The organism is Marinobacter sp., from assembly GCF_041690615.1.
GTDB lineage: Bacteria > Pseudomonadota > Gammaproteobacteria > Pseudomonadales > Oleiphilaceae > Marinobacter.
Window position 1 is genome coordinate 1 of sequence record NZ_JAWLGY010000027.1, and the last position, 41,074, is coordinate 41,074.

Sequence of the window (41,074 nt, forward strand, 5' to 3'; positions counted from 1 at the left end):
ACACGGTATGGAGATACCAAAGGTATTCCAGATCAGAGATGGTCATCTCGAACTCGTTCAGCTCATGCTCCTTGCACGCCACGAACACATCCAGGAAGTCACTGCCCAGGTATTCCGCCATCACCGTCGATTGACCCAGCTCCCTCAAGGCATCCCGCAAGTTATTTACCAGGCTGGCCTCGTGCTGTTCGTGGGCGTTGCCTACGGTCATGGGCGGCGGTTCTATGCGGTTGGTAATGCCGTAATGGATACCCGCCAGCACCGCCGCCATCAACAGGTAGGGGTTGGCGTCGGCGCCCGCTACCCGGTGTTCGATGCGCAGGGCGTCCGGGTCACCCCCCGGCAGGCGCAGGGAGGCGGTGCGGTTGTCCACACCCCAGGTGGGCGCGCTGGGCACATAGTATTCCGGGCTGAAGCGGCGGTAGGAGTTGATGTTGGGACAGAACAGCGCCATGGCATCATTCATAGTAGCCACCAGCCCACCCACCGCCCAGCGCAACAGGTCGTTGGGCTGCTCGGCATCGCCGGCAAAGACATTGTGCCCATCCCGGTCCACCAGACTCACATGCAGGTGCATGCCGCTGCCGGCCTGATTGTGATAGGGCTTGGCCATGAAGGTCGTGTCCATCTCATGGTCGTAGGCCACGTTCTTGATCAGACGCTTCAGCAGGGTGGCGTGATCGCAGGCCCGTACCGCGTCGTTGACATAGTGCAAGTTCACCTCGAACTGCCCGGGGGCCGACTCGGCCACCAGGGCGTCGGCGGGCAGCTCCTGCTCATGGGCCGCATCCAGCACATCCGCCAGCAGCTCCGCGTACTCGTCGAGGTCATCGATGGAGTAGGCCTGGGTGCCCGCCGGGCGCTTGCCGGAAATCGGAGACTTGGGCGGCTGGGGCCGGCCCGCCAGGTTCTCCTGGTCGATCAGGTAGAACTCCATCTCATAGGCGGCCACCGGGGTCAGGCCCAAGTCGGCAAAACGTTCAACAATCGTCTGCAACACGACCCGGGGATCGGCGAAGAAAGGTGTTACCCGGTCGAGCTCATACATGGTCAGTAGCAGCTGGGCGGTTGGCCGCTTCTGCCAGGGTTCCATGGTGAGGGTGGCATCAATGGGCAGGCAGACCCGGTCGGCCTCGCCGATATCCAGCCCCAGGCCGGTTTCTTCCACTGTGGTGCCCTGGATATTGAGGGCGAAGATCGATGCCGGTAGCGCAATGCCCCTCTCAAACACCTTGACCAGGGTCGAGGGATCAACACGCTTGCCGCGAACAATGCCGTTGATATCCGGAATCAGCAGATCAACAAACTGCAGTTCGGGATGCGCCTGCAGGAATGCATCGACGCTCGGAAAACCAGAACCCATAGGAAAGCCTTTCGGAACTCGCACTCAACCTGCGCGGAATAGCCGGCACAGACGTGTCTCACCGTTCTTTATCCTGTGTTCCGGGTGTTTTTGCAAGATACGCATATGCCGTATGCGGCAAGCTCATGACATCACTCGCGCAAGGCATCGCCCCCCTGCAAGCGGAGGTGACCGCATCGCCGCAGTGCGCCCGTTCGAATAAGCATAAATCAGCATGCCCGGCGTGAAGTTTTTGATAGCGCCCTGCAAAAACTCGTGATAAATATCGCGAGAAATCGGTCGGTTCCCCACCGCCGTTTCCAGGACAAGCCTCAAAGGAGTCTCGGGCGACTTCCCAGCCGCCAGAAGGCCACCCTCAGCAGACCTGCACAACACTGCGTGCATCAGGGAACCCCTCCCTGGCACGCGTTGCTTTCATCCCTTTTCAGTGAGGGACAACACCCATGTTGAAGTTGTGTAAGCCCGCGGCCCTGGCGGCCGCTATTGCTGTATCCCTTGGTTCGTCTGTCGCCCTGGCGGCCGGCGAGGTTCGTGTCTACAACTGGTCGGACTACATCGCCGAGGACACCCTGGCGAAGTTCACCGAAGAGACCGGCATCAAGGTCATCTACGACGTCTACGACAGCAACGAGATTCTGGAAGCAGCGCTGCTTTCGGGCCGGTCCGGCTATGACCTGGTGGTGCCGTCCAACCATTACGTGGCCAAGCAGATCTCCGCCCAGGCCTTCGTGCCCCTGGACCACGACAAGCTGCCGAACATGACCCACCTGAACCCCGACCTGATGACGCAACTGGAAAAGGTCGACCCGGGCAGTCAGTACGCCATCCCCTACCTGTGGGGCACCAATGGTTATGGCTACAACGAAGCCCGCATCCAGGAGATCCTGGGTGACGATGCCCCCACCGACTCCTGGGCGCTGGTATTCGACCCGGAAGTGACCGGCAAGCTGGCCGCCAGTGGCTGCGGCATTGCCATGCTGGATTCCGGTGAGGAGATGGTGCGGGCCGCCATGGCCTATGTTGGCCTTGACCCCAACAGCAACAGCGCCGACGACATCAAAAAGGGTGGTGAGGTGATCAAGGCGGTGCGCCCGAACATCACCTATTTCCACTCTTCCCGTTACATTGCCGACCTGGCCAATGGTGACCTGTGCGTGGCCGCCGGTTATTCCGGCGACATCCTGCAGGCCGCGGCCCGTGCCGAGGAAGCCGACAACGGCAACGTCATCCTCTACACCATCCCGAAAGAAGGCGCGGTGCTGTGGTTTGACATGATGACCATCCCCGCCGGTGCGCCGAACGTGGACAATGCCCACAAGCTGATGAACTTCCTGATGCGTCCGGAAATCATAGCCGATATCACCAACTACGTGTGGTACGCCAACCCCAACAGCGCTGCCAGCGAGTTTGTCGATGAAGAGATCCTCAGCGATACCAGCATCTACCCCACCGACGAGGTGATGAAGAAGTTGTACCTGATGGAAGGCCGGCCCCAGGACGCCCAGCGCCTGATGACCCGCACCTGGACCAGCGTGAAGTCTGGACGCTAGGGGTGGGCGAGAGCAACAACACCTCCGCGCAAGCGGAGGTGTTACTCAGCATCGAGGGTATCTCCAAGAGCTTCGACAGCACGCTGGCGGTGGACAACGTCAGCCTGGCCATCCACCGGGGCGAGATCTTCGCCCTGCTCGGTGGTTCCGGCTCTGGCAAGTCAACCTTGCTGCGTATGCTGGCAGGCTTTGAACAACCCGACGCCGGCCATATCGTGCTGGATGGACAGGACATCACGAACCTGCCCCCCTACCTGCGGCCCACCAACATGATGTTCCAGTCCTATGCCCTGTTCCCCCACATGACGGTGGCGCAGAACATCGGCATGGGCCTGAAACAGGACCGGCTGCCGAAGGCTGAAATCCGCGACCGGGTTGCCGCCATGCTCAGGCTGGTGAAGATGGAATCCTATGCCTCGCGCAAACCCCACCAGCTTTCCGGCGGGCAGCAGCAGCGGGTGGCCCTGGCCCGCTCCCTGGCCAAGCGCCCGAAACTGCTGTTGCTGGACGAACCCATGGGTGCACTGGACAAGAAACTGCGCACCGAGATGCAGCTGGAGCTGGTGGACATCCTGGAGAAGGTGGGCGCCACCTGCCTGATGGTCACCCACGACCAGGAAGAAGCCATGACCATGGCCAGTCGCATTGCCATCATGGCCAACGGTCGCATTGCCCAGGTGGGCTCGCCCATTGATATCTACGAAAGCCCCAACAGCCGCATGACCGCGGAGTTTATCGGCTCGGTGAACATCTTCGAGGCGAGCATCCAGGCGGACGAGGCGGACAGTATCACGCTGACCAGCGAGTTGCTGGACGCACCGGTATTCATCGACCGGGGCGTCACCACGCCGGCGGAAACCACCGACACCCTGGTTGCCCTGCGCCCGGAGAAGATCTACCTGACCACCGACCGGCCCGAAGGCGACAGCAACTGGAGCCAGGGCACCGTGGACAACATCGCGTACCTGGGGGACATCACCTCCTATTACGTGAAGCTGGCCAGTGGTAAACGGGTACAGGCCACCATGGCCAATGTGGAGCGTCGCGGCGATCGGCCCACCTGGGGGGATCAGGTCTTCGTGTCCTGGGAAGCCTCCAGCCCGATATTGCTGTGGAACTGAGACCGTGATCCCGAAACTGATTCCGACCCCAGTCATGGAGCGGGTGCGAGCGGTACTGTTCCACCGCCGGGTGGTGTTCGGCATCCCCTTCCTGTGGCTGATGCTGTTCTTCCTGCTGCCCTTTGCGCTGGTGCTGAAAATCAGCTTCTCCAGCGCCGTGATGGCGATTCCGCCCTACGAGCCGGTGGTGCGCTGGGTGGACGATACCTTTTCCATCGTCCTTAACCTGGGCAACTACCTGTTCCTGGCCTCCGACAGTCTGTACATCGCCGCCTACTGGGGCTCGGTGAAAACCGCCTTCCTGGCCACCGTGTTCTGTCTGCTGATCGGCTACCCCATGGCCTATGCCATGGCCCGGGTGCCAAGGCACTGGCAACTGGTGTTCCTGCTGATGGTGATGCTGCCGTCGTGGACCTCGTTCCTGATCCGGGTCTATGCCTGGATGGGGATCCTTGGCAACCAGGGGCTGCTCAACAGCCTGCTGCTGTGGCTCGGCGTGATCAGCGAACCCCTGCGTATGCTCAACACCAACTTCGCGGTGGTGCTGGGCATTGTGTACGCCTACCTGCCCTTCATGGTGCTGCCCATCTACACCAACCTGGTGAAGCTGGATGTGCGCCTACTGGAGGCAGCGTCCGACCTGGGCTGCCGCAGCCTGACCACCTTCTGGCGTATTACCTTGCCGCTGTCGAAGGCCGGCATCATCGCCGGGGCCATGCTGGTGTTCATCCCGGCGGTGGGTGAGTTTGTGATTCCGGAGCTGCTGGGCGGGCCCGATACCCTGATGATCGGCAAGGTGCTGTGGGAAGAGTTCTTCAACAACCGCGACTGGCCGGTAGCCTCGGCGCTGGCCATTGTTATGCTGGCCCTGCTGCTGGTACCCATCGTGTTCTTCCACCGGTTCCAGGCCCGGGAGATGGAAAAGCATGGGTAAGATCAGCTTCTCGAAAGCCATGCTGGTGCTGGGCCTGCTGTTCCTGTACCTGCCGATGATGGTGCTGATCGTGTACTCGTTCAACGCCTCGCGGCTGGTGTCAGTGTGGGCCGGGTTCTCCACCCACTGGTATGGTGAACTGTTCCGGGACCAGCAGATCCTTTCGGCGGTGTGGATGAGCCTGCGCATTGCCTTCTACTCCGCCAGCATGGCTGTGTGCCTGGGCACCCTGTGCGCCTTCGTGATGACCCGCTTCCGGGGTATGCGAGGCCGCACCCTGCTGTCCAGCATGATCACCGCCCCACTGGTGATGCCGGAGGTGATCACCGGGCTATCGCTATTGCTGCTGTTCGTGGCCATGGCCCAGCTGATCGACTGGCCGGTGGACCGGGGCATGGCCACCATCTGGATTGCCCACACCACGTTCTGCAGCGCCTACGTGGCGGTGGTGGTCAGCGCGCGCCTGCGGGAAGTGGACCGCTCGGTGGAAGAAGCCGCCATGGACCTGGGCTGCACACCGCTGAAGACCTTCTTCGTGATCACCCTGCCGGTGATCGCCCCGGCCCTGGTCTCCGGCTGGTTGCTGGCCTTTACCCTGTCCCTCGACGACCTGGTCATCGCCAGCTTTGTCTCGGGCCCGGGCGCTACCACACTGCCCATGGTGGTGTTCTCGTCGGTGCGCATGGGGGTATCGCCCAAGATCAACGCCCTGGCGACCATCATTATCCTTGCAGTGTCCATTGTGGCTTTCATCGCCTGGTACTGGATGCGTCGAGCCGAGAAACGGCGCTAACTGTAGCCTGTAGATCGCACAGAAACCTGGCAGCAGGGGAAAGTGCCATAGTGGTCATAACCTGTTCATGGCCCTGATGTTCATTCACCACGGGTGCCCACGGGTTCCATTCGGGGGCCAGACTCTGCTTCAGGGCAGCTTGCACAATCTCCAGCCCGGGGCCAATATGAACGAGTAAAAACAACAACAAGCTACTCATTAAGTGACTCTGCCATGTCCACCGAAAAGACAGGTTTTGACCCCCATTCCCTGGAAGACGAATCCCCCGGCCGGAAGCCCCTGTTCTATGGCTGGTTCGTGGTGGCCGCGGCCTTTGCGGTTACCTTTGTGGGTTTTGGTGCCGCCTACAGTTTCAGCGCCTTTGTGGATGCCCTGCAGCAGGAGTTCAGCGCCTCCCGCGGCGCCGTGTCACTGGTATTTTCACTGGCGGGATTCCTGTACTTCAGCCTCGGGATAATCACCGGGCCACTGGCAGACCGGTTCGGTACCAGGCCCATGGCCATGGCAGGTATGGTGTTTGTATCGGCGGGGTTGGTGCTGGCAGGTTTTGCAGACAACCTGATACACGTCTACCTGGCCTATGGTCTCGGCGTGGGTCTCGGGGTTGGATGCTCCTATGTGCCGTCGGTGGGCACGGTTCAGCGCTGGTTCGCCCGCAGGCGCGGGTTTGCCTCGGGTCTCGCTGTTAGCGGTATCGGATTCGGCACCCTTTTGATGCCCATACTGGCCGCGCTGCTGATTGGCACCGTTGGCTGGCGTGCCGCCTATATTTCGCTGGGCATATTCTCTGCGCTGGTGGGTATCAGCATGGCACTGCTGTTCGTCAACGATCCCCGCAGTAAAGGCCTGGCGCCAGATGGCGGTCCCGCCCTGCCCGCTACATCACCGGGTGCCTCCGAGGGCACCGAGCTCCGGGTTGCGGTGCGGTCACGGCCCTTCCTGACGCTTTACTTCGCCGGACTGATTGCCTCCTTCGGGTTGTTCGTACCTTTTGTCCACCTGGTGCCCTTCGCGACGGATCAGGGCATGTCCGCCGGTCAGGGGGCCTTCCTGCTGGGCATGGTGGGCGTGGGCAGTACGGTGGGGCGCTTCCTGCTGGGTAACCTGGCTGACCGCATCGGCCGTCAGCTGGCGCTGATCCTCGCCTTCACCGGTATGGCGGTCACCCTGCTGATCTGGCTGGTATCGGACACCCTGGTACCATTGGCCATTTTCGGCCTGACCTTCGGTACGTTCTACGGGGGGTTCGTCGCCCTGATGCCCGCCCTGGTGATGGATTATTTCGGTGGCCGGCACATCAGCAGTATTATCGGTGTGCTCTATACCAGCGTGGCCCTGGGCACCCTGGTCGGGCCAACCGCGGCGGGTTATGCCTACGACCTGACCCAGAACTATACCCTGGCCATTATCGGCAGTATCGCGGCTAACCTGGTTGCTGCGGGAGCCATCATGACCCTGCGTAAACCTGGCACCTGAAAGCCAGCATCGAAAACAGTGGCTCAGGCTTGCCCGTATCCCGGGCTGGCGGCGCGTACCGCCTCCAGGTCCTGCGAAAGGCTCAGGGCCTGTTCGGCTCGGGCAAGTGCCATGGCGCTGTGTCGCAAGGCTGCCTCCGCCACATCACGGTCGTGGCTGGCTGCGAGCACCGAGAGGGTTTTCTGCAAGGCTACGGCAACTTCAACCGTACCGGCGCCGTCGCGACCGATGCCGGTGAACGCGCCGTCAAACAGGTTGCCCACATCTACCGCAGGCAGCTCCACCCGGTCGAATGGAGTCTCCGCCGATCCTGCCTGAAGCGGCTGACGCCATTCATCAAGCAGCCGCAACATGGTTTGTAGCACCTTGCGGGCTGTGCCCGGGTCATTCACGGCCGGAGAAAGCGCCTTCATGGCAATTTCGGAGAGCACCACGAAACCCAAACAGGGGTCCTGGTCGAAGACCCGATCCCGGTCCACGGTAAAGCAGGTGGCGACCTTTTGCAGTTCGAGTTCGGGCGGTGTGGCCTCGCGGAACCAGACCCGGGCCATCTCCTCCCGGGGCGAAAGGAAAGTGCCCGGCAAGGCCATGATCCTGATTCTCGCATCATTTTCAGTAGCCCATTCCTGCAGGTCCTCGACGTTGATTTCCTGCACATAACCCACGGTATCCGTCAGCACCGAAAACCCTTTTGGTGCCCGCCCTTCAGCGGCCACACCCCCCAGCCAGGGTCGCCGTCGATTCTGTTCAAGCACCACCCTTGTAGCCCGCTCGGCACGGTCAATGACCGGCCCCAGCAGTCCAAGCCGGGCAATACTGTCCACCCAATAGACGAATACCAGGACCACCATCGCAAACACCAGGAGGGCCACTGCAAAAATCACAAAGTGCCCGTCGCCCTTGAAGTAGCCCTCATCGAGGCTGACCCGGGCGATAACGCTGAAAATAAACGCAGCAATGAAGGTTGAATGGGCCAGCTGGGAGACATCGTCCCGCAGCACCAGGTTGAAAGTGCGGGGCGTTCCACTGTTGGCGGCAGCGGTGTAGGCGGACACCATGGAACCCACGGCGAAGGTGGCAATGACCAGCATGCTGGCGGCCAGGATCGAGAGCAGCGTTTCCACCGTCTCCCGGTCAATATCCGGCAGCCAGTGGCCCAGGTCAGAGCCGTCCACCCAGCCCGCCGCAAACACCGCCACCAGGGAGCTGATACTGAAGACCGCCGGCCGGAACCAGAGGCGTTCCCGCAGGCGGTTGATCAGAAACAGAACAGATTTGCCCTTGCCCGTCATAGCCACGCTCTCCCTGGTAACTGCGGCCCCGGTATCTCTGGCCCTTGTTAATCAACGCCCCGGCCAGGGTGGGTCCAGGGCGTTAGCTACCGGGACCAACCGGCAGGGCTCCTCAGTATCTGGACATCAGCCCTTTTCGGGTTCCAACTTGTCCTGCGTACGCAACTCAAAGTCGCTGGCGTCATGGCGTTCCAGCAACTGCCCGGCGGGGTCACCCCAGGCCCGGTTGACCATCTGGCCGCGTTTCACACCGGGTCGGGACTGCAGCTGCTTGCTCCAGCGCACCACGTTGGTGTAGCTGTGGGCCTCGATAAATTCCTGAGCCTCGTAGATGGTGCCGGTCACCAGCTGGCCGTACCAGGGCCAGATGGCCATATCGGCGATGGTGTATTCATTGCCGGCCACGAACTCGTGCTTCGCCAGTTGCCGGTCCAGGACGTCCAGCTGTCGCTTTACCTCCATGGTGTAGCGGTCAATGGGGTACTGGAACTTTTCCGGTGCATAGGCGTAGAAGTGGCCAAACCCGCCGCCCAGGATCGGCGCGCTGCCCATCTGCCAGAACAGCCAGTTGAGGGTTTCAGTACGACCGTGAATATCTTTCGGTATGAAAGCACCAAACTTTTCCGCCAGGTAGAGCAGGATGGAGCCAGACTCGAACAGCCGTAGCGAAGGATCCACACTGTGGTCGACCATGGCCGGAATCTTGGAGTTGGGGTTTACATCCACGAACCCACTGGAAAACTGGTCACCCTCCATGATGCGAATCAGCCAGGCGTCGTATTCCGCACCCTCGAAGCCCTTTTCCAGCAACTCCTCCAGCATGACAGTCACTTTCACGCCGTTGGGGGTGGCCAGGGAGTAGAGCTGGAGCGGGTGCTTGCCCACTGGCAGTTCCTTGTCGTGGGTGGGGCCGGCAATGGGGCGATTGATGTTGGTGAATTTACCGCCGCCCTGGCTGTCCCATTTCCAAACTCTCGGGGGTGTGTAGGTATTCTCGGTCATAATGATACTCTCGCTTGCGGCTTCGTGAAGGAATTCAGCGTGGTGAACCATCTTGCCACCGGAGCGGGACAGACACCAATAGCAGTGACAGGGACTTACACCTTGCCCTTTACACCAAGCCGATCCAGGTAGACATGCAGCTCGGCCTCGCTGAGAGTGACGTATTCCAGCACCCGCCCGTACAGCATGACCGTGGGCACGTTACGGCCATTGCGCTCCTGTTGCGCCTGATTCAGCACGTGGAGAATGATGCGTTCGGTGCGGGTGAGACCATCCCGTACATCCGGGATGGTTTCCATCACCAGGTCCGGATCGTCGTCGCCGTTGTGATCATCAGATGCCATGCTGATAGTCCTTGGTACGGGTTTTCCTGCAACCAGGTTCAGTAGCCATAGCCGCCGCTGTCATCGGCGGGGCTACGCCTGATCGTAGAATAGGATGGTAAACCTGAAATGTCCTGTACCGACACCAGATGGAGCCCTTGACCATGACCGTACACTATTGGCAATCGATAGCGGTGCTTCTGTTCCTGGCTGTGTATACCAGTGCCTGGGGACAACCCTCAAACCCGATTCCCCCGTTCTCGGAATTGCCAGCGCTTACCACCGAGCACGGCTGGGAACCCATGGAGTTCCCGGATATCGGGCGCCACAGCCAGTATGAACTGGTCTCCGACCCGGACCAGGGACAGGTGGTACAGGCTCGGGCGGATAACAGTGCCTCCGGCCTGATCACACGGGTGTCGCTGGAACCGGGCGATTCACTGATCCTGCGCTGGCGCTGGAGAGTGGAAAATACCCTGGAAAAGGGGGATGCACGCCGCAAGTCTGGTGATGACTACCCGGCGCGGATCTACGTAGCCTTCGAGTTCGAGCCGGAAAAGGCTGGCTGGTTCGAGCGCGCAAAACGCAAGACCGTCAGCGCCCTGTTCGGGGAAGAACTGCCCGGCAAGGCCCTGAACTATATCTGGGCCAACCGCCTGCCCCAGGGCGAAATGGTCGCGAACCCGTTCACCGATGACACCATGATGATTGCAGTGAACTCCGGCGAGGAAGAATTGGGCCAGTGGGTCACCGTTGAACGGGACATCGTGGCTGACTACCGCGCCGTCTTCGGGGAGGACCCGCCCCCGCTGGTGGGCGTGGCCATCATGTCCGATACGGATAACACCGGTGAAACGGCAAGGGCCTGGTATGGTGATATCAGTCTGAGCCGGCCCTGAGCGTTATTCCAGCGGCAGGCCTTCCATCCGTCGCGCCTGGCCAGCGCGTTCGACCGGTAGCACCTCGCCCCGACTGACCAGGCGATCCCAGGCCTGGTCGAAGTCCCGCCTCCACCGGGGCGCCTGCTTTGCGGCCGTCGAGAACAGCCACGCGGCATCCCGGACCCACATGGGCGTAAATCGTATACCGCGAACCGGCTCTTCCATCAACAGGTTCAATACCGGCTCCTGATAGTCCAGCAGGTAGTCGCCGCGACCACGTTCGAGCATATCGAGGGCAGAATCATGGTTATTGGTGTTGATGGCCCGAATGATATCAGTCTGGCTCAGGTAGCTGGCGAGGCCGGCGTAGTTATAACCGGTAATAGTGATGAGGGTTTTTCCATACAGATCCAGGAAGTGACCCGGCTCAGGCGTTCCGGAAAGGTACCAGACTCCATAGGCTACCCGCAGCGGCCTGGCGTCACTCTCAAGCACCTTGTCCCCCATGGCCGGGTTATCCGAGAAACCCTGCCACAGGTCGATGGCTCCGGTTTCCAGGTAGTAATACACCCGGGCGGTGGGCAGGTAGAGAAACTCCAACTCGTAACCAGCTTCCCGGGCAACCTTGCGGGTGAGCTCGACAAAGCGGCCATCCGGCTCACCGTCGGCGTTGCGAAACTGGTAAGGGGGAAAATCCACATAACCGACCGTCAGTGGCCGGTCCACGCCCATCGCCATCAGCGGAACCAGCAACCAGGCCGTCAATAGCAACCTTGCCATGGTTATTTTCCTTTACGACCTGCAACCGCAAACGGGCTGTTGCTTATAGCAACATAGGCTGCGGTGAGGGCCTGGTCAATCCCCCACGTTACGGTTGTGTTACACCAGGTAAATGACACATAGCAGCCCGACGATCCCCATCACGACGGTGTAGGGAAAGGCCATAACGACCATCCGCCCATAGGACAACCGCACCAGAGGGGCGATGGCGGAGGTCAGCAGGAACAGGAAAGCGGCCTGGCCGTTGGGGGTGGCTACGCTGGGCAGGTTGGTACCGGTATTGATGGCTATCGCGAGTGTCTGGAAGTGCTCGTTACTGATGGCGCCGGCCTCCAGGGCCTGCTTGATCTCGCTGATATAGACCGTTGCCACAAAGACGTTGTCACTGATCATGGACAGCAAACCATTGGCCACGAAGAACATACCTGGCTGCTGCCTCTCGGGCAGACTGAGCACAAACTCGATCACCGGCTTGAACAGGTGCTGGTCATGGATGACTGCCACCACGGCAAAGAACACCACCAGCAGTGAAGTAAACGGCAACGACTCCTGGAACGCCTTGCCGATCTGGTGCTCGTCAGTTACCCCGGTAAAGGAGGTGATCAGGATGATCACCAGCAGACCGATCAGACCAACCTCGGCCAGGTGGAAGGCCAGCCCGACCACCAGTACACCGGCGGCGAAGGCCTGGATCCACAGGGCAGCCTGGTCAGACTTGGTGCGCTTGGCCTTCTCGTTATCCGCGAATTCTTCCAGCACCCGGCGCACCGCCCTCGGCAGACGGGTTCCGTAACCGAACCAGCGCACCTTTTCCAGCGCCCAGCAGGTGAACAGACCGGCACCGAGAACCGGCAGGCTGACCGGTGCCATGTGCTCGAAAAAGGTCACAAAGTCCCAGCCTACAGTCTTGGCGATGAGCAGGTTCTGGGGCTCGCCAACCATGGTAGCCACGCCCCCGAGGGCCGTACCGATGGCACCATGCATCAGCAGGCTCCGCAGAAAACCGCGGAAGTGCTCAAGGTCGTTTCGGTGGAGCTCAATCACCTCAGCGTCGCTGTTGGCATTATGGTCTTTCTGCTGGTAACCCTTGCCCGAGGCCACCTTGTGGTAAACCGAGTAGAAGCCCACCGCAACGCTGATGATCACCGCTGTGACAGTCAACGCGTCCAGGAACGCTGACAACAGGGCAGCGGCAGCGCAGAAAAGTAGCGAAAGCGCCGACTTGGACCTGACCCCGACCAGTATCTGGGTAAAGGTCACCAGCAACAGCTCTTTCATGAAGTAGATACCCGCCACCATGAACATCAGCAGCAGGATCACCGGGAAATTGATCAGCAGCTCATGGTACACCGCTTCTGGCGTTGTCATCCCGATCAGCAGGGCCTCCACCGCCAGCAGGCCGCCGGGCAACAGCGGATAGCATTTCAGCGCCATCGCCAGGGTAAAAATGAACTCGCCCACCAGGAGCCAGCCCGCTACCGCAGGCCCGAACATGACCACCACAATCGGGTTGATCACCAGGAACAGCAGAATCAGCTGCTTGTACCAAACGGGGGCCTTCCCCAGGAAATTGGCGGCGAAACCGCCGAATACGGTCGATGGCATTTATCTATCACTTCTATAGGGCGAGTCTTTTAACGGGCGCGCGCATATTACCAGATGCGCTGGCAGATGTGCTTGATATTCATGAAGGGATGTGCAAAAGGGCGATCATTTTGGTGCTTCGTGTTGCCCACATACGGACCAAATGCACCACTTCGGTGCGAGACCGTTTATCAAACTGCACCATGCCGCCCGCCAGCAGCAATCATAATCCTTATTTATCAATCATATGCCTCACATGGCACGGAGCTTGATAGATTCACGGTACGCAGCGAGACGTTGGTACTGAGCCACCTGTCAAAGCGCGACAATCTGACAAACAGGTCAACTAGGGTTCCGATCTGCTGATGCCAGGCAGGTGACTGGTCCGAGAGTTGACGACCTTTTCCAAAGGTTACACGGCGGGACAAAAGCCCGGGAGGATCGTTCAGTGACTGACGCCTCTCGTTTTTTTGCAACCCGAACCAGGAGGAAAAGGCGATGCTCGCAACCGCAGCTCCCCTCTACGACGATCTGATTCCCGGCGGATCCCACTGGTCCTTTGTCATGCGCCGTGGCCATGTCCTGCGACTGATCGATGAAACCGGCGGTGCCAATGTCGGCATGCTGATGTACAACCCCGAGAATCCCCTCGAACGTTACAACATGCCGGATACCCTCAAGAACCAGCACACCTTCCTGCTCACCAGGGGTCATGTGCTGCTCTCCGATATGGGACGGGTGTTCGCTTCCATCATCCGTGACGACCTGGGCTGGCACGACACCGTCTCCGGTACCTGCAACGCCCACCTGGTCGAAAAACGCTGGGGTAAGAAAACCTATCAGCAGGCCCACAATCACTATCACCGCAACGGCCTCACCAGCTTTCTTAACGAACTGGCCAAGTACGGTCTGGGCAAGAAGGACCTCACCGCCAACCTCAACTGGTTCAACAAGGTTCAGGTGGATGGGGAGGGCAATCTGAGCTATGTGAGTGGTCACTCACACGCCGGCGCCACCGTGGATCTGCGCTTCGAGATGGACACCATCGTGGTGCTTCATACCTGCCCGCATCCCCTCAACCCGGCCCCGGAATACCCGAGCCACCCGCTACGTTACCAGCTTTTCCGGGCCGCCCCGGTGACCGACGCCGATCCCTGCAAGACCTCGTCGCCGGAAGCCACCCGGGCTTTTGCCAATAACGCCCTGTACCACCTGTTCCAGTAACCGGAGGCCGGAGATGATCAGAGAAAGCAAGCTCAACCCCGACAACGCCGCCTTCCGGGAAACCGTGCCGGCAGGCGAATACTTCCTGAAAGTGGTGAAAGCCGGCGAAACCCTTCGCATCCTTGACCTGGAGGGCAACCAGGCCGCCGATACCCTGTTCTACAACGCCCATAATCCCACCGAGCGCTACAGCGCCGTGGACACCATCCGCGAGCAGGGCAACGTCTACCTCACCGCCGGCTCAAAGCTCATGTCGTCCGAGAGCAACGTGATGCTGGAGATCACCGCCGATACCTGCGGCCGCCACGACACCCTCGGCGGCGCCTGCGCGGCGGAGAGCAACACCACCCGCTATGCCCTGGATAAAAAGTGCATGCATGCCTGCCGTGACAGCTGGCTGGTAGCCGTCACCGAGCATGAAGAGCTGGGCATGGGCAAGCGGGACATCACCCACAACATCAACTTCTTCATGAATGTCCCGGTAACGGAGGACGGCGGCCTGACCTTCGCCGACGGCATTTCCGACGCTGGCAAGTACGTGGAGCTGGAGGCAAAGATGGACGTTCTGGTGATGATTTCCAACTGCCCACAGCTGAACAACCCCTGCAATGGCTGGAACCCCACACCCATCGAGGTGCTGGTATGGAAATGACAAAACCCTGTTTTGACAAGGTCCTGATCGCCAATCGTGGCGCCATCGCCTGCAGGATCATACGCACCCTGAGAGCCATGGGTATTCAGTCCGTCGCGGTCTATGCCGACGCCGATGCGGACTCCCTCCACGTTCGCCAGGCGGATGAAGCCTGGTCCCTGGGGGAAGGTTCCGCCGCAGACACCTACCTGGACCAGGACAAACTGTTCCGGATCCTGGCTGAAAGTGGGGCAAAGGCCGTGCACCCGGGCTATGGCTTCCTCAGCGAGAATGCCGGCTTTGCCCGGCGTTGCGAGGTGCAAGGCGTCGCTTTCCTGGGACCGACCCCGGAGCAGATGGAACAGTTCGGCCTCAAACACACCGCCCGTGCGCTGGCGGAAGAGGCGGGTGTGCCCTTGTTGCCCGGCACCGGTCTGCTGACCGGACTGGACCAGGCCCTGGCGGAAGCCGGACGCATCGGCTACCCGGTGATGCTCAAAAGCACCGCCGGCGGGGGCGGCATCGGCATGTCCCGCTGCTACAGTGATGACGACCTGTCGAAGAGCTTCGAATCCGTACAGCGTCTGAGCCAGAATAACTTCAGCAACAGCGGCGTGTTTCTGGAAAAGTTTGTGGAACACGCCCGCCATATCGAGGTGCAACTCTTCGGCGATGGCCAGGGCACGGTGGCCGCACTGGGGGAACGGGACTGCTCCGCCCAGCGCCGTAACCAGAAGGTGATCGAGGAAGCCCCGGCGCCGGGGCTGTCCGATGATGTTCGCCAGCGCATGCATGCCACCGCCCGCGCCCTTGGGGAACAGATCGCCTACCGCAGTGCCGGTACCGTTGAATTCATCTACGACCCGGATACCACCGAGTTTTACTTCCTGGAAGTGAACACCCGCTTACAGGTGGAGCACGGTGTGACCGAGGCCGTATACGACGTGGACATTGTGCGCTGGATGGTGGAACTGGGCGCCGGCACCCTGACCAACCTCAGCGACCAGGCCGCCGGCCTGACTCCAGAGGGCCATGCCATCCAGGCACGGATCTATGCCGAAGACCCCAACAAGGATTTCCAGCCTTCCGCCGGATTGCTTACCAATGTCAGCTGGCCACAGGATGCCGGCCTGCGTATCGATTCCTGGATTCAACCGGGCACCGAAGTCTCACCGCTCTATGATCCTATGCTGGCCAAGGTCATTGTCCATGAAGCTGACCGGGAAAGCGCCCGCACACGCTTGATGCAGGCCCTTGACGACAGTCAGCTCTACGGCATCGAAACCAACCGCACCTACGTGCGTCAGGTGCTGGCGGATGAGCGGTTCGTGGAGGGCCGGCTGTTCACCCGCACCCTGAACGAGTTCAACTACCGGCCCTCCACCGTAGACGTGGTCAGCGGTGGCACCATGACCACCATCCAGGACTATCCGGGGCGGATCGGCTACTGGGAAATTGGTGTACCGCCGTCCGGGCCCTTTGACAGTTACTCCTTCCGCCTCGGTAACCGTCTGCTGGGCAACGAGGAAAATGCCGCCGGTCTGGAGATCACCCTGAAAGGTCCGACCCTGGCGTTCAACCGGGCCACGCAGGTTGTACTGACTGGGGCACCGCTGGACGCCAGCCTGGATGGTGAGCCAGTGCCTTTCTGGGAGGTACTGGACGTCCCCGCCGGGGCCACCCTCAAACTGGGGGCCACCACCGGTGACGGCGCCCGGGCCTATGTCCTTTTCCGGGGTGGCCTGGACTGCCCGGCCTACCTGGAGTCCCGCAGTACCTTCACCCTGGGCCAGTTCGGTGGCCACGGTGGCCGGGCCCTGAGGGCCGGGGATGTCCTCCGGCTGCCGGAGTTTACACCAGTGGACAAGGCAGAGCTGGGCAAGGGCCTGCGGCCCTCCCTGGGCAGGACCTGGAAGCTGCATGTGACCTATGGCCCCCACGGAGCCCCGGATTACTTCACCCAGGCTGACATCGACACCTTCTTCGACAGCGAATGGGAGATTCACTACAACTCCAGTCGCACCGGCGTTCGCCTGATCGGCCCGAAACCGGAATGGGCCCGCAGTGACGGCGGCGAAGCCGGCATGCACCCGTCCAACATCCACGACAATGCCTACGCGGTGGGTACCGTGGACTTCACCGGTGATATGCCGGTCATCCTGGGGCCGGATGGTCCCAGCCTGGGCGGCTTTGTATGCCCGGTCACGGTGATCAGCGCCGACCTGTGGAAGCTGGGCCAGCTCAAGGCCGGTGACAAGGTGCAGTTCGTGCCGGTCAGCCAGGACCAGGCCGTGGCCCTGCGGGAAGCCCTCGACGAATCCATCGCCACCCTGACCACCGCGTCTGCCCGTATCACGCCAGTCAGACCGCAAACCCCGATACTCGCCACGCTCTCCACCGACGAACATGAAACCGGCGTGGTCTATCGCGCCGCCGGCGACAACTATGTGCTGGTGGAATATGGCCCCATGGAGCTGGATATCCGGCTTCGCTTCCGCGCCCACGCCCTGATGCTGTGGCTGCGGGAACAGGCCCATACGGCCATACTGGAGCTGACACCCGGCATCCGTTCGCTGCAGGTGCACTACGACAGCCAGCGGCTGGGCCAACAGGAACTGCTGCAACTGCTGATCAGCGCCGAGCAGGCCCTTGAGAAACAACCGGAATGGGACGTGCCTGCCCGCATCGTGCACCTGCCCCTGTCCTGGGACGACGAGGCGTGTCATACCGCCATCGCCAAGTACATGCAGTCGGTGCGCAAGGACGCCCCCTGGTGCCCCAGCAACCTGGAGTTTATCCGTCGCATCAACGGCCTGGACAACATCGACGAGGTCAAGAAAACCGTTTTTAACGCCAGTTACCTGGTCATGGGCCTTGGGGATGTTTACCTGGGTGCGCCTGTAGCCACGCCCCTGGACCCCCGCCACCGTCTGGTGACCACCAAGTACAACCCGGCCCGCACCTGGACCGCGGAGAACTCCGTGGGCATCGGCGGCGCCTACCTGTGCATCTACGGTATGGAAGGGCCCGGCGGCTATCAGTTTGTCGGTCGCACCCTGCAGATGTGGAACCGCTACCGCACCACAGAGTACTTCGAACCCGGTAAGCCCTGGCTGCTGCGTTTCTTTGACCAGGTGCGCTTCTATGAAGTGAGCAGCGACGAACTCAAACAGATCCGTCGCGACTTCCCCAATGGCGACTACCCCATCCGTATCGAGGAAACGCAGTTCAACCTCAAGGACTACGAGGGTTTCCTGGCTGAAAACGAACGGGAGATCCGCGACTTCACCGCCCACCGCCAGCAGGCCTTCGATGAGGAGCTGCAACGCTGGATCGAGTCCGGGCAGATCAACTTCAGCGCCGACACGCCCATTGAGGACACCGGGGAAGACGACATCACCAACCTGCCGGCCGGCCAGCATGCCGTGGAGAGCCATGTGGCCGGCAACCTGTGGGAGTGCCTGGTGAAACCGGGGGACAAAATCAGTGCCCAGCGGCCGGTGGCGGTGGTGGAGTCCATGAAGATGGAGATCGAACTGCTCAGCCCGGTCAGTGGGCGGGTGGTGGAAATCCGCCGCGATGCGGGCCAGCCGGTATCGCCGGGCACCCCCGTGGTGATTGTGGAAGAGATCAGCAACTGAACCCGAACGGTTTTTCAATAACGGGCAAAGCCCGGGGAGAGCATGATGAAAACACGTAAACTGACTCAGAAAATCAGCGCCGTCCTTGGAGCGGGCGTCCTTGCCAGCTCCCTGTCTTTCAGTGCCCTGGCACAGGCGCGGGATTCCTTCACCATCGCCTGGACCATCTACGCCGGCTGGGTACCCTGGCAGTACGCCGAAGACAGCGGCATCATGAAAAAGTGGGCGGACAAGTACGACATCGAGGTGGATATCGTCCAGGTCAACGATTACATCGAGTCCATCAACCAGTACACGGCCGGTCAGTTCGACGGTGTGGTGGCCACCAGCATGGATGGCCTGTCCATTCCCGCCGCCTCCGGCATCGATACCACGGCGCTGATCGTAGGCGACTACTCCGATGGCAACGATGGCCTGGTGTCCAAGGACGCAACCAGCATTGAGGAGCTGGAAGGTGAGACGGTTCACCTGGTGGAGCTGTCCGTTTCCCACTACCTGCTGGTGCGGGCACTGGATTCAGTCGGGCTGGAAGAGCGGGACATCAATGTGGTGAATATTTCCGACGCCGACCTGGTGTCCGCTTTCCAGACGGATGATGTCCGGCATGTGGCCACCTGGAATCCTCTGCTGACGGAGGTTAACAATTATCCCGGTACCACCCAGCTGTTTGATTCCCAACAGATTCCCGGGCATATCAAGGATCTGACCCTGGTGAACACCGAGACGCTCGAAGACAACCCGAATCTGGGCAAGGCCCTGGTGGGCGCGTGGTTCGAGACCATGGACATCCTGCGCTCCGACAGTGACGAGGGCCGCGCGGCGCGGGCCATGCTGGGCGAGATTTCCGGCACCGACCGGGCCGGTTATGAGGCTCAACTCTCGGGCATGCGGATGTTCTGGGAGCCGGCCAACTCGGTGGAGTTCATCAACAGCGAGGAAGCCCGCGAGGCGATGGACAGTGTTCGCCAGTTCTCCTTCGAGAAGGGGTTGCTGGGTCAGGGTGCCATGAGCCCGGACTTTGTGGGCATCGAGTTCCCGGATGGTTCCGTCATGGGCGACGAGGGTAACGTACAGTTCCGGTTCAATGACCGTTACATGCAGATGGCGGCAGACGGGGAGCTTTAACGCTTGCCTGACCATAACATGGAGGGCACGATTCCGGTCGTGCCCTTGACTGTTTTTACTCCGAGTAGGCGGGTAGCTGGGCATTTCTTCCAAAACACGCTCCTTCCGGCACATCCCTGTGTCGCTCGGGCTCCACCCCTCAGTGCTTACTGCTCCTGCGTCGCTCTGAGGGTCCGGGGCGGGCCATCCATGGCCAGCCCGTGAAGAGCTATTCGCTCTTCACCCATGGCTCCGCACGGTTTTGGAAGAAGTGCCCCGCTACCCCCCTGCGAACTCTGTTGTAAGCCTCACCTGACAAGAACTTATGCGCCGTACCAAGGAAGAAGCCGAAAAAACCCGCCAGGCTGTACTGGAAGCCGCGCTGACCCTGTTCAGCCGTGACGGCTATTCCCTGACCACGCTAAGCCGGATCGCCCGGGAAGCCGGCTTCAGCCGGGGTCCGATCTACTGGCACTTTGCGTCCAAGGATGACCTCTACGAAGCGGTGCTCTCCTATTCCCAGGAGCCGCTGGAAGCCCTGGTGGCGGAATGCCGGGCCATGGCCAATACCCCCATTGATGCCATTGACCATTTCATCGAGCGCTGGCTGTGGCTGCTGGTAAATGACCATAAGTACCGGCAATCCTTCGAGATCCTGCTCAACAAGACCGAACTGACCGAAGCCATGGGCCGGACCCTGGCGCGTGAGCGGGAGCTGACCCGGTCCATCGTCACCCTGTTCCGGTCGCTGATTGCCAGAGCCGTCAGGAAAGGGCTGCTGGATACCGACGAGGAACCGGAAAAGCTGGGTTTGCTGAGTTACACCTATCTGATGGGGATTACCCAGAGCTGGCTGTTCTCACCGGAGCTCTTCCCACTGGAAGAGGAAACAGACTTTTTCCGTCGGCGATTCTGGATAATGCTTCAATGACCAAAAATTGATCACCATCAATTAATCACCATCTAAAAAGGGACTAGGGACGCGATTCGAAGAATATTGCAATAACTGGACATTCTAAAGAATCGGAAAATCATACAATCACGTAACATTCGCGACCCAATCAGCGTCCTTGAGGATCGCGCCTATGCATGTCCACAAAAGTCAGTCCTATGTGCTTGAGCACTATCTGAGATTGAACACGACACGCCCGGAAAGCTGGGTGTCTGCCCTGCAGGTCTTGACCCAGAGCCCGCAGCTTTCCATGAAGGCCGTAGCGCCTCATACCTGTAGTGAGTTTCAGGCGCGCCTTGCCTTCCTTGGCTCGGCTGATCTGAATGTTTGTGGCACCTACCTGAAAGATGCCAGTGAAATCACCGGAGCCAACGCAGGCTCGACGGCGATCATCATGCCCGTATCGGGAAAAGCGACCTTCGAGGTCATGGACGGCAAGTATGTTTGCGGTCCCTGGACCCCATTTGTCCTTGATCCCCACGAGGATTTTCACGCCGCACTCTGCGAGGAAAGTCACCTGCTGATTATCCAGTTGGCACAGCTCCGGCAGTCCCGTTATCGCCACTTATGCGGACGTGACAAGACGGTGCTTCGGGATATGCTGTCCAGTTTCCTCTACGAAACCCCGTTCTTTCGCAGCCATGACCACGCTTTGACCCGGCTGAACCATCTGGCAACCCGTTTATACGGCCTGGTCCACGAGCCATCGCGGTCACTTCCGGAAACGGGAAGTCGCAAAATGATCTGGGAGGACCGTCGACTCTGCAAAGCCATCGAGTTACTGAATACGGAACTGAGTTCGGATATCCAGATTGAGTCCATCGCCAGCCGCGCCGGCCTGAGTCTGCGTAACCTTCATTACCTGATGAAACAGCACATTGGTCAATCTCCCTACCAGTACATAAGGGGACGCAGGCTGATAAAAGCACGGGAAGGCATTATCTACGACTACCCCGACAATATCCGTATTGCCGAGCATGCCGCGAAATGGGGATTCCAGCACGCCGGGCGTTTTTCCGGATATTACCTGAAGCACTTTGGTGAATACCCGAATGAAACCCTCCGCGAACTGGATTGGCTTAAGCAGTATAAAAGTCAGGTAATAGCCATCAATAATAAGGCGCAAGCACCGGCCCACTACTGGATATCCAGCGCAGTGAAACCCGATCGCCGTTACCCCCAGGAAAAACGACCCATCTCCGACCAGGAATGCTGATTCCGGACAGTCATTCAAGAACACTGACCGCATTACGTGAGAATGCCTTGCTCTGGTAGAGTGCTTCATCCGCCCGCCGCAATACATCATCAAACCGGGTATCCGTATTACGGAACTGGGCGACGCCCATACTGACCGTTGCCCGAATGATGGCATCACCGGCACAGAACGCCATACGCTCCACAGATCGCCGGATTCGGTCAGCCATTACATGCGCATCCGCAATCGACGTATCGTTGACGATAATGGCGAATTCTTCTCCACCAAGCCGATAGGCATGGTCCGAAGAACGCAGCTGATCGCTGACCAGCATGGCTGACTGGGAGAGCACTTTGTCACCCGCCATATGGCCATGACAGTCGTTGATGTTCTTGAAGTGGTCAAAGTCATACATGATCAGGGCACTATTCCGATGACCCCTGACGAATGACGAGTAACCACTCTTGAGGTCCCGGTTAAACTGTTTGCGGTTGTACAAACCGGTCAGTTCATCGGTCACTGACTCCCGCCTCAGCCGGTCCTCCAGCACCTTTTCTGTCGTAATGTCGCGGATAACACCGAGTACGCGATTGTCCGTGCCGAGGTCGATCGTTTCCTGGATCCATCGTACCTCGCCACCGGGTAGGCAGATGCGGTACACCCGTTGCCGTTCACCCGCCTCTGGCAGGGCCTGGTGCCAGATAAGCAGGGCCTGCCGGTCCTCCGGGTGGCAGCGCTCCACAAAACAGTCCAGAGCCGGCTCCGTCTGTTCCGGTAGCCCAAGTAGCGCAGGTACCATCGGCGACCAGCGCAGTTCCGGTCCAGGCAAATCCAGTTCCCACCAGCCCAGGCCTCCGACTTCCTGGGCTCTGGTGAGTCGGCTATTGACCACGTCAAGCTGGTCCCTGACCTGACGGATGGCCTGGCGATCAGAATCGTCCCGGATGATCGCCATGGTCAGCGCCTGGTCGGCAATCCGCACCCGATTGAGCATGATATCCATGGGCAGCAGCCGGCCATCCAGTCGCCGCCCCTGATACCTCAGGGCATTGCCCATCGGCCGGCAGTGGTCAGCCTGGAAAAATTCGTCCACGTTCCTCCGGTGAACCCGGCGTGCCTCCTCTGGAATCAGTGCTTCAAGGTTCTGGTAGCAGAGCCCACCCGGTGGTGCGGCAAAAAGGGCATCCGCCCGGGTATTGGCCGCAACCACAACCTGGTGCTGGCTTACCAGTAATGCGGCATCCGGAATCAGGTCAACCAGCCAGTCCAGATCAATACTTTTCATGGAAACCGTTCATTCGTGTTTTAGTCCTGGTAGGCATCCTTGATGGCGACAAAGCTGTCGACATCGGCAAGAAAGAGATCGGCCAACGCAGGGTCAAAGTGCTTGCCCCGATTCTCGCGAATCAGCGCCACGGCATCATCCAATGGCCAGGCACGCTTGTAGGGGCGTTCGGAGGTAAGCGCATCGAACACATCCGCCAGGGCGGCAATGCGGCCCGACAAGGGGATATCCTCGCCTGCCAGGCCCGCCGGGTAGCCGCTGCCATCCCACTTCTCGTGATGGCTGAGGGCAATTTCGCGGGCCATGGTGAGTAACTCGCTGTCGTTGCCGTCCAGCAGGCGGGCGCCGATCTCGGCATGGGTTTTCATGGTCTCCCACTCTTCCGGCCCCAGCTTGCCCGGCTTCAGGAGAATGGCGTCAGGAATGCCGATCTTGCCGATATCATGCATGGGGCTGGCGTGGAGTATGAGCTCACACTGCGACTCCGACCAGCCAACCTTGCGTGCCAGGAGCGCACACATCTGACTCATACGGATAATGTGGTTACCGGTTTCCTCATCACGATATTCCGCCGCATGGCCAAGCCGGCGGATAATCTCCAGACGGGTGTCCTGCAATTCCCGGGTGCGTTCCCGTACCAGTATCTCCAGGTGTTCTTTCTGATGCCGGACCATCCGGTGGGCGACATGGGCATCGAGGAAATTCCGTACCCGCATCAATAATTCACGGCGGTCAAAGGGCTTGGTGACATAGTCCCGCGCGCCGCACTGCAATGCTTTCAACAGCGATTCCTGCTGATTCTGGGCCGTTAGCACAACAACCGGTGGCCTCAGGGGGTCACCAAGTTCATCCAGTTGCTGCATAACCTGGAAACCGTCCATACCCGGCATGTTGAGATCCAGCAGAATCAAGGCCGGCTTGTGGTCCTGGTAGGCCGGCAGCACCTGGAGCGGATCATTGATACATACCACCTGCTGGTATCCCTCGGCTGACAGGATCCGGTCCAGCAATTTCAGGTTTACCGGCTCATCGTCGACTACGAAGATGGTTTGTTCCCGGAGGTTGATGTCGGAATAAGCAGACATAAATGCATTACCTCAGATAGTGTTCCAGCGTAGCCAGTAGTCCTTCCACGCTGACTGGCTTGGTCAAATAATCGTCAAAGCCCGCCTCGCGACCGCGACGTACCTCGTTATGCATGGCATTGGCGGTCACAGCGATCACCGGAATGGCGGCCGTGTGATTGTCGTCCTTCAGGGTGCGGAGGATGCTGTAGCCGTCCGTGTCTGGCAGGTTGATATCGAGCAGCACAAGGTCGGGCTTCTCGGCACGCGCTATCGTAATGCCCTCGGCGCCGCTGGCGGTGGTGAGCAACCGTGCACCGGGGTAGCGCTGAAGAATGCGGGCTACCAGCTTGAGGTTTGCGGGGTTGTCCTCGATATAAAGCACAGTCCTCGCGTCATCCGGCATGCTCTCATTGGTCTCTGATGAACTCCCGTGCGGTTGAACCACCGGAGAGCCGCTGGTATTCCCGGTGCTGAGCCCGTCTCCGGAAGGCAGCCGTAACCAGAACGTGGACCCCTCCCCCATACGGCTTTCCACGCCGACACTTCCCCCCATCAGCTCAACCAGCCGCTGGGTCAGCGCCAGCCCGATACCGGTGCCTTCAATGTGACTTAGCTCGGCCCCCAGCCGGTTGAACGGCTGGAAAAGCTCCGGTATCCGGGAAGATTCGATTCCCGGACCTGTGTCCGATACCCGGATATCAACCCAGCCGTCGCCGTATTCCCGGGCAGAGATCACCACCTCTCCCTGGTCCCGGTTGTACTTGATAGCGTTGGAGAGGAGATTCAGCAGTGCCTGCTTGAGACGTGTCCAGTCAGCGCTAACCCGAAGGGCTCCCGTGTCCTCGGCCTGCAACTTGATCCCCCTGGCAGTGGCGGAGTGACGGACCAGCGTCAGGGTTTCATCAATCAGTTCCGGCAGGGAAATCACTTCCAGGGACAGGTCCAGCCGGCCGGACTCGATCTTCGCCAGGTCCAGCACCTCGTTGATCAGCGTGAGCAGGTGCCGGCTGGCATTCAGAATCTCCTTTACGTTGTCCCCTTGCTCATCGTCCAGGTCCGCATCCATTTCCAGCAGCTGACCAAAACCCAGAATGGCGTTCAGGGGTGTCCGCAGTTCATGGCTCATGCTGGACAGAAACTCGGACTTGGCACGGTTGGCCTGGTCGGCCCTGTGCTTGGCACGGATCAGGTTCTTTCGATTGATCTCTTCCATATCCAGCATGCGCTGGGAATTGATAATGACGCCGTAGGTCGCCGAAAACGGTCGCAGGAATTCGATGAGGGCGTTATCGTAACCTTCCTCACGATTCGCCAGGGCGAAGGTGCCCACCAGCTCGGGACCGATGAAGATGGGCACGCTCAGAAAGGTCCGGACCTCCGGATGTCCGGGGGGGAGGCGATCGAAGGAGACACCCGGCATCGACGGGTCAATCACCACGGGTTTTCGCTCACGGATACAGGCGCCCAGCAGGTTGTCCAGCTGCCGGAACTCGAAACGGTCTGTACCCACCCGACTCAGCATTTCGGAGGACGACTCATCCCAGCTGATGTCCGTAATGGACTGCACCCGGAGATAGGGCTTTTCCCCGTGGTCATAGAGCACTTCCGCCAGATAACCGAACTCGCTGCCGGTCAGTGCGATCAGGTTATTGAGCATGGTATCCAGGGTCGTCCGGAAACGACCTTCGAGGACGAACGCGGTGAGGGAGTCGTGGAGCATGTTCAGCAGCCGGGCCTGACGCTCCAGCCTCAGATCCGCTTCCCGCATCTCGGTCACGTCCTGAACCACGCCGAGCATCCGCACTGCCCTGCCAGTCTCATCCCGGGTGATGTCACCGGTTTCCAGCAACCAGCGAATGGTGTCGTCCGGCCATACCACTCGGTGCTCGATGCGATAGGGCCGGTCTTCCTCAATGGTATTGCGGATGGCTTGCTCCACCGAGGCCCGGTCTTCCGGATGCACAGCTGCCATGAAGTTCTCGTAGGAAGTCTCCAGGGCGCCTTCGGGGTAACCGAATAACACGGGAATCTGCTCGGTCCAGTACAGGTCTCCGGTTTCTATGTTCCACTCCCAGGTGCCTATCCCGGAATATTTCTGCGCGATGCGAAGGCGCTCACGTCCCTGTTCGAATTCGAACTCCCGCTGCCATCGGGTGAATGCACCCATCACAATATTGGCCAGTAGCCTGACCAGTCCTCGCTGCGAGAAGGTCTCTGCCATACCATTGGGGCAACCATGCAACGAAACCCTGCCCGCGGGAACCCCGTCCGTCATCAACGGAATCGACAGGGCCTCTGGTCCCGGTGCCACCTCCCCCTGTTCAGAGTCGGCGGCCCGGATCCAAAGAGCGGGCAACCGCTCCTGCTGCTCGAAGGATCGGCTCCAGTAACGGACGAAAGGATAGTCTTCACTCAGATCCAGGGAGATCGCCGTGGTCCGCAGTGCAAGGCACAACGGCGCCAGGGCAGCGCGCAGGCCCTTTGCTCCGTCACGCCAGCCAACATCCAGCAACTGTGCGCCCGCTTTGCCGAGATGCGCCGCCAGCTCCCCCTGCTCGCTGATCAGTGACTCGGCCTGTTTGACATGGGTAATATCCTTGCGGATGGCAACGTACTGGTAGGGCCGGCCAGAGGCGTCCAAAAACGGGACAATGGTGGAGGACACCCAGTAGAGTGAACCGTCCCGGGCCTGATTGCAGATTTCCCCCTGCCAGACGTCTCCACCGGCGATGGTCGACCAGAGCTCCCGGTAGAAACCGGGAGGATGGTATCCGGACTTGATAATACGGTGGTTCTGTCCGATCAGCTCGTCAGCGGTGTAGCCGCTAATCTGGCAGAACCGGTCGTTCACTTCAGTGATGTAACCGGCACGGTCGGTTTTGCTGATGATCGCGTGCAGGTTTAGCGCCCGGCGTTCCTGTTCATAATCATGAATCCGTTCATAGAGTCTGTGCCGGGGCGAATCCACTGCGGAATGCTGGCGCAACCGCGTCATTACCGCTGTGGCCAGGCCCTCCGGGTCAGCGACAAAAACCAGGTCCGGCACGCCACTGAGGGCATCCAGAAGCTCTCCCTGCCGCAGGCCACCCCTGAGCGCAAAAAAAGGGATGTGGCTGAGTTCGGGAAAGGCCCGCAGCAGACTAATGGCTGACCGGAGCGAGACGTCTTCCGGGTAGTGACTCAGAACGATCGCGTCAGGCGGGTCTTTGCTCAGCGTCAGAATACCTGTCTCAATACCGTCAAGCCGGTCTGTCACCAGGCCTGAACCACTCAGGCCATCTTCCATTTGTCGGAAAACCCCTTCCCGGTCTTCCACCACCGTTACCATCGCACGGGGTGGCGCCATACCGATTCCCAGCTCGCTAACCACCTCTCTGAGGACCCGGGGTGTCACGGGCTTGCCAATGCACCGGAAGGCGCTCAGTTCTATTGCGGACCGCGCGGTCTCCAGTGAAAACGCCTTGGCCATGGCCACCCACGGCCTGTTCCCGACCAGATTTCCGATAGTGACTAGTCCGTCGGGCGCCAGTCCGTCTACATCAACCAGCCACAAATCCGTGACCGACTGATCCGGTGCACCCGTTTCAACGGGCGTAAACCGGCAGCACAGGCCTTCGGCACCAAGCTTTGCTTCCTGGCGTGCCAGCCACTGCTCCGTGTTCTTGTCACCAACAACGGCAATCTCAATCATCAGGACGTCCCATGCGATATGCTTCCTGCGACTCGCTAGCGTGAGAGTCGACCACGCTCCCGGAGCCGTACAATCAGTCGGGCCACATCCCCGATCTGCTGCTTGAGCTCTGATGTAGCATGCTGGGCCTCCTGCACCAGGCGCATGGCAGAATCGCCCAGCTCATTGATGCTGACAATCTTTCCGGAGATTTCAGACGAGGCATTATGTTGCTGTTCCGCCGCCGCCGAAGTGCCGTTACAGGCCTCGGAGATATGGTCGATATTTTCCACCAGTTCCTCGAGAGTGCGGTCCGAGCTCACCGCGTTCTCCACTGTCTGTCTGGCATGGTGATCGCAACGGTCCATCGCGCTGGTCGCGTCGGCTACGGTCTGACGGAACTGTTTCAGCGTCTGGTCGATCTGTTCGGTAGACGATTTGGTTCTCAGAGCCAGGCTCCGGACCTCATCCGCCACGACGGCGAACCCCCGGCCCGCATCGCCGGCACGGGCGGCCTCGATAGAGGCATTCAGTGCCAGCAGGTTGGTCTGCTCGGTGATTTCTCCAATCACTTCCAGCGCCTCGGTTACCCCACGGCTGGCTTCCGTGAGATTGCCCACTGCAGAGGAAGCCTGGGCCAGTTCCGTGGACAAGGCTCCCATGCTGTTGCGGGTTTCCTGGGTAAGCTCCCGTCCCTTTACAACGCGCTCCGATGCGAGTCGAACTTGCTCGAGCATGCTCATGGCGTTGCTGGCAACTTCACGGGAGGTCACTGACATCTGTTCACTGGCGGAAGCAATGGTGTCTGTCGCTGTCGCCTGCTGCTGCACGGCGGAGTGGGCGTCGGTACTGCGGCTGATTGTGTGCGCTGCGCCACCATCGAGCTTGCCGATGACGTCATGCATGCGTTTGACCACGGCATCGAGTTCGGCGGATTGCTGGGTGATGGCCAGGTCGAGACTGCCAATATCGTCGACCCGGCCGGTGAAGATGTGTTCGGCCACCGTGTCGTCAATAACCGACCGGGCCCGGCGAACGCACTGACGGAAGGATCCGGTTAGCCACCAGAGAACCAACAGGGAGGCTGCCACAGCGATGCCCCCTGAAAAGGCGATGACCAGGGCCGATGGCATCAGCAACTGCACGGTCGTGGTGACCGCAATGATCAGAACCATGGCAAGCATAAGCTTGCTGTGCAGGGACAGGCCACGTCGCAGGCTGGCCCTCTCGACGGGACCTTTACTCGGCTGGCTCTTGCTGAGGCTCGCGTAAAGCTTCTCCGCCCGGGCCTGGGCTGCCGGTTCCAGCCGGGATCGGATGGACTGCAACTCGACCACCTCACCATCCTTGCCAAGCACCGGGATAGCGTAGGCACGGACCCAGTAATGGTCGCCGTTCTTGCATCGGTTCTTGACGGCGCCCAGCCAGGTTTCGCCATTGCGCAACCTCGCCCACATCTCTTCATAAGCCGCCCTCGGCATGTCCGGATGGCGGATGATGTTGTGGGGCTGACCGATCAGCTCTTCCCGGGTGAAGCCACTTATTGCGACGAACTCATCGTTAATATGAGTAATCTGGCCCTTGGGATTTGTCGTGGACAGTATGTTCGCGTCGGGGTCGACAGGGACACTACGATTCGTAACAGGGGTATTAACGCGCATGGCTGCTTTTTCCAAAGAAATATTGTTTAGATACTTATAGCTGCATTGTACGGAGCGGCGTCTTTCCTGGATGCCATTATAGAGATCCGGTGGCCATGCAAACGGATCACCCTCATATAACGCTTTGTTTTAATTATATAAAAAATAACAATACGGATAATTTTTTCAAAAAACGGACACTAACAAATGCTACTTTGCACAAAACGGCTAAAAGACTAAAAAACAACCAGCTATCCAATAATTGAAAATATCACAAACTGAGTATCCATTTTTTGCAAATAAATACACCCTCAAAAATAAAAAAATCGAAAAATCAGTATCTTAAAGTTAATAAATAGATATCTATCCATTAAAAGCCCAGGACACTAAAAATACGTATATATTGGGGAGATCGTCCGGACAAGTGATATCCATTTTTATCAGCAGGTCTGCGCAGAATCCATAAACCATGACAAAAATTGAAATGGGTAGGCGGATTGAACCTGTGGATCGGAACAAATAATGATCTCAGGTCTCCTTAGTTGACCCGATTGGGAGTCCAGTGCTCAACAACACTATTCCTGAAAAGCTTGAGGACTCAGAAGATGCTGTTAAGAACCTACTTGGCAAACCTGGCTGTCGGAAAAAAGCTGGCTGCAAGTTTTGGAATCCTTCTCCTGCTCCTGATCATCATATCCACGGTCAGTGTTTCTTCACTCGACGACTACAGTCGCGGCGTCACCATTGTAAGAGAGGCCAACGCTGCTGAGATCGCCCTTCTTGAGGCAGAGCGGGATGAGCGGAACTTTACGATAAGTCAAGAAAAACAATATCTTGATAGCGCTATAGAGTATGTCGATATAGCCAAGCAAGCACTGGCCTCCATGATTGAAATGAACGCCACAGGTAGCACGGATAGACAACATGCAGAACAGATTCTCGATGGTGTCAGCTCCTATGAGGCGCTTCTGGAGCAATATGCCTCGATAAGCTCTGGACAATCCGAGCGCGCAGCATTAATTGAAGAAGAACTCTACACAACGGCAACCAGCACTGTTGGCATGATGGAGGAACTGAAAGAACGCGAGCAATCCCAGCTACAGGAACGGTATGACTTTGTCGTCGCAGAGATCATCGTTGTGACCATGGTTGCGTTTCTGCTTGCCATTATCCTGTCGTGGATACTGACCAGGTCGATCACCCGGCCCATCAATGAAGCCGTCGAGGTTGCCAACAAGGTGGCTTCCGGCGATCTGACGATTCAGGTTCAGAGCCAACGCGGGGATGAGTTCGGTCAGTTGCTTGCTGCTTTCTCCACCATGATTACCAGCCTGAGGGAGCTGATCCGCGAAATCGAAACCGGATCGTCCAGCATTGCCTCGTCTTCGGAGGAGCTTTCTACCGTAACCAATCAGACCAGTCAGGGCGTTGCCGAACAGCAGTCGCAGACAGATCAGGTTGCCACTGCCATGAACGAGATGGTTGCGACCGTCAATGAAGTAGCCAAAAGTGCCGAAGCAGCTTTCGAGGCTGCCAACCAGGCCAGCGAGAAATCCGGTAATGGCGAGAAAGCGGTCCGCGAGACCCTGGAATTCGTCGAGGAACTCACCAGGCAAAGTGCCACTGTGATGACACAGCTTCAGGGCCTGCAGGCAGAAACCAATAATATCGGTACCGTTCTGGACGTCATCAAATCCGTCGCTGAGCAAACCAACCTGCTGGCGCTGAACGCCGCCATTGAGGCCGCCCGTGCCGGTGACCAGGGACGTGGTTTTGCCGTGGTGGCGGACGAGGTACGCTCACTGGCCCAGCGTACCCAGAGTTCGGCAACCGAGATTGAAAGCCTTATCAGCAACCTGGTCACCAGCGCGGAAACGTCCGTTGACAGCATGGAGGCCGGCAACAGACTGGCGGAACAGACGCTTGAGAGGGCGCAGCTGGCAGGTACGGTTATTGAAGAAATGGCCCAGAGTGTTGAGGAAATTCGCCAATACAACAGCCAGATAGCGACAGCTGCTGAAGAGCAGAGTTCGGTGGCGGAAGATATCAATCAGAACATTACCGTGATTCGCGATGTCGGTGACCAGTCAGCCGCCTCCACAGAACAGGTGTCTGCAGCCAGTCAGGAGCTTGCCCGGCTTGCAGAAGGCCTCAATTCACAAGTAGCCCGCTTCCGGGTCTGACTCTATCCGGAAAACCGGCGCCTCCATACCGCGCCAGTTTTCCGGGCAGATCGACTTCCTGGCAGAATGGTTCAAGAGGATTCTGCCGACTACAGCGTTTTCAGAACATCTTCAGATAACGCTCCACCTCCCAGGACGACACATGGTTCTGGTAGCTTTCCCACTCGCCCCGCTTGTACTGCACAAAGCTGTTGAACATGGCTTCGCCGAATACCGCCTTTGACAGGGGATCTGCCTCAAAGGCTTCCACCGCCTCGCCCAGGTTGCGGGGCAGGTATTCGATGCCCTGGGCAGCGATCTCGGCGTCGCTGTAGTTGTACATGTTTTCGTGGTGGGGGGTGCCGGGGTCCAGTTGTTCACGAATGCCTTCCAGGCCCGCCGCCAGCATCAGGGCACTGCCCAGATAAGGATTACAGGCGATATCAGCGGCCCGGCACTCGATACGGCCACCGACGCCGGGAATGCGGATCATATTGGTGCGGTTGTTGGAGCCGTAGCACTGGAAGACCGGCGCCCAGGTGGAACCGGACATGCTGCCCTGGCGCACCAGGCGCTTGTAGCTGTTGACCGTCGGCGCAATCACCGCACTGATGGCCCCGGCGTGCCTCAGTACACCGGCGATGAAGTGGTAGGCCAGCTTGCTGATGCCGCAACCGTGGGCGTCATTGCCATTGGCTTCGAACAGGTTTTCTCCGGTCTTCAGGTCCGCCAGCGACATGTTGTAGTGGGCACCGCTGCCGGTACGATCGGCGAAGGGCTTGGGCATGAAGCTGGCAAAGGCGCCGTGCTTGCGGGCAATCTCGTTGGCCATCATGCGGAAGAACACGAACCGGTCCGCCATGGTCAGGCCGTCGGCGTACCGGAAATCGGTTTCGAACTGGCCGTTGGCATCCTCATGGTCGAACGAATACACATCCCAGCCCAGTTCGTTCATGGCCTCCACGATCTCGTCCATGATCGACAGGTTGTCCATCATGGTGCGGGGGTCATAGCACGGCTTGCCGGCGGTATCCCGCTCGCTCACCGGAGCAAAGCCGCCGTCTTCGGTATCCCGGAACAGGAAGAACTCGGTTTCGATACCCAGGTTGAAGCGATAGCCCATGTCCGCCGCGGCATCGAGCTGGCGACGGAAGATGTTCCTGGAGCAGGCCTCGAATGGCTCCCCATTGAGATACAGGTTGCCCGGGAACCAGGCCAGCTGGCGGTTCCAGGGGCAGATGGCAACACCGGCGGAATCCGGCATGGCGGCCACTTCGTCGTCGGAGATGTCCTGGGGCACGCCGTCCAGTGCTGCGCCGGTATAGAGCTCCGAGCCTTCCATCATCTGGCCCAGGTGGGCGATGGGGACAAATTTCCCCTTACTGATGCCGTGGATGTCCACGTAGCTGGATATGGCGTACTTCACGCCGGCGTCCGCCAGTTGTTGTTTGAGGGTCTGGGTGGTCATGGTGTCTGACATGGTCATGTCCTGTGGTCCGTTGTGTTGGTCTGGCACCGGGGTTCCGGCGCCGCTGGAATCTGGCACGGACTTTCCATTCAACTTACATGCCAGCATGTATGTAAATGGATCGGCGTACCACCAGAAACGCTTTTAGAGGAATCCGGACATGAGCGATAAATCGTGGCAAATCAATGAATTCAGGGTATCTAACCTGGCGCTGTCACAGGGCGGAACGCTCAGGGATGCCCGCCTGGTCTACCATCAGATCGGCACCCTCAACGCACCAAAAGACAACCTTGTTCTGCTGCCCACGTACTATGGTGGTGCAGCAACGGGAAACTACCCGCTGCTGGACGGCGGCAGCCCTTTGGACCCGGAACGCTACTGTATTGTGATCCCGGCCATGCTGGGCGCGGGCGAGTCCTCCTCGCCTTCCAACACCACCGGTGACCAGGGCGGCGCAGGCTTCCCTCAGCTGAACCTGTACGACAATATCGCGCTGCAGAAACGACTGGTGGATGACGTTTTCGGCGGCGCTTCCCTGGCACTGGTGGCGGGCTGGTCCATGGGTGGTATGCAGGCCCTGCAGTGGGCGGCGGCCTGGCCGGACCGGGTGCGGGCAGTGGTGGCCAGCTGCTGCACAGCACAATGTTCGCCCCACAACTGGCTGTTCCTGGAGGGGGTCAGGGCAGCCCTGCAAGCGGACCCGGCCTTTAAGGAAGGCCGCTATAACCAGCCGCCGGAAGCCGGGCTGAGGGCCTTCGCCCGGGTCTATGCCGGCTGGGCCTACTCCCAGGCATTCTTCCGCAACCGCGGGTACAGGGCACTGGGGTTCGAATCCATCGAAGCGCTGCTGCAGTTCTGGGAACAGGACCATCTCGCCCAGGATGCCAATGACCTGCTGTCGGTCCTTGATGTCTGGCAGCGTGGCTCCGTTGGCCAGTTCCCCGGCAATCGTGACGACCTGCCCCGGGCGCTCTCCCGGATCAGCATGCCAGCACATCTTCTTCCCTGCCGCACCGACCTGTATTTCACCGTGGAGGATGCCCGCCGGGAGGCAGCGTTGATGCCTGGTGCCAGGCTGGAGGTGATCGAGTCAGACTGGGGGCACATTGCAGGTGGACCGGGACGTAACCCCGCCGTGATGGCGCAAATGTTTCGCGCCATGTCGGACGTGCTGTCCGAATCGGGGCAGAGTGGCTGCGATTAGCGCCCTCCCGGGGGGCAGCGCAGGTCATTGGGCGCACCAATTCAGTGCAAGCAGAGCTGAAGCCATAACCGGAATCTCGCGGTAAACTTCCAAAAATCTTGATAAATCAATGTATTGATAGTTTATTCGCGGTCTGGCACGGGCCGTGCAAATTCTCCCCATAACGACACACAGATCCAGTCACAGCAACACCCGCAACTCAGGGATGCGGATTTACAGGCTGACCAATAGGTGACTAGGGTTCCGGTTCAGGGCATAGCCCTGGATGACTGGTCCGAGAGTGACCGACCTCTGCGAGGTTACACGGCGGGACAAAAGCCCGGGAGATCGAAGACCACAGCGATTCCGCTGCCGTGTTGCTGCACAGAGGAGACCCTTGATGCGACTGATCAACCGCCACCCGGCCCGGACCACGGCCCTGTTCCTCGGGCTCTTGCCCTTCCTGCTCATCGTGCTGCTATACGGCGCCGCCTCCCAGGAACGACTGGCGAACAATCCCAACGACAAGTTGCTGCCCGGCCTCGAACAGATGACCAGTGCCGTCAACCGCATGGCGTTCGAGGAAGACCGCCGCAGCGGCGAGTACCTGATGTGGCAGGACACCGCTGCCAGCCTGCAGCGACTGGGGATTGGCGTGGGCGTTGCCGCCTCGCTGGCACTGGTGGTGGGGCTGCTTAACGGCATCCTGCCGGTGGTCAGGGCCGGTATGGCGCCACTGGTGTCGGCGCTTTCGATGATTCCCCCACTGGCAATACTGCCTATCCTGTTCATCGTGTTTGGCCTGGGCGAACTGTCCAAGGTGATGCTGATCGTCATCGGTACCGCCCCCATCATGATGCGGGACGTGGCCCAGCGGGTGCGGGAGCTACCCCAGGAGCAGCTCATCAAGATCCAGACCCTGGGGGCCAACAGCTGGCAGGTGGTGACCCGTATGGCCCTGCCCCAGGTGCTGCCACGACTGATTGATGCGGTGCGCCTGAGCCTGGGCCCGGCCTGGCTGTTTCTCATTGCCGCCGAGGCTATTGCCTCTGAACAGGGCCTGGGCTACCGCATTTTCCTGGTTCGTCGCTACCTGGCGATGGATGTGATCATCCCCTACGTGCTGTGGATTACGCTGCTGGCCATCGTCATCGACCAGCTGCTCCGGCTGGCCAACCGCCGGCTGTTCCCCTGGTACAACGCCGGAGGCCACTGATGAGTTTTATCACCGTCAATAAACTGTGGAAGGAATACGGCAAGACCGTGGTCCTGGAAAACCTCAACCTGACCGTTGAGCAGGGCGAATTCTGCACCCTGGTGGGAGCCTCCGGCTGCGGCAAGTCCACCTTCCTGAAGATGTTACTGGGGCAGGAACAGCCCACACGGGGTGACCTTCAGCTTGAGGGCGACACCTTTCCCGGCGAGCCGGACCGCAACCGGGGCATCGTGTTCCAGCGTTACTCCGTGTTCCCCCACCTGACGGTACGTCAGAACGTACTCATGGGCCTGGAACTGGAGCAGAAGCCGTTCCTTGGCAAGCTGTTCGGCAAGGCCCGGAAGGAAGCGCTGGCCAGGGTGGACGAGATGATCGAGTCCGTCGGCCTCGCCCACGCCGCCAACAAGTGGCCCCATGAACTCTCCGGGGGGATGCAGCAGCGACTGGCCATTGCCCAGTCATTCATCATGCGCCCCAGGGTACTGCTGCTGGACGAACCCTTCGGCGCCCTGGACCCGGGCATCCGCGGTGACATGCACGAGCTGATCCTCAAGCTGTGGCGGGAAACGGGCACCACCATCTTCATGGTCACCCACGACCTGCACGAAGGCTTCTATCTTGGCACTCGCCTGCTGGTGTTCGACAAGGTCCGCAATGATCCCCAGCAGGCGGAAGCCTATGGCGCCACCATCACCTATGACCTGCCCATCGGCCAGAATGACCGGCAGCTCTATGAATCCATCGAAACCTCCGTGTCGGAAACGGCACGGGCCCTGTCTGCATGAGGCTCGCACGATGACCACCACCATCAACCTCGATATCCCGGCCCTGCTGCAGGCCTACCGCAGCGGTGACCTGACCCCCGCCGCCGTTCTGTCCCAATCGCTGGAACGTGCCGCCGAATACAGTGACCGCAACCTCTGGATCCACCTGGCCAGTGAACAGGAGCTGGCCCCCTACCTGGAGCGACTGGCCGGGGCGAGTCCCGATGAGCTGCCGCTGTATGGCATTCCCTTTGCCGTGAAGGACAACATCGATGTGGCGGGCATGCCCACTACCGCCGCCTGTGAAACCTTCCGCTATCAGCCGGAGCGTCACGCTGCCGTGGTTAAAAGGCTGGTGGAGGCGGGCGCCATTCCCATTGGCAAGACCAACCTGGACCAGTTTGCCACCGGGTTGGTGGGTACCCGCTCCCCGGACCCCTGGGGGGCCTGCCGCAACAGTTTCGACCCGGACTATATCTCCGGTGGTTCTTCTTCCGGTTCCGCCGTGGCCACGGCCCTCGGCCTGGTGAGCTTTGCCCTGGGCACTGATACTGCCGGTTCCGGCCGGGTGCCCGCGGCTTTCAACAACCTGATCGGCCTGAAACCGACCCTGGGGCGGCTCAGTGTTCGTGGCGTAGTGCCGGCCTGCCAGAGCCTGGACTGTGTATCCGTCTTCGCCCGCTCCGCGTCACAGGCGCAGACCGTACTGGCGGTGGCCTCCGCCAGCGATCCAGAGGACCCCTGGCAACGCCCGGCACCGGAAGGACGACGGCCGGTAGCGGACGCATTCCGCTTTGGCGTTCCCCTGGAGCATCAGCTGGATTTCGATGGCGACGAGGGTGCAAGGGCTCTCTTCGCCCGCTCCATCAAACACCTTGAAAGTCTCGGTGGTGAGCGGGTAGAGGTGGACTTCCAGCCCTTCCTGGATGCAGCAAGGCTGCTCTACGAAGGACCCTGGGTGGCGGAACGTTACCTTGCCACCAGCCCGCTGATCGAGGACCACCCGGAAGCGCTTCTGCCAGTGACCCGGGACATTATCCGTCAGGGAGCCAATGGCAGTGCCAGGGACGCCTTTGCCGCCCGTTACCGGCTTCAGGCCCTGAAACGCCAGGCCGACCAGGTCTGGGGCCAGGTGGACGTCATGGTCACCCCCACCACACCCACCATTTACACCCGGGCCCAGGTCGAGGCCGACCCGGTCGCCCTGAACAGCAGCCTGGGCACCTACACCAACTTCATGAACCTGCTGGACTTCAGTGCGGTTGCGGTGCCTTCCGGTTTCCTGGACAACGGCCTGCCCCTGGGTTGTACGCTGTTTGCCCCGGCCTTCCAGGACGAGGCCCTGCTGGCCCTCGCCAGTCGCCTGCATCCACTGGCCACCGGAACCATCGGAGCGCTGGGGGAACCACTCAACAGCCCGGCACTGGATGCGGCCGAAGGCACCATCGACGTACTGGTCTGCGGGGCCCACCTGTCCGGCCTGCCCCTGAACCATCAGCTTACCGAACGTAACGCTGCTCTGGTGGAAACCACCGAAACCGCCAGCGCCTATCGGATGTACCTGCTGGCCGGTGGCCCGCCACTACGTCCAGGACTGATCCGGGATGAGAAAGACGGTACCGGCGTACCGGTGGAAATCTGGCGGGTACCGGCGGACCGGTTCGGCAGCTTTGTGGCCGGCATTCCGGCACCGCTGGGTATCGGCAAGGTAGAGCTGGCTGACGGCCGCTGGGTGCCCGGCTTTATCTGCGAGCCTGTCGGCCTGGAAGGGGCGGAGGAGATTACCCACCTGGGTGGCTGGCGAGGGTTTCTGGCGTCCCGATAATTACAGGCTCAGCCAGCCAAATGTCAGCAGCGCGGTCACCACATAACGCCCGAACTTGGCAATGGTGACAATCAGTACAAAGCTGCGAAACGGCTCCCGCATGATGCCCGCGATCAGGGTCAGCGGATCACCGATGAACGGCGCCCAACTCATCAACAAACTCCAGCGCCCCCAGCGGTGATAGTGCCGCTGGGCTTTCTCCAGACTCTGCGGCTTGAACGGAAACCAGCGCCTGTCACGGAACTTCTCGATGTACAGCCCCAGGTACCAGTTCACCACCGAACCCAGCACATTACCCGCCGTTGCAACAAGCAGCAGCAGGGTAATTGAATAGGCATCCGCCGCCAGCAAGCCTACCAGCAGCGCTTCCGACTGAAAGGGGAAAAAGGTGGCTGCCGCGAATGCGGCGAAGAACAGACTGGCGTAGGCAAGCAGTTGTGCCATGCGGGACCCCGGCTGGGAAAAGCCATTACCCTACCACTTTTGACCAAGGCTGGGTCCCCGCATGGGTTCATTTCAGACCCTTGCCCGGTAACCGACATTTACAGGCTACCCGGGGTTCAAATTTATTACGTTATAACATAACATTCTCTCCCTGAACGGCATCCATGAGCTATCAAAGTCCGAAACCGGCGGTGCCCGGCCGACAGTCAGGGTGTTTCGTTCTTGATCGCAATACCGTCAACCACCGTGCGCCCACTATACGTAACGTTATAACGTTCAATTAAACGCCTAACAAACAGACAAGGACTGATTATGAAAACCCTGCCCCAAGCGACCAGTGTTTTGTTGCTGTCCGCCATCCCGCTCCACCCAACCTTCGCCAATGAGCTCAACCCCGAAATCGGTGTTGTGCTGGATGGTTACTACAAACAGAATCCGACTGCACTGTCCCATCGCGATGAAGGCTTTGGCCTCGGTCACACCGAGCTATCGCTGTCGTCGCCGATTGATGACCTTTTCGAGGGTCGTCTGACCGCCGTACTGGATGATCACGACGGCGAAACCGAACTGGGGCTGGAAGAAGCGTTCATTCAGACCACCGCCCTGCCCTGGAACCTGAGTGCGCGCGGTGGCCGCTTCCTGTCCCAGGTGGGTTACCTCAACAGCCGCCACCTTCATACGGATGACTTTGTGGAACGGCCGGTGCCCTATCGGGCCATGCTGGGCAGTCACTACTTCGATGACGGAGTTCGCGTAAACCTGCTGATACCGACACCTTTTTACTGGCAGGTGGGCGCCGAGGCCTTTGATGGCGACAAGCTGACCGAAGGTGAGGAGGATATCGGCGTCTACACCCTCAATACCCGTTTCGGGGGCGATATCTCCAACTCACAGAGCTGGCAGGCGGGGATGTCCTGGCTGCGCAACCGGCAGGCCCATGGTGGTCATGAGGAAGATCACGATGACCATGATGATCACGACCATGCCCACGCTCATGGCGCCGCCTACACGGGCGAGAATCTCTATATCGCTGATCTGGTCTGGAAATGGTCGCCACAGGGTAATACCCGCCAGCAGCAACTGACCCTGAGCGGGGAATACCTCTATGCCGACGACCTGGACGACCATGGCCACTCGGACGATATCCACAAGGGCTGGTACGCCTCGGCGGTCTATCAGTTTGCGCCCCAGTGGTCCGCCGGAGCGCGTTACGGCAAGGCCGAACTCAAGGAAGCCCATGGCGATCACTACCACGACCAGGAGCTGGAAGAGACTGACGTGATGCTGGCGTGGTCCCATTCCCACTTCTCGACAGTGCGCCTGCAGTACACTTTCCAGGACGCCTACGGCTTTGAGGAAGCTGACAATACGCTCACACTTCAGTATGTCATGAGCTTTGGAGCTCACGGTGCCCATGACTATTAAGAACCTCTTGGCGGGCCTGATACTGGCTGTACTGGCAATGCCCGCCCAGGCCTCTCTGACCATTTTTGCCTGCGAGCCGGAATGGGCCGATCTGGCCAGGGCATTGGCGCCGGATGCGAGGATCACTACCGCCACCACGGCCTCTCAGGACCCCCACTACGTGGAGGCCCGCCCCAGCCTGATCGCCGCCATGCGCCGGGCCGACCTCGCTGTCTGCACCGGCGCCTCGCTGGAAGCCGGCTGGCTGCCCTCCCTGATGCGCAAGGCCGCCAACCGTAGTATTCGCCCGGGCCAGCCCGGGCTGTTCTACGCTGCAGATCAGGTGAACCTGCACCAGCCCCATGATCATGTGGACCGAAGCATGGGCGACGTCCATCCTGAAGGGGACCCCCATGTTCACCTGGACCCCGAGGCCCTGCCGCGGGTGGCGGAGGCCCTGGCGCAACGGCTGGCCGAAATCGCACCGGAACAGGCCCGGGATATAAGGCGACGGTATCTGCAATGGCGGGTGCAGTGGAACCTGGATCGGGATCGGTGGCGACAACAGGCCGCAGAACTGCAGGGACTTGAACTGGTGGTCCAGCACACCAGCTTCGACTACCTGTTGCGCTGGCTCGGCGTGGAGCGGGGCATTGACCTGGAACCCAAACCGGGCCTGCCGCCCAGCGCGGGGCACCTCAGCCAGGTACTTGCCGATGAGCGACTGACCGGGGCCGATGCCATTCTGGTGGCCACCTACCAGGATGAACGGCCGGCGCGCTGGCTCGCCAGCCGGACCGATCTACCGGTGCTGGTGTTGCCTGCCACGGTGACCGATGACGGCGATACCGCCACTCTGTCAGGGCTGATCAGCCATATCATGACGAGACTGGCGGAGGTCCGTCATGACCGGCAGCGATAGCTGGTGGCTGCTGGCGCCGCTTTCCGCCGGGCTGCTTATCACCCTGAGCCTGGTGCCCCTGGGGCACCGGGTGCTGGCCCGGGGCATGGTATTCGCGGATCTCGCCATTGCCCAGTGGGCCGCCCTGGGATCGCTGGCAGGCGTTATGGTGATGCCGCAATACAGGCTGACGGGACTG

At 60.0% G+C, this 41,074-nt stretch carries 31 protein-coding genes, 1 pseudogene and 2 riboswitches; of the genes and pseudogenes, 20 read left to right on the forward strand and 12 right to left on the reverse strand.

Features of this window, described 5'->3' with window-relative positions; all coding sequences use genetic code 11:
• Positions 1 to 1,363, reverse strand: a 1,363-nt coding sequence (locus ACESMZ_RS15460) for a glutamine synthetase family protein (RefSeq protein WP_372972906.1), incomplete at its 3' end; no start/stop codon positions are given.
• 443 nt (positions 1,364 to 1,806) lie between these two features.
• Here ACESMZ_RS15460 and ACESMZ_RS15465 point away from each other — a divergent pair.
• The 5 genes from ACESMZ_RS15465 (at position 1,807) to ACESMZ_RS15485 (ending at position 7,237) form a co-directional block, all read left to right on the forward strand.
• The gene (locus ACESMZ_RS15465; RefSeq protein WP_372972907.1) at positions 1,807 to 2,913 is read left to right on the forward strand and encodes a polyamine ABC transporter substrate-binding protein; all 1,107 of its coding nucleotides are present in this window, start codon (positions 1,807 to 1,809) and stop codon (positions 2,911 to 2,913) included.
• Between the two features lie 2 nt (positions 2,914 to 2,915).
• Entirely contained in the window at positions 2,916 to 4,034 is a 1,119-nt protein-coding gene (gene potA / locus ACESMZ_RS15470; protein WP_372972908.1) for a polyamine ABC transporter ATP-binding protein, read from the forward strand.
• A 34-nt stretch (positions 4,035 to 4,068) separates the two neighbouring features.
• Entirely contained in the window at positions 4,069 to 4,968 is a 900-nt protein-coding gene (locus ACESMZ_RS15475; RefSeq protein WP_372972927.1) for an ABC transporter permease subunit, read from the forward strand.
• Complete coding sequence (locus ACESMZ_RS15480) at positions 4,961 to 5,761, forward strand: ABC transporter permease subunit (RefSeq protein WP_372972909.1); 801 nt, start codon at positions 4,961 to 4,963, stop codon at positions 5,759 to 5,761. The genes ACESMZ_RS15475 and ACESMZ_RS15480 overlap by 8 nt, the downstream gene beginning before the upstream one ends.
• A gap of 213 nt (positions 5,762 to 5,974) precedes the next feature.
• Positions 5,975 to 7,237, forward strand: coding sequence for an MCT family MFS transporter (locus tag ACESMZ_RS15485; protein ID WP_372972910.1), 1,263 nt, complete (start codon positions 5,975 to 5,977; stop codon positions 7,235 to 7,237).
• A 23-nt stretch (positions 7,238 to 7,260) separates the two neighbouring features.
• Here the strand turns inward: ACESMZ_RS15485 and ACESMZ_RS15490 are convergent, their stop codons facing one another.
• From ACESMZ_RS15490 to ACESMZ_RS15500, 3 genes are all read right to left on the reverse strand, one after another.
• The gene (locus ACESMZ_RS15490) at positions 7,261 to 8,529 is read right to left on the reverse strand and encodes a DUF2254 domain-containing protein (RefSeq protein WP_372972911.1); all 1,269 of its coding nucleotides are present in this window, start codon (positions 8,527 to 8,529) and stop codon (positions 7,261 to 7,263) included.
• A gap of 126 nt (positions 8,530 to 8,655) precedes the next feature.
• A complete protein-coding gene (gene yghU, locus ACESMZ_RS15495) occupies positions 8,656 to 9,531 on the reverse strand; it encodes a glutathione-dependent disulfide-bond oxidoreductase (RefSeq protein ID WP_372972912.1) in 876 nt (291 codons plus the stop codon).
• Between the two features lie 95 nt (positions 9,532 to 9,626).
• Positions 9,627 to 9,875 carry a hypothetical protein gene (locus ACESMZ_RS15500; RefSeq protein ID WP_372972913.1) on the reverse strand — a complete coding sequence of 83 codons (249 nt, stop codon included), beginning with the start codon at positions 9,873 to 9,875 and terminating at the stop codon, positions 9,627 to 9,629.
• Positions 9,876 to 10,018: 143 nt separating this feature from the next.
• Here ACESMZ_RS15500 and ACESMZ_RS15505 point away from each other — a divergent pair, with 143 nt between their 5' ends.
• Complete coding sequence (locus ACESMZ_RS15505; protein WP_372972914.1) at positions 10,019 to 10,753, forward strand: DUF3047 domain-containing protein; 735 nt, start codon at positions 10,019 to 10,021, stop codon at positions 10,751 to 10,753.
• 3 nt (positions 10,754 to 10,756) lie between these two features.
• Here ACESMZ_RS15505 and ACESMZ_RS15510 read toward each other — a convergent pair whose 3' ends face one another.
• Together ACESMZ_RS15510 and nhaB are read right to left on the reverse strand one after the other, a co-directional pair.
• The gene (locus ACESMZ_RS15510) at positions 10,757 to 11,515 is read right to left on the reverse strand and encodes a substrate-binding periplasmic protein (protein ID WP_372972915.1); all 759 of its coding nucleotides are present in this window, start codon (positions 11,513 to 11,515) and stop codon (positions 10,757 to 10,759) included.
• Positions 11,516 to 11,614: 99 nt separating this feature from the next.
• Positions 11,615 to 13,120 (reverse strand): sodium/proton antiporter NhaB, encoded by a 1,506-nt coding sequence (nhaB, locus tag ACESMZ_RS15515; RefSeq protein WP_372972916.1) that lies wholly within the window; start codon positions 13,118 to 13,120, stop codon positions 11,615 to 11,617.
• A 314-nt stretch (positions 13,121 to 13,434) separates the two neighbouring features.
• Positions 13,435 to 13,540, forward strand: a riboswitch (guanidine-I (ykkC/yxkD leader).
• Between the two features lie 57 nt (positions 13,541 to 13,597).
• On the opposite strand from nhaB, the gene ACESMZ_RS15520 reads away from it, so the two are divergent.
• From ACESMZ_RS15520 to ACESMZ_RS15545, 6 genes are all read left to right on the forward strand, one after another.
• A complete protein-coding gene (locus ACESMZ_RS15520; protein WP_372972917.1) occupies positions 13,598 to 14,323 on the forward strand; it encodes an urea amidolyase associated protein UAAP1 in 726 nt (241 codons plus the stop codon).
• A 13-nt stretch (positions 14,324 to 14,336) separates the two neighbouring features.
• On the forward strand, positions 14,337 to 14,975 hold the full coding sequence (locus ACESMZ_RS15525) for an urea amidolyase associated protein UAAP2 (protein WP_372972918.1): 639 nt from the start codon (positions 14,337 to 14,339) through the stop codon (positions 14,973 to 14,975).
• Positions 14,972 to 18,595 carry an urea carboxylase gene (gene uca / locus ACESMZ_RS15530; protein WP_372972928.1) on the forward strand — a complete coding sequence of 1,208 codons (3,624 nt, stop codon included), beginning with the start codon at positions 14,972 to 14,974 and terminating at the stop codon, positions 18,593 to 18,595. Before ACESMZ_RS15525 ends, uca begins: the two co-directional genes overlap by 4 nt.
• A 45-nt stretch (positions 18,596 to 18,640) precedes the next feature.
• A complete protein-coding gene (locus ACESMZ_RS15535) occupies positions 18,641 to 19,720 on the forward strand; it encodes a putative urea ABC transporter substrate-binding protein (RefSeq protein WP_372972929.1) in 1,080 nt (359 codons plus the stop codon).
• 304 nt (positions 19,721 to 20,024) lie between these two features.
• Positions 20,025 to 20,630, forward strand: coding sequence for a TetR family transcriptional regulator (locus tag ACESMZ_RS15540; RefSeq protein ID WP_372972919.1), 606 nt, complete (start codon positions 20,025 to 20,027; stop codon positions 20,628 to 20,630).
• A 154-nt stretch (positions 20,631 to 20,784) separates the two neighbouring features.
• Entirely contained in the window at positions 20,785 to 21,867 is a 1,083-nt protein-coding gene (locus ACESMZ_RS15545) for an AraC family transcriptional regulator (protein WP_372972920.1), read from the forward strand.
• Between the two features lie 10 nt (positions 21,868 to 21,877).
• On the opposite strand, the gene ACESMZ_RS15550 is transcribed toward ACESMZ_RS15545, so the two are convergent.
• The 4 genes from ACESMZ_RS15550 to ACESMZ_RS15565 are packed head-to-tail and all read right to left on the reverse strand — an operon-like array spanning position 21,878 to position 29,529.
• The gene (locus tag ACESMZ_RS15550) at positions 21,878 to 23,131 is read right to left on the reverse strand and encodes a diguanylate cyclase (protein WP_372972921.1); all 1,254 of its coding nucleotides are present in this window, start codon (positions 23,129 to 23,131) and stop codon (positions 21,878 to 21,880) included.
• A gap of 20 nt (positions 23,132 to 23,151) precedes the next feature.
• The gene (locus tag ACESMZ_RS15555; protein WP_372972922.1) at positions 23,152 to 24,216 is read right to left on the reverse strand and encodes an HD domain-containing phosphohydrolase; all 1,065 of its coding nucleotides are present in this window, start codon (positions 24,214 to 24,216) and stop codon (positions 23,152 to 23,154) included.
• A 7-nt stretch (positions 24,217 to 24,223) separates the two neighbouring features.
• Complete coding sequence (locus tag ACESMZ_RS15560; protein ID WP_372972923.1) at positions 24,224 to 27,889, reverse strand: PAS domain-containing protein; 3,666 nt, start codon at positions 27,887 to 27,889, stop codon at positions 24,224 to 24,226.
• Between the two features lie 35 nt (positions 27,890 to 27,924).
• Positions 27,925 to 29,529, reverse strand: coding sequence for a PAS domain-containing methyl-accepting chemotaxis protein (locus ACESMZ_RS15565; protein ID WP_372972924.1), 1,605 nt, complete (start codon positions 29,527 to 29,529; stop codon positions 27,925 to 27,927).
• Positions 29,530 to 30,113: 584 nt separating this feature from the next.
• Between ACESMZ_RS15565 and ACESMZ_RS15570 the strand changes: the two genes are divergently transcribed.
• A complete protein-coding gene (locus tag ACESMZ_RS15570) occupies positions 30,114 to 31,691 on the forward strand; it encodes a methyl-accepting chemotaxis protein (RefSeq protein WP_372972925.1) in 1,578 nt (525 codons plus the stop codon).
• A gap of 100 nt (positions 31,692 to 31,791) precedes the next feature.
• Here ACESMZ_RS15570 and glnT read toward each other — a convergent pair whose 3' ends face one another.
• A complete protein-coding gene (gene glnT, locus ACESMZ_RS15575; protein ID WP_372958680.1) occupies positions 31,792 to 33,150 on the reverse strand; it encodes a type III glutamate--ammonia ligase in 1,359 nt (452 codons plus the stop codon).
• 148 nt (positions 33,151 to 33,298) lie between these two features.
• Here glnT and ACESMZ_RS15580 point away from each other — a divergent pair, with 148 nt between their 5' ends.
• From ACESMZ_RS15580 to atzF, 4 genes are all read left to right on the forward strand, one after another.
• Complete coding sequence (locus ACESMZ_RS15580) at positions 33,299 to 34,342, forward strand: alpha/beta fold hydrolase (RefSeq protein ID WP_372958679.1); 1,044 nt, start codon at positions 33,299 to 33,301, stop codon at positions 34,340 to 34,342.
• Positions 34,343 to 34,566: 224 nt separating this feature from the next.
• Positions 34,567 to 34,670: riboswitch (guanidine-I (ykkC/yxkD leader) on the forward strand.
• Positions 34,671 to 34,721: 51 nt separating this feature from the next.
• Positions 34,722 to 35,537 (forward strand): ABC transporter permease, encoded by an 816-nt coding sequence (locus tag ACESMZ_RS15585; RefSeq protein WP_372958678.1) that lies wholly within the window; start codon positions 34,722 to 34,724, stop codon positions 35,535 to 35,537.
• Positions 35,537 to 36,322 carry an ABC transporter ATP-binding protein gene (locus ACESMZ_RS15590; protein WP_372958677.1) on the forward strand — a complete coding sequence of 262 codons (786 nt, stop codon included), beginning with the start codon at positions 35,537 to 35,539 and terminating at the stop codon, positions 36,320 to 36,322. Before ACESMZ_RS15585 ends, ACESMZ_RS15590 begins: the two co-directional genes overlap by 1 nt.
• A 10-nt stretch (positions 36,323 to 36,332) precedes the next feature.
• The gene (gene atzF / locus ACESMZ_RS15595; protein ID WP_372958676.1) at positions 36,333 to 38,126 is read left to right on the forward strand and encodes an allophanate hydrolase; all 1,794 of its coding nucleotides are present in this window, start codon (positions 36,333 to 36,335) and stop codon (positions 38,124 to 38,126) included.
• Here the strand turns inward: atzF and ACESMZ_RS15600 are convergent, their stop codons facing one another.
• Positions 38,127 to 38,570: a YqaA family protein gene (locus ACESMZ_RS15600; RefSeq protein ID WP_372958675.1), complete on the reverse strand. Its 444-nt coding sequence runs from the start codon at positions 38,568 to 38,570 to the stop codon at positions 38,127 to 38,129.
• 312 nt (positions 38,571 to 38,882) lie between these two features.
• Between ACESMZ_RS15600 and ACESMZ_RS15605 the strand changes: the two genes are divergently transcribed.
• From ACESMZ_RS15605 to ACESMZ_RS15615, 3 genes and pseudogenes are all read left to right on the forward strand, one after another.
• Entirely contained in the window at positions 38,883 to 39,995 is a 1,113-nt protein-coding gene (locus tag ACESMZ_RS15605) for a hypothetical protein (RefSeq protein WP_372958674.1), read from the forward strand.
• The gene (locus ACESMZ_RS15610; RefSeq protein WP_372972926.1) at positions 39,985 to 40,896 is read left to right on the forward strand and encodes a metal ABC transporter substrate-binding protein; all 912 of its coding nucleotides are present in this window, start codon (positions 39,985 to 39,987) and stop codon (positions 40,894 to 40,896) included. Before ACESMZ_RS15605 ends, ACESMZ_RS15610 begins: the two co-directional genes overlap by 11 nt.
• Positions 40,880 to 41,074: pseudogene (locus tag ACESMZ_RS15615) on the forward strand (hypothetical protein); the annotation flags it as partial. The gene ACESMZ_RS15610 and the pseudogene ACESMZ_RS15615, both read left to right, overlap by 17 nt.

What these genes read in the sequence shown, in the direction of transcription:
- ACESMZ_RS15510 (WP_372972915.1), bottom strand. Translation starts at nt 11,515, where the DNA reads ATGGCAAGGTTGCTATTGACGGCCTGGTTGCTGGTTCCGCTGATGGCG.
- ACESMZ_RS15505 (WP_372972914.1), top strand. Translation starts at nt 10,019, where the DNA reads ATGACCGTACACTATTGGCAATCGATAGCGGTGCTTCTGTTCCTGGCT.
- ACESMZ_RS15565 (WP_372972924.1), bottom strand. Translation starts at nt 29,529, where the DNA reads ATGCGCGTTAATACCCCTGTTACGAATCGTAGTGTCCCTGTCGACCCC.
- ACESMZ_RS15540 (WP_372972919.1), top strand. Translation starts at nt 20,025, where the DNA reads ATGCGCCGTACCAAGGAAGAAGCCGAAAAAACCCGCCAGGCTGTACTG.
- glnT (WP_372958680.1), bottom strand. Translation starts at nt 33,150, where the DNA reads ATGTCAGACACCATGACCACCCAGACCCTCAAACAACAACTGGCGGAC.
- ACESMZ_RS15600 (WP_372958675.1), bottom strand. Translation starts at nt 38,570, where the DNA reads ATGGCACAACTGCTTGCCTACGCCAGTCTGTTCTTCGCCGCATTCGCG.
- ACESMZ_RS15605 (WP_372958674.1), top strand. Translation starts at nt 38,883, where the DNA reads ATGAAAACCCTGCCCCAAGCGACCAGTGTTTTGTTGCTGTCCGCCATC.
- ACESMZ_RS15585 (WP_372958678.1), top strand. Translation starts at nt 34,722, where the DNA reads ATGCGACTGATCAACCGCCACCCGGCCCGGACCACGGCCCTGTTCCTC.
- ACESMZ_RS15545 (WP_372972920.1), top strand. Translation starts at nt 20,785, where the DNA reads ATGCATGTCCACAAAAGTCAGTCCTATGTGCTTGAGCACTATCTGAGA.
- ACESMZ_RS15590 (WP_372958677.1), top strand. Translation starts at nt 35,537, where the DNA reads ATGAGTTTTATCACCGTCAATAAACTGTGGAAGGAATACGGCAAGACC.
- ACESMZ_RS15520 (WP_372972917.1), top strand. Translation starts at nt 13,598, where the DNA reads ATGCTCGCAACCGCAGCTCCCCTCTACGACGATCTGATTCCCGGCGGA.
- ACESMZ_RS15535 (WP_372972929.1), top strand. Translation starts at nt 18,641, where the DNA reads ATGAAAACACGTAAACTGACTCAGAAAATCAGCGCCGTCCTTGGAGCG.
- uca (WP_372972928.1), top strand. Translation starts at nt 14,972, where the DNA reads ATGACAAAACCCTGTTTTGACAAGGTCCTGATCGCCAATCGTGGCGCC.
- ACESMZ_RS15490 (WP_372972911.1), bottom strand. Translation starts at nt 8,529, where the DNA reads ATGACGGGCAAGGGCAAATCTGTTCTGTTTCTGATCAACCGCCTGCGG.
- ACESMZ_RS15465 (WP_372972907.1), top strand. Translation starts at nt 1,807, where the DNA reads ATGTTGAAGTTGTGTAAGCCCGCGGCCCTGGCGGCCGCTATTGCTGTA.
- ACESMZ_RS15485 (WP_372972910.1), top strand. Translation starts at nt 5,975, where the DNA reads ATGTCCACCGAAAAGACAGGTTTTGACCCCCATTCCCTGGAAGACGAA.
- yghU (WP_372972912.1), bottom strand. Translation starts at nt 9,531, where the DNA reads ATGACCGAGAATACCTACACACCCCCGAGAGTTTGGAAATGGGACAGC.
- ACESMZ_RS15525 (WP_372972918.1), top strand. Translation starts at nt 14,337, where the DNA reads ATGATCAGAGAAAGCAAGCTCAACCCCGACAACGCCGCCTTCCGGGAA.
- ACESMZ_RS15580 (WP_372958679.1), top strand. Translation starts at nt 33,299, where the DNA reads ATGAGCGATAAATCGTGGCAAATCAATGAATTCAGGGTATCTAACCTG.
- atzF (WP_372958676.1), top strand. Translation starts at nt 36,333, where the DNA reads ATGACCACCACCATCAACCTCGATATCCCGGCCCTGCTGCAGGCCTAC.
- ACESMZ_RS15480 (WP_372972909.1), top strand. Translation starts at nt 4,961, where the DNA reads ATGGGTAAGATCAGCTTCTCGAAAGCCATGCTGGTGCTGGGCCTGCTG.
- ACESMZ_RS15500 (WP_372972913.1), bottom strand. Translation starts at nt 9,875, where the DNA reads ATGGCATCTGATGATCACAACGGCGACGACGATCCGGACCTGGTGATG.
- ACESMZ_RS15610 (WP_372972926.1), top strand. Translation starts at nt 39,985, where the DNA reads ATGACTATTAAGAACCTCTTGGCGGGCCTGATACTGGCTGTACTGGCA.
- ACESMZ_RS15570 (WP_372972925.1), top strand. Translation starts at nt 30,114, where the DNA reads ATGCTGTTAAGAACCTACTTGGCAAACCTGGCTGTCGGAAAAAAGCTG.
- ACESMZ_RS15550 (WP_372972921.1), bottom strand. Translation starts at nt 23,131, where the DNA reads ATGAAAAGTATTGATCTGGACTGGCTGGTTGACCTGATTCCGGATGCC.
- nhaB (WP_372972916.1), bottom strand. Translation starts at nt 13,120, where the DNA reads ATGCCATCGACCGTATTCGGCGGTTTCGCCGCCAATTTCCTGGGGAAG.
- ACESMZ_RS15475 (WP_372972927.1), top strand. Translation starts at nt 4,069, where the DNA reads ATGGAGCGGGTGCGAGCGGTACTGTTCCACCGCCGGGTGGTGTTCGGC.
- ACESMZ_RS15560 (WP_372972923.1), bottom strand. Translation starts at nt 27,889, where the DNA reads ATGATTGAGATTGCCGTTGTTGGTGACAAGAACACGGAGCAGTGGCTG.
- ACESMZ_RS15555 (WP_372972922.1), bottom strand. Translation starts at nt 24,216, where the DNA reads ATGTCTGCTTATTCCGACATCAACCTCCGGGAACAAACCATCTTCGTA.